This window comes from Rossellomorea oryzaecorticis, from assembly GCF_045897515.1.
Taxonomy (GTDB): Bacteria; Bacillota; Bacilli; order Bacillales; family Bacillaceae_B; genus Rossellomorea; species Rossellomorea enclensis.
Map to the genome: position 1 here is coordinate 57,672 of NZ_JBJOSA010000009.1, position 57,671 is coordinate 115,342.

Sequence of the window (57,671 nt, forward strand, 5' to 3'; positions counted from 1 at the left end):
ACCCCCATCTGGTCATCCGCGGGAATACGATTGACATTGAATACCACAGGTGTCCGCGAAAAGTGGTGCACGATGAACGTACAAGCTCGCAGAAGCTTATAAAGAGCCTCTATGTACCGAAAGATATCCTGCAAGCTTCATTCGCCACTCTTGATCTTGATTCGAAAAGCCGTTTGGAAGCGGTGCGACTCGCAAAGAATTTCGTTGAAACCTACTCAGCTGAAGAGCGGATGAAAGGATATTATTTCTACGGGAAGTTCGGTGTGGGGAAATCCTATATCCTTGGAGCGATTGCAAATGAACTCGCAGAGAATAAAGTTGCATCCATGATTGTCTACGTCCCTGAGTTCTTCCGGGAAATCAAGCAGTCCCTCGGTGATAATTCGCTCAATGAAAAGCTTGATGCGGTCAAATCGGCTCCAGTTTTGATGCTGGATGACATCGGGGCGGAAACGATGTCCAGCTGGGGAAGGGATGAAATCCTCGGGACGATCCTGCAGTACAGAATGCTTGAAAATCTCCCTACCTTCTTCACTTCTAATTTCAACTTTGAAGAGCTCACGCATCACCTGACCTACACCCAGCGAGGTGAGGAGGAAAAACTGAAAGCAGCAAGAATCATGGAAAGAATCAAATACCTAGCTAAACCCGTCCTTATCGACGGCAGGAATAGAAGAGAATAGAATAGGATCAAACAAAAAAGAAAAGGTGTAATTGCCTTTTCTTTTTTCGTTCTATTCTTGAATGGTACTTTATTTTCTGCGTTTAAAAACAGAGTGAATTGGAGCGGAAGGCATTTGACTCCGACGGGATTAAGAGGAAAGGTCGAGACCCCGCAGGAGCGAATGCGACGAGGAGGCTCGACTTCCTCCCCGCGGAAAGCAAATGCCTGCAGCGGAAAGAAACGGGCTAAGTTTTACTAGCAGAACACGTTTGAACTTTCGCAAAAGGAATATTTCGCAGGTTAAAAACAATTGCAAATAATTCACAATCAAACTTCTAATTCATACAAGCCCCCCATATATATAAAGCAGGGATTCCGGCTTTAAGGAGGGGAGCAAGTTTGATTGAATTCATTTTCAGACAGAAAAATGATGCACTGAAGCTTCAACAATACCTGACCAAGTTTGATTTGCAATCTTGGTTTCACGAAACACTCTTTCAACATAAAACCCATTATAATCTTACTATAGATGTTTCATCTTCCCATAACGGTGAAGAAAGGCTGCTAAAAGGGACTACGGAGTACATTCTTTTTGATAAATGCATCGACTGGGCGGAGGACATTCTAAGGACCCAATTTTATTACGAAGATGCCCACGAAATCGAGCAGATACTTGAAATCGTTTCAGACATGAGAATGGGAGAACGGCCAGAGCTTGACCAGCTTATAGAAAAATGGGATGAGCATTCCTTTATCAGGAAAAGCCTTGATTTGCTGCTCGACGGCAACACCCCTGTCTCATTCGATTCCTTCAGTACATTCCGGCTGAAAAAGCTGCAGCTGCGGATGACTGAAATGGTGGAACTTGCAATTGATGAATACAAGATGGAGCAGGAATATCAAATGTTCATTCATATGCTGAGGGAGTATTTGGCTTCCATGGAGAAAAAGCTCGATACAATCCATCTTTACTCCACCGGCTTTGGTTTTCGATTTTTCGATGAAAATATGAAGGAAGTATCAAGAGAAGAGCTCACTGCTTTCATAGACAAGCGGCTTTTGACCAATCATCCCCTTTATGTCGATTCGTATACGATTGCACCTCTGCTATCGATTGCTCCCGACAAGATATACGTATACGGGAATGGGGAGCATAATCTGGTGAGGACCCTTCAGAATATTTTTGAAGAGAGGATCGAGCTGCTTCCACATCATTATTTTCCTGAAACGCTCCTTTATCGTTCAATTGATATCGCAAATGAATAGGTAGCCTATTTTTCCCTTTTGCCCTTGCTTTTGACTGCATAACCGATTATAATACCTACATAATAAGTCTATAAGGTAAAGGTTATGAAGAGGACAACAATATTCCTATTCGATTCACAGAGAGGGAAGTCAAGGCTGCAAGCTTCCTAATTCGACAGTAATATTTACCGCCTCGGAACTTCAATCCAGAAAAGGCCGCCGGCCCCGTTAAGGATTGACGGCTAAATGTCGTTATTCGTTTTCAATGAAGTCATTCTCATGCGTTTTATGCAGAGGGTGAGAAGTTGGGTGGAACCACGAGTTTATCTATAAACCTCGTCCCTTCAGTTATGAAGGGGCGGGGTTTTTTGTTTTGGCTCTAAATACGTTGTTGACTGGAGTCAACTTAAATCCAACACAACTAGGTTTAATTGAATCCTGAATAACCCACACCCTTACAAAAACACATTAGAAAATTTAAAGGAGTGAACACACATGTCTGAACAGATTAAAATTACGTTCCCGGACGGAAATGTGAAGGAGTTTCCAAAAGGAACAAGCACTGAGGACATTGCTGCATCTATCAGTCCGGGGCTGAAGAAAAAAGCGATTGCAGGTAAGATAAATGATCAATTGATTGACCTGCGCACTGGAATCATGGAAGATGGAAAAATTGAAATCATCATGCCGGACAGCCAAGAAGCGCTGGAAATCCTTCGCCACAGTACGGCTCACTTGATGGCACAGGCAATTAAACGCCTTTATCCGCAAACAAAGCTAGGAATCGGTCCGGTAATCGAGGGCGGTTTCTATTATGACATTGATTCCGAACATACTTTCACTCCTGAAGATCTTCCTCTTATTGAAAAAGAAATGAAGAAGCTCACAGGTGAAAATCTTGAAGTCATTAGAAAAGAAGTAAGCCGGGACGACGCGAAGAAGATTTATGAAGAAGTCGGCGATGAATACAAGCTTGAACTTCTAGAAGCGATTCCTGAAGGCGAGCAGGTTTCGATTTATGAGCAGGGTGAATTCTTTGACCTTTGCCGCGGGGTCCATATCCCATCCACAAACAAAATCAAAGAATTCAAGCTGTTGAGCATTGCTGGTGCATACTGGCGCGGAAACAGCGACAATAAAATGCTGCAGCGTATTTACGGAACTGCCTTTTTCAAGAAAGCGGATCTGGACGAACATCTTCGACTCCTGGAAGAAGCGAAGGAACGTGATCACCGCAAGATCGGTAAAGAACTGAACCTCTTCATGAATTCCCAAAAGGTAGGTCAGGGACTTCCAATGTGGCTGCCGAAAGGAGCGACTATCCGCCGCATCATCGAACGCTATATCGTCGATAAAGAAGAGCGCCTCGGCTATGATCACGTTTATACTCCTGTCATGGGAAGCGTTGACCTTTATAAAACAAGCGGTCACTGGGATCACTACCAGGAAAACATGTTCCCGGTAATGGAAATGGACAACGAGGACCTTGTTCTCCGTCCGATGAACTGTCCTCATCATATGATGATTTACAAAAATGATATCCACAGCTACCGTGAACTTCCGATCCGGATTGCTGAGCTCGGTTTGATGCACCGCTATGAAATGTCAGGTGCACTTTCAGGATTGCAGCGTGTGCGCGGGATGACACTGAACGATGCTCACATCTTCGTCCGTCCTGATCAGATCAAAGAAGAATTCAAACGCGTTGTCCGTCTGGTACAGGAAGTATACAAAGACTTTGATCTCAATGATTATTCATTCCGTTTATCTTATCGTGATCCCGAAGATACTGAGAAATACTTCGATGATGATGAAATGTGGAACCGTGCACAGGGCATGATCAAAGAAGCGATGGATGAGCTTGACCTTGATTATTTCGAAGCTGAAGGAGAGGCTGCATTCTACGGACCTAAGCTTGATGTCCAGGTGAAGACTGCCCTTGGTAAAGAAGAGACACTATCCACTGTCCAGCTTGACTTCCTCCTTCCTGAACGTTTTGACTTATCTTATGTCGGGGAAGACGGTAAACAGCATCGTCCGGTCGTTATCCACCGCGGTGTCGTGTCGACAATGGAACGTTTCGTTGCCTTCCTGATCGAAGAATACAAAGGGGCATTCCCGACATGGCTTGCTCCGGTTCAGGTGCAGCTGATCCCGGTGTCGCCTGATGTCCACTTCGATTACGCAAAAGAAGTAAAAGAGAAGCTGCAGGCAGAAGGCCTTCGCGTTGAAATCGACGACCGCAATGAAAAAATGGGCTATAAAATCCGTGAAGCTCAAATGAGCAAAGTGCCATACATGCTTGTCCTCGGTGATAACGAAATTGCAGATCGTGCTGTAAACGTACGTAAATACGGCGAACAGAAATCAGAGACGCTCTCACTGGATCAATTCATAGCAAACATTGTGAAAGAAGCAAAGCGATAATAAATAGTTGAAGGACGGACCTGGTTTCGGGTCCGTCTTTTTGCATTACATGATATATATGTGTGTAATATAAAAATTTATTTTATGCTGGATACAGCTGTTGATTGGAGTGCAAGACGAGGGGGCTCACGGGTCACCCGCGGAAAACGAAGTCTTGCACGGAAATCAACAGCGTTGTTGTAAGTGTCAAAATAAAAAAACTATTGCACTCCACAAAGATGTCTGCTATTATAAGAAACGTTGTGACATCAGAACGATAGTTTGACATCACTTATGTCATGTGATATATTATCTAAGGTGAATTGAATACAGTTTGGTACAAGAAGAAGCTACCCGCTTCTCACCTGAATGACGCCGTTCGGCAGTTGCCAGGTATGATAATGACTATTAAAGCTTTTTATAGATGCTTAATAATCAGATGCGGGTGTTTCGACACCCGCATCTTTTTTTGTGCAGACAAAAACGTGCGGGTGCCTGAGACCAAAGCCGTTGTATTCTTTTAATAAACCTTGGAGGTGCTACTTATTAGCAAAGACATGATCTTAAACGAAACCATTCGTGCCCGTGAAGTACGTCTTATCGATCAAAATGGCGAGCAGCTTGGAATCAAATCCAAGAATGAAGCCCTTGAAATCGCTGAACGTGTAAATCTTGATCTTGTTCTTGTTGCTCCAAATGCAAAACCACCCGTTGCCCGTATCATGGACTACGGAAAGTTTAAATTTGAACAGCAGAAGAAAGAAAAAGAAGCGCGTAAAAATCAAAAGATCATCAACCTTAAAGAAGTGCGCTTAAGCCCTTCGATTGATGAGCATGATTTCAATACTAAGCTTCGCAACGCACGCAAGTTCCTTGAAAAAGGAGACAAAGTAAAAGCGTCAATCCGATTTAAAGGCCGTGCGATTACGCACAAAGAAATTGGTCAACGTGTACTGGATCGTTTCTCTGAAGAGTGTAAAGATCTAGCAACTGTTGAATCAAAGCCGAAAATGGATGGTCGCAGCATGTTCTTGGTGCTAGCACCAGTTAACGAAAAATAAAGGACCCGAGGAGGAAAAGCACATGCCAAAAATGAAAACTCACCGCGGCTCAGCTAAGCGTTTCAAGAAAACAGGTTCTGGTAAACTTAAACGTTCTCACGCTTACACAAGCCACTTATTCGCAAACAAATCTACTAAAGCGAAGCGTAAACTTCGTAAAGCAGCTGTTGTCTCTAAAGGAGATTTCAAACGCATTCGTCATATGCTTGACAACCTTAAATAAAAAGCACGTAAGAAATAGGAGGGAATTATTATGCCACGCGTAAAAGGCGGAACAGTAACACGCAGACGTCGTAAAAAAGTTCTTAAGTTAGCAAAAGGTTATTTCGGTTCAAAACACACTTTATATAAAGTAGCAAACCAACAAGTCATGAAATCATACATGTATGCTTATCGTGACCGTCGCCAGAAGAAACGTGACTTCCGTAAATTATGGATCACACGTATCAATGCGGCTGCTCGTATGAACGGTCTTTCTTACAGCCGTTTAATGCACGGTTTGAAGCTTGCTGGTATCGAAGTTAACCGTAAGATGCTTGCTGAGCTTGCGATTGCTGACGAAAAAGCATTCAACCAATTAGCAGAAGCTGCTAAAGCTCAACTTAACAAATAATATCTGCTTGCCACGTGCAGCAGACAAAGGACTGGCCTCATGGGTCAGTCCTTTCTTTATAAAAGAAGCTGTAAATCTAAATTACAGTGTTAATTACCGCTAATGATTTCCGTGCAAGACTTCGCTTTCCGCGGGTAGCCCGTGAGCCTCCTCGTCGCTGCGCTCCTGCGGGGTCTCACATTGGCCACTTTTCCCGCAGGAGTCTTCGTCTTGCACTCCAATCAACCGCTGGTGTGATAGAAAAACGTAGAAAGAATTAAATCTAGAATCATTTTAGTTGTACTTTTCACCTTTGTATCAGCTCATATCATGTATCTTGTTTGGATTTTATTGAGAGATACTGAGTGTATTGGAGCGGAAAGGAACGGGAATTAGGGCAGTCCATTTTTGAAGAGAAATATTTAAAATCACAACTTGATTGAAAGAAGGTAACCATTATGGAATCTTTACTAAATCTCCTATACATATACATCCTCGTTATCAATATCATCGGATTCGTTCTGATGGGGAGGGATAAGAAGAAGGCGCAGCGGCATGAGTACAGGATCAGTGAGCGGACGTTATGGACCGTGGCAGTGATCGGGGGAAGTATCGGTTCGTATATCGGCATGAAGGTCTACAGGCATAAGACGAAGCACAGAATGTTTGCGATGGGGTTCCCTTTCCTGGTCATCGTCCACAGCATCCTCTTCATCTGGATCAATCAAGGGGTGTGATAGGCGGACAATCCCCGGTCTGCCCTTAAGTCTTCTCCTCTTGTCATATAGTGTAGACAGAATGTATAAACTGTAGAGAGTAGAGGCAGCAGAAGGAGGTCATTAGCTATGGACGACCGACTAGTAGCAGCATTCGCCATCATGGAAGCTAGTGGATACATCGCTCCTGTTCTGTTTATATTGTTTCATGTCCTGAGGCAGTTTCTCTTTATCCCCGTGGCCCTGGTTTGTATGGCTGGAGGCATCCTCTTCGGGAGTATTCTCGGTACGATTTACTCGCTGATCGGATTGACGCTTTTATCCATTATCTTTTATTTTGCCATCAAAAGCTTTACGTCTTTTTATGAGCGTCTGTTGAGACTGAAGGAAAAGTGGTTCGGTAAAAGCGCAGATTTGACCACCGGACAGATCGCAGTATTGCGTCTTATCCCCTTCATCCATTACCAGCTGCTCAATCTTTGCCTAATGCAGAAAAATCCCCAGTTCAAGCCTTTCGTCCGTGCTACAATCATATCCAACATCCCACTCGCATTTTTCTACACCGTTTTCGGACAGTATATCAAGCAATTTTCACCGCCCATCATGGTCATGATCATCATGGCGCTGGCCGTTCTCTTCTATTTATTGAGGGAAAAAGTGAGGGTCATGAGCTGGAATGAATTTTTTCCTGAAAGAAACCGTATGTAATCAGTAAATTATATGCCTCATTAATTTCGCGGCATAAGAAAAGGGAACCTGACCGGGTTCCCTTTTCTTATGCTGTTTCAATTCAACCGGTCCAATAGATACCTGCCATATCCGATTGGGTTGAAGTGTTTTGCTTTCCATTCTTCATATCGCTTCCCTTTATAGCGGACATTTCCGTACCTTCCGCGGAAATTACTTTCGATGAAGAAAGGTTTCCCTTTTTTATCTAGGGCAATATCAAAAGCGATATCCGCAATATGGTCGGTGTATCTTTCCAGGTGCTTTGCCATTTTTAAAGTAAGGGATGAAATAGCTTCATATGTCTGTTTATAAGATAGGTAGGAATGGCCATTTACGACTTGATCGAAAGAGAGGGAGCTTCCTCCCTGACTGATGTTTGTCACGAATTGATCCTTTGAGGGTGAGACTTTACAGAGGATCCCGGCGACAACCCAATCCCCGGTATGATCACGCTGTACCACTACCCTAAGATCGAACGGGCGCTTTTTATATGTTGCAAGGTCAATGTTTTCCTGGATGATGTACAGCTTTTTTTTGAAGGCTTTCCTGATCACCTCAGGAATCTCTTCTTTAAACTGAACCTCTTCCCACTTTCTTCTTGCGAGGGGGTATTTCAAAAGGTACCCCCCTGAATCCTCCCTGGTTATTTTCATGATGCCGCCTCCAAGGCTTCCTTTGGCAGGTTTGAGGATGAGCTTGCGGTGCTTTTGCAGCATCATCTTAAGGTTTTCTTCTGTTCCTTTCACCGTTTCAGGAAGGGAGACAGCAATTTCGGAATCTTCACTCATGATTTCATGCATCCTGTATTTATCGTGGCCGATCCCTTTTTTGTTGTAGAATTGGACCTTCTTTTCATCCAAAAAGGTACTCTGCTTTTTTGAAAGGAAGCTGCGTGTGTAGATCACTTTAGGGAGATTGACAGTATCCAGTTCGTACCCCTTTCCTTTTTTTACGAATCCTTGTACTTTATCTTCTCCTGGTTTGAGACACTTAAGCTTCATGAAGACCGGTATAAGGCCGAAGTGGTCGGCTGCTTCCTGGTATGCACGTACATTGATCTGGCTTTTACCCGCGGACAGCCTGTCGAAGATACCATCCGGCAGGATCACACCTATATAGTTCTGCGTCATTCTTCTTTTCAACTCCTGCTTTTATTCAGTCTCTTCTATGTATATTTAAATGACGCGGAAATGGTTATTGGTAATTGGCACATTCTTGAAGATGCTCATAGTATAGTAAGGTGTAAATGCGACAACAGTAATCGGGGTGAAAGAATGAAATCATGGTTCAGGGTGAAAAAAGGGGAAGAAAAAGGGTACCGCATCATCATGCATCCGGATCTGATCAAGGACTGCGAACTGTCGGTGAATATGAAGGTAACAGTAAGATTCGGGCTTCAGACATGTGATGTGAAAATCATCCCCTCTAAAAAAATCAACATTGGGAAAATGATCATGACACGGGATATCATCGATGCACTGATGCTGCCCCTAATTCCGGCATACGAAATCGTTTATAAGGATGATGAAATCCAAATAGGGCCCATCATCGGGATTGTGGCAGCAAGAACAACCGGAAAACTGGACGAAAAGGTGCAAAAGCTTGGCAGGTATGTGAGAAAATATCATAAGGTGAACGGTGCAATCATTGCTTTTTCAAACGAAGGGATCGATTTTGATAAGAGGTTGATTTTTGGATATCTTTACGATCCCATTGAAAAAAAGTGGATCAAAGGGATCTATCCTTTTCCTACTGCCATTTTCAAAAGAGCTTCTTTGAAGAAAGAACTGCACCAACAGTTTGAGAGAATCATCGGTAATCGTATCTTCAATTCTTCCACATTCACTAAATGGGAAATGTATTCATGGTTTAAACAAGCATCTGGACTGAATGCTTATTTGCCGGTCACACGTATTTTCAAGCATGTGCATGATGTGGAAAATATGCTGGAACGGTTCGGAGGCGCGTATATCAAACCAATCAAGGGGATGCAGGGAAAAGGCGTGGCGAAGATTGAACAAAAAGAAGGTGGATTGCTCGTTCAGCACATCGCAGAGGATAGTAAGAACGACTATTTCTTTCAAGATTTGTATGAAGCAGAAGAATTTCTTAAAGATAATTTTGGGGAAGAAAAATTCATCCTTCAGCAGCCGCTTCAACTTCAGTTTCAAGAATCGATCATTGACTTCCGTGTAATCATGATCAAGGACAGAAATGGAGAGTGGAAAAACTTTGGAATTATGGGCAGGAACGGGGTGAAGGGACATATCGTGAGCAACCGCCATAGAGGCGGGAAGGTTGAACAGGCTGCGCGCACCCTGGAAAAAATGTTCCCCGATAAAAAGAAGGAGTATTTGAAGGAAATGGAGCAGCTCGCTAAAATGGCGGCTAAAACGATTGAGAACTGCGGGTTTCTATTTGGGAAGCTTGGGATTGATATCGGGATTGACAGTGAAGGACGCATGTGGCTGATTGAAATCAATCATCGCAATCCGAATGACTATGTGGCGACATTTGCCGGGGATAAATCACTTGTCAATAAGATCAGACATGAGAATATTTGTTATGCTAAGACCCTTGGAGGATTTTAAGCTGCTGGCGGCTCGTTACGTCATTGGAAAAGCCTCTGCTATTCACGATAAAGTGAGTAGCAGAGGCTTTTTATCATGCTTTTAACTTTTTGAGGAAACCGCGGAATGATTCTCTCATCGATGTTTTTACAAGGATGATGGTTTCAGGCCCCGCAAGCTTTTGAATGAGAGAAAAGGCATCTTCGGGCTTTTCGCACATGTGGATGTTTTCTGCATCCATCCCGAGCCTGATGGCCTCTTTCCCTATTGTGAAGGCGGTTTTGCCGATTGTGATAAGGGTGGAAGGCTGGTTCTCTATGACCATCCGGGCTATTTTTTGGTGTTCGGCTTTTTCTTCAGACCCAAGTTCGCTGATTTTTCCAAGTACGGCAATCGAGTGTCTATCGTTTGAAACTTCCTTCAAGACAGAAAGTGCTGCATGAACGGAGCTGGAATTTGTATTCCACGTATCATCGATCAGAGTGGCCCCTTTTATTCCCTTCTTTACTTCCAGATGGCGCTTTAAAGGACGGAATGTCTTCAACCTTCTTATCGCCGACTGAAGCTCTATCCCATGAGAATGAGCAGCAGCCAGTGCGGCAAGGGTATTATATACAGTGTGCACGCCGAGCCCTGGGATAAGTACAGGGTAGCCTGTATCCTTAAATATTAATGTGAATTCCATTCCTTGAGCAGAAAAATGTATATCTTCCGCCCTGTAATCTGCATTGTTTCCAGTCCCGAACCATATAGGGGTTATATTCATTTTATGGACTGCCTCAACCGTATTCGGACAGTCCGCATTTAAAATGATTATCCCGTCTTCCCCGACTCCATTCAGGATCTTAAGTTTTTCATCCCTGTATTTTTCAGGCGAGCCGAATCTTTCAATATGGTCCGATCCTATCCCGGTGATAAGTGCAGAATATGGACCGAAATACTTGCTGCATTTGTCCAGGTTTCCTGTTTTGCCCACGCCGAACTCGAACACGCCGAAATCAGTCTTTTCTTCGAAGTTTGCCAGCACCGATGCATTCGAACGGAAAAGGTTGTAGTTTCCCAGAGTGGCTTTTACATTGTGCCTTTCAGAAAGGATGTGCTTGATCATTTCCTTTGTTGTCGTTTTTCCGGAAGTCCCTGTTATAGCAATGATCGGAACCTCGAACGATTTTCTATGAAATAAAAGGAAGCGGTGATAAGCGCCTTTGATATTATCCACCTTTACGATGGTGGCGTCTCCAGTAATATTCTTTAGTTTCTGAGGGCGGTCAGTTATGATGACACATGGGGGGAAAGGTTTTTGGATGTCCGTTTTTCCCAGGTTGCGATCCAGGCAAAAAAGCAGCGTCCCTTTTTGGAGCTTCTTTTTTTGGGTGATCACCTTTTTCAAGTTTACAGGTGGTCCTTCTTTTATGACTTCTCCCTTTATAGGAGACAGGATTTCATGTAATTGTAATATTTTCACTGTAATCTCCTTTTTCTTTTCTTTCTTTTGGATTCGGCGACATAACGTGCATACGGGATCAGGTTTTTTGCCACTGAAAACTCCCTGTTTTTACTGCCAGGACGCCAGTTTACCTCGTAAATCCAAAGGCGTTGGTTTTGATCGATGGCCACATCGATCCCTAATTCATCAAATGATCGGTTCTCATAGAGGCTTTCGAAATGGGTCGTAAAGGCAACAGCGAAATACTCCAATAATTGCTTGATGTTATAGTAATCATCTCCGAATTCTTCCATCAGAAAAGGAATCAGTTCACCTCGGTAGCCCCCGCTGCTGATGTTGCTGGTCAACCTTTCATTACCGCTAACCCTTGGATAAATTAAATTGACCGTCCATTTTCCAGACTCATTTTTTTGCACATGCAGGCGGAAATCGTAGTTCAATCCCGATTTCGTCTTACATTCGATAAATGGCTGCAACAAATACTTCTGCTCTGCCGTCAATTTCTGGATGAATGCCTTAAACTCTTCAATTGAAAATATGGTAACATCGAGTCCGGTCACACAGCGGATATTATCCTCTTCGATGAGAGTGATGAAATGGATGGAACGGCCTTTACTTCCTGAATGCGGCTTGATGACAAGCCGGGTGAATTTATTTAGGAAAGATAAGACTTCATCGAATGCAGTCACGTTGATAGTTGGGATAAGGAAATGAGAAAACAGATGTCCTTCTTCGATTTTTCGATATACGCTCATTTTGTTCCCGATTGAATGACTGATGAATGGGATATTACGCTTTAAGGCCTTGCGAATATTCGATTGATAATCTGTCTTTGGTGCACTGATATTGATGATGGAATCAGGGAAATCCACTGTCCTCTCCACCCATTTCCCCTCGTGAAAAACCCAGCCGTTTATTTTTTTTAGGGCAAAGTCCACTGCTCGATAGGAGAAATAAACAAATTCAACATCGTGCATCTTTGCGATGGAAGCACATGCGAAAGCTTTTTTTACTTGGTGCGGCTTTTTCCTGTAATGGAGCATGCCGATTAATGTCATGAACAATCACCTACAATGGCTCTATATAGAATTTAATTTCCCCTGCTGCTCTTTTGGCAATTTCCTTCGCTTTCAGGGGATCGGAGGAACTGGCAAGAACATAGGCATACCGGTCCCCCATTGATAAAGGAGGAGTCAGCACACTCCCTTTTCTTGGCTTGACGTAGACCATCTTGACGCCGTCTATTTTTTTTGCTTTATTCTTGCCAGTAACTTTTACAAGTCTTCCTTGGGTTTCAACCGTAATGAATTCTGCAGAAACATATTCTGCTTTTGAAGGAGTAAGGTCCGGCTTTTCACCAAGATGTAACTTTAATGTTTCTTTTACTAAGCTGATTCCGATTGATTCCAGTATCATCTGGTTGATTGCACTTCCTGAAATACGCGGGTTAATCTCAATCAGCTTCCATTCGCCTTCTGTCCATCTCATTTCAAGGTGGCAAGTGCCGTGGGACAAACCTATATCTTTCATGACTTGACCGATTGATTCATTCAGTGTTTCCCGGGCATGCTTCGATAACCGTGCCGGCATGTGATAGCCCGTAATGATAAAACGGTTCATACTGGATATTTCCTGCTCGATGATAGCAACGATCGTCGTATTGGAATTGTGGACGAGTACTTCTATTAAATACTGGGGACCGGGTATGAATTCTTCTATAAGAAGGGGGTCCTGGCCAAGCTGGTTTCTGAAATGTTGCACAGCCTCTGTGAATTCTTCTTTTGAATTGGCTTTGATGACGTCTTTTGAACCGTTTGATACCGGGGATTTCAGAATCACTGGAAGCTTCTTGACGTGCTCTTTAAACAACTCATTTTCATCTTTGTCTAAAAGACAGATGGAAAAGTGCGGAGTAACGGGATTATTTTGTAATTCATCCCGGAATCTTGTTTTATCCTCCATCTTAAATAATGCTGCGACAGATACCTCTTGAAGCCCGAGTTCCTTGGAAATCTCAGCAGCCAAACTGACAAATGGATCGATAAAGCTTACAAAAGCTTTTATCTGCTTTCCCTGGTTATTGATTTTTGAAAGCTGTCTGAAAATCTTCTCCTTATCCAACAATCGGTCCATCAACACCATTTGATGAACATCCGGAAACTCTTCCCTTTGTTTGATCCATTTCCGTCTATCTGTCAATAGTACTGTGAAATAGCCCATATCTGATGCAGCCCTTATGGCGTCCCTTGAAGAGCCCGATTTATTACTCCCGAGAAAAATAATCGTCTGCATGGTAAAAAGTTCATCTCCTACGAACAAAAAGGTTCAACCCTTTGCTGCTTTTATCTATTGAGAGCGGGGCAAAAGGTCTTCATACGCATGACTATATTATTCATAACGAGAAAAAAAGTGATGGCTATAGCGGAGATTATGTACATTGGAAATAACAGGAACATATATAAGTGATTGTAGACATCTTTTCTACAAAGAAATTAAATTCAAAAGGCAGTTCAGATGATGAAAAAAAGATAGAAGGTGTGTAAGTGTTTATTAAGAAAAGAAACATATTAAGTGGAACCATCATCATGCACCCCTCTTCAGCAAAGAAGCTGAACATAAAAGAGGGATCAGTGATTCTGCATATCGGACGATGGAAAAAAGATATGACAGTCACTATCGATCAAGAGGCTGAGCAAGATTCGATATGCGTACCAAAAGATTTATTCGATTTCACCATTCCCGAGGATATTGAATTTGAATGGAGAACAGAAGGAAGTCATTTGTATGCGGGACCCGTCCTTGGTATTGTGAGGGGTGCCGGGATGAAGAATATCAACAAAAAAAGCCTGAGGATATTGAAACGCTGGGTCAAATCATATAAGAGGATCAAAGGATTGGTGATCATCTTTCCTCTATCGGAAGTGGAGGAGGGGGCTGTGTCGGTAAAAGGCTTCTGTTATGACCCTGCACAAAAAGAAGGTCGATGGAAGGAAGGGACTTTTCCATTTCCTGATGCGGTCTTTAACAGGCCGGTCGCAGGAACGGGCAACAAATATCATCTTCTGGACAACATCACCGGGGGACGTTTCTTCAATAGCCGCGGTACCGGTAAGTGGGAATTTTATCAGGCACTTTTTAAGAATCCCGCTGCAAGGGAACTGGTCCCCTATACGGAAAAATTTAAAGACTTTGACCGGCTTTTTTCCATGCTTGAAGAATATCACGTCCTATATTTAAAGAAAAGATTTGGGGCAAGAGGGTACGGCATCATCCAGGTCAAAAAGGAAGGAAAGCAGATCAGGGTCACCCGAGTGGTCAAAGGAAAACAAGTGAAGGAAAGATTTGAAACAAAAGAGGATTGCATCTTCCGCCTGCAAAACATCGTCAGGAAGAATCGATATATCGTGCAGCAGGGAGTGCCGTATGAAAAAAATCGGAAGCAGGTTGATTTCAGGGGATATATCCAAAAAGACAGCAGCATGGAATGGAAAATGAGAGGGTTTATAGGCAGGCTTGCGAAGCCCGAAAGCGTCATCACGAATCTTCGATATACAGAGAAGATTCTTCCCGGGGAAGCTGCCTTAAAAGAGTACTACGGATTTGATGATTTAAAAGCGGCTGAAGCAGCCGCACGTATAAAAGAAGCCTGTATAAAAGCGGGGGAGAGCCTTGATTTGAATATAGGTCATTTTGGGGACGTAGCACTTGATTTCATACTACTGGAGACAGGTGATATCTATTTTCTTGAAGCAAACTCCAACTACGGGCATGAAAGCTTCACAAAAATAAAGGATTTGGAACTTAGAGACCGTGTGTTTCGCTCACCCCTGGAATACGCGAAGGCGCTGGCGGGTTTTGGGAAAAAGGTGGACCGTTGATACAGATTGGAAACGGACAGTCAATGCGGCCTTAGGTGTAAGATTAGCAGATTTAAGAATCCCGCTACCTCTTCGAACCGTTCAACAAACATGTAGAGTCCGGTGCCTGAGTAATTTTATAAGGATTGAAGGCCCGTCCCTCGATGCTGACGCATTGGGGGGCGGGCCTTGTCTTTATCCTCTTCTGTATTTCAGGATCCTTTTATACACTTCTTCATTTTTCAGCGCTTTGAATATAGAAACACTCGGTGCCAGGTTGGCTTCGATGATCCAGATATTCGCTTGATCATCAAGCCCGATATCGAGCCCGAATGTGCGGGTATTGGTGTAATAATCGGATAAGTATTCAGCGGTGAGGACGCTGATGCGGTCGATTTCTTCTTGAAGGTGGCTTCTTGGAGCTTTAAAAGAAGAATGTTTAATGGCCTCCTCAGCTGTGATGAGATATTTAGGATAATTAGTAAGGACGAATCCTTTGGCAGCCACCTTGGCCAGTTTCCCGGTGACCGTCCAATCATACTGATTTTTCCTGCGCTGCACCATCACTCGGAGGTCGTAGGGGGCACCTTTTACAGTCACCAGTGGGATTTTCTGCTGAACGATATAGTGTTTCTTCAAAAAATAATCCTTCATTAGGTGTTCGAATGTTTTCTCTCTTCCTTCAACGACATAGCTCTTTTCCAGTACGTGGAATTCGTATTGCTCTTTCCCTTTTGATGCTACCTGCACGATTCCTTTTCCCATATATCCTTTAGTAGGCTTGATCATGACAGCGCCGTATTTTCCAATCAAATGCCAAAACGTATTTTCATTGAGTAAATAGGTCTCGGGTAAGTACTGGGACAGTTTTTCATTCTTCATCATCAATTGGTATTTTTTCCACTTCCCCGTTGATATTCCCATCGTCTCTTCACTTCTTTCATATAGATTATGTTTTTAAAACTGTAAGCGGCCCGGGTGTGATGCGGATTTTGGACAGAAGTGGAGCATAACAGTGTTATTTGTATCTTATGATTGAAGTGGAAGGAAAGTTAATCATCATGACCAACTGAAAAATGCCCAAAGTGTATATCCACACCTTAAGCATTACTGTCTTCAAATATCCGATTTCCTCATAAGCTCATGGATTGGACTCTTCCAATCAATTTTCGCCTTCGGGTAACGCTCTTTGATTTCATTCTGGACATAATGAAAATCCTCATAGCCCAGCCCCTTCAGTGAAGAGACATTATTGACCCAAACGAAGATTGATACCACTTCAAAGGAATCTTCAGTTGTGCCGAGATATTTTTCGCCTTCAAACAAGACCCCTTTATACGTGACGTAAAAGTTTTTCCGGACGTTTTCCTGGTCATCAAGAAAATAAAATCGTTTCTGTTCCTGGGCAAGCTCAAGCTTCCGCTTCGGATCGATGATGTACTTGAAACTGCGGTAAAAAAGGTAAATGATGAGGGCAAGAATGAGTAAACGAATGAGCCATAGCATGTAATTACCTCCATAGGCATAGATCTTCTCCTATTATTTACGGCATAAATCCAAAAAGGTTTCGTTTTTATTTAAAAAATACGAAAAAGTTTGTCATACTAAATGGGAAAGCAGAATTCGAAAGGAGAGGAAATCGTCAATGAACATTGAAAAACTGCTGCATATGCAGCTGAAACTTGATCAGCATATAGAAAGCGAACACGGGCTCGGAGAAGAGGATTTAGTTGACAGAAAGATTCTGGCTCTGCTTGTTGAAATAGGAGAACTTGCAAATGAGACAAGAAGCTTCAAGTTTTGGAGTAAAAAAGGAGCCTCCGCCAAAGAAGTCATCTTGGAGGAATATGTGGACGGTATCCACTTCATCCTGTCCCTCGGCCTCGAAATAGGGCTGCAGGAAATTGAACTGGATGAAAAACATGCGGATGCAAAGGAGCTCAATGAACAATTTCTTCTTGTTTATAAAGCGGTCACCGATTTCAGGGAAGAACGTTCCGTAACGCATTATTTCTCCCTGTTCAATCACTATCTGACACTGGGCGAAGTCCTCGGCTTTTCAAGCATGGAGGTATTTGACGCCTATGTAGAAAAAAACAAGGTGAATTATGAACGCCAGGAAGAAGGATATTAACAAAAATCTGAAAGCATCTTTTGATGTCCTGCAAAGATTTTAGTATAATGAGAATAGTTTAAACATTTAGGGGGTCGAAAGAATGACAAAATTAGACGAAACATTAACCATGCTTAAAGATCTGACAGATGCAAAAGGGGTCCCGGGCAATGAAAAAGAAGCAAGGGACGTAATGAAACGATACATAGAGCCATTTGCAGATGAAATCACAACCGATAACCTGGGAAGTCTTATCGCGAAAAAAGTCGGGGATGAAAACGGTCCCAAGATCATGGTGGCGGGCCATCTTGACGAAGTCGGCTTCATGATCACACAAATCGATAATAAAGGATTCCTCCGCTTCCAGACAGTCGGCGGCTGGTGGTCCCAGGTCATGCTGGCACAGCGTGTGACCATCGTGACAAGCAAAGGCGAAGTAACCGGAATCATCGGCTCCAAGCCCCCTCACATCCTGCCTGCGGAAGCACGAAAGAAGCCTGTTGATATTAAAGATATGTTCATCGATATCGGGGCATCAAGCAAAGAAGAAGCACAGGAATGGGGCGTAAAACCTGGGGACATGGTCGTTCCATACTTCGAATTCACCGTGATGAACAACGAAAAGATGCTTCTTGCCAAGGCGTGGGACAACCGCATCGGATGTGCGATCGCAATCGACGTCCTTAAGAACCTTAAAAATGAACAGCATCCAAACGTCGTTTATGGCGTGGGTACCGTTCAGGAAGAGGTAGGCCTGCGCGGAGCGAGAACTTCCGCTGCGAAGATCCAGCCTGACATCGCATTCGGTGTCGATGTGGGAATCGCCGGTGACACACCTGGCATCTCGGAAAAAGAAGCGCAAAGCAAAATGGGTGAAGGTCCTCAGATCATCCTTTATGATGCCAGCATGGTTTCTCATAAAGGGCTACGTGATTTTGTGACCGATACAGCGGATGAACATAATATCCCTTATCAGTTCGATGCGATTGCAGGCGGTGGAACGGACTCAGGTGCGATTCACTTGACGGCAAACGGTGTACCTGCCCTTTCCATCACGATTGCGACACGCTACATCCATTCACATGCTGCCATGCTTCACCGTGATGATTATGAAAATGCAGTGAAGCTGATTACAGAAGTCATTAAAAAGTTAGACAAAGATACAGTAGCAAAGATTACGTTTGATTAATCAATTGAAAGACCCTGCCTTTTTCGGGCAGGGTCTTTTTTAAAATTCCATTTCACTGGAACGGGTCAGGTCGGCGTCGATTGTTTTTTCAATGATATGGACGGCACTGTCGTTGTCTTCTTTGGTCTCCGAGGCCATGCAGTCCAGCGGGATGCTCAATCCGTACTCTCTCATATAGGCGTCGTTCGCTGTGAACAGGACACAGATATCACCCGCAATCCCGGTCAGGATCAGGTGATCGACATCGAGCTGGTGCAGGAGTATTTCAAGCTGTGTACCGAAAAAACAGGAATGCTTCGGTTTCACGATGAAGTAATCATCCTCATCCGGGTGAATTTTTTCGATGATCGACCTGCCTTTCCCTTTTTTGCAGACTTCGATGATATCGTTCATATTATCCTGCCATAAACCGTAATTGTCATTGACATAAATAACGGGGATATCTGCTTTTTTTGCCTTGTTCTTCAACTTCCTGATGGGATCGACGATACTTTTTGTATTTGACAATAATTCCTCCCCGCCGTCGAAATCGAATGTATTGATCATGTCTATGATTAATAAGGCTTTTTTGCTGCTCATTGGTAATTCTCCTTTCGGTAACAAGCGGATATGCTTCTTATACCACTAAAGGGAAGGGGATAAAACCGTGTATGAAAAAACGGGCCGCCTCCGAGAGGCAGCCCGTTTCCTTATTGCTGTGGCTGCTGCTGTAATGATTCTTCGAGTGTTTCAAGAAGCATCTGTTGTTCCTGAGAGTCGGCATTTTGCCAGAATACCTCAAGCAGGACACCTAAACCTGGAAGTGTCTTTTCTTCTCCGCCTTGAATGGCATCGACGATTGTATCCTTCAATTCTTCCTGGCTGTTTCCTGAAACGTTGTGTATGATCGCTTTTCTCAAGTTAAGATTCATCAAGCATTACTCCTTTTGTTTAGGATGAGGAATTCATTGTTATCTTGTCACAAATCAGATTTATTATGTATTTGAATTAGGGTATAATGAAATCTTGAAATGTAAAATGAAGGAGCGGGTACGATTGAAGGTTATTCAATCCTCTAAGAATCCTGTCGTGAAACAGTGGAAAAAATTATTGACCAAAAAGGGAAGAGATCAATCCTTAACCTATATAGTCGAAGGCTTCCATCTTGTCGAAGAAGCTTTAAAGCAGCACGATACTGTACTTGAGCTGATTGTTATCGAGGGCGTCGAGCTCCCGAATAAATGGAATCTCGATGGAGTCGAACTGATACAGGTATCTGAAGAAGCAGGAAAAGTTCTTGCCGACACGGAAACCACTCAGGGTGTGTTTGCTGTTTGCAGGCAAAAAGAAACGACATTGATTGATGAGAGCAAGACATTCCTCCTCTTGGACGGACTTCAGGATCCGGGGAATATCGGAACGATCATCCGGACGGCAGAAGCGGCCGGCATCGATGCGGTCATCCTTGGAAAAGGGACGGTTGACCTTTATAATCCAAAAGTGCTCAGGTCTGCACAGGGAAGCCATTTTCACCTGCCGATCATTAAGGGCGACCTGTCTGACATCATCCGTGACCTGAAAGAAAAAGGAGTACCTGTTTACGGAACTGCCCTTGAGAATGGGGAAGAGTACACATCCGTCACACCAGAGGAATCCTACGCGCTGATCGTCGGGAATGAAGGAAACGGCATGAGCCAAGAGATCCTGATGCAAACCGATCAAAACCTGTACATACCCATCTACGGGAATAGCGAGTCACTGAATGTCGCGATTGCTGCAGGCATCTTGTTATATTATTTTAAAAATGGGCAATAATTTTTCTTAAATGGTTTGAATTATCGGGAATAATTCACTATAATTATGCACATATACTTTATAAAAACGAAGACAGAGGCAAGTAGCGCATGAGATTCTTCAAGGAAGAGAATGCCGTCAGACTGAAAGCATTCTTAAGAAAAACATGGCGTGAACATTTCACCTCTCGAGTTGGCATCGGGACCATTCCAATAAGGAATGTAAAGATGCACCGGCAAAGCCGTTATCCGAATCAAGTGAGTGTATCTCTTTAGATACGCTTATAAGGGTGGTACCGCGATCACAACCTCGTCCCTTTCCAGGGATGGGGTTTTTTTGTTTTTTAGAAGGATCTGTTATTTCCGTTTGGCTTGGGGGCAATTTGCTCGTTGCATTAGCTGAGAATAGCTGGGCTCTAAGTTCCTCCCCGGGGAATCTTGTGCCTGCAGCGGAAAGGTACGGTCCTTGTATTGACACTTTACTACCGACCATAAAGGAGGAAGAAACATGGAGGATAAATTACGATCCCTTCAAACCGAAGCAGTTGAAAAAATTAACGAAGCACAAGACCTGAAAGAACTGAACAACATCCGGGTTGCCTACTTAGGAAAAAAAGGCCCTGTAACCGAAGTACTGAAAGGCATGGGCAAACTCTCTGCTGAAGAACGCCCTAAGATGGGTGCCCTTGCAAATGAAGTGCGCGGGGCCATCACCGAGAAAATCGAAGCAAAGCAGGAAAAGCTTGAAAAAGAAGCGGTGGAAAAGAAGCTTCAATCAGAAACGATCGATGTGACACTGCCGGGCAGACCTGTCAGGAAAGGGAACCACCATCCGCTTATAATGATCATCGAAGAAATCGAAGACCTATTCATCGGGATGGGCTATACGGTCGCAGAAGGCCCTGAAGTTGAAAAGGATTATTACAACTTCGAAGCGCTGAATCTTCCGAAGGGACACCCTGCCCGCGATATGCAGGATTCCTTCTATATCACAGAAGAAACATTGCTCAGGACTCACACGTCTCCTGTGCAGGCAAGAACGATGGAGCTTGCGAAAGGAAAAGGCCCGATTAAAATCATTTGTCCCGGTAAAGTATACCGCCGTGATACGGATGACGCGACACATTCACATCAGTTCATGCAGATCGAAGGGCTTGTGGTGGATAAAGACATCCGCATGAGTGACCTTAAAGGAACACTGAATGTGTTTGCCAAGAAAATGTTCGGCGAAGACCGTGAAATCCGTCTGCGCCCAAGCTTCTTCCCGTTCACTGAGCCTTCCGTCGAAATGGATATTTCCTGTAAGATCTGCGGGGGAGAGGGCTGCCGCGTATGTAAAGGAACCGGCTGGATTGAAATTCTTGGAGCGGGGATGGTTCACCCGAACGTTCTTGAAATGGCAGGATTTGATCCGAAAGTGTACACAGGTTTTGCATTCGGAATGGGGCCAGAACGTATCGCGATGCTGAAATACGGAATCGATGACATCCGTCATTTCTATACGAACGATACCCGATTTGTAACACAATTCAACGTGACCGAGTAATGCAAAACTATTATCGAGCGGAGGTAAAAACATGTTTGTTTCATATAAATGGCTGGAAAATTATGTAGACTTATCAGGTGTGACTCCTGAAGATCTTGCGGAAAAAATTACAAGAAGCGGGATCGAGGTTGAAGGCGTCGAGAGAACCGGTGCAGAAATAAAGAATGTTGTGGTCGGGCAAGTTTTAGAGTGCGAACAGCATCCGGATGCGGATAAATTGAATATCTGCCAGGTTGACGTTGGCGAAGAAGAGCCAGTTCAAATCATCTGCGGTGCCCCGAATGTAGGTAAAGGTCAAAAAGTGGCTGTCGCTAAAGTGGGCGCGGTGCTTCCGGGTAATTTTAAAATCAAAAAAGCGAAACTTCGCGGTGAAGCATCCCACGGTATGATCTGCTCACTGCAGGAATTAGGCGTAGAAGGAAAGCTTGTACCAAAAGAGCATGCAGATGGGATCTATGTCTTCCCTGAAGATGCAGAAGTCGGCAGCAATGCTGTTGAACTGCTGAACCTGGATGATGCGATTCTTGAACTGGGTCTGACACCCAATCGTTCTGATTGCTTGAGCATGCTCGGAGTCGCTTATGAAGTGGCTGCAATCCTGGACCGCGGAGTGAAGCTTCCGGAAGCGGGTCAGTCATCAGGTGAAGAAAAGGCATCCGATTACGTAACGGTAAATGTAGAGGCGAAGGAAGATAATCCGCTTTACGGTGCCAAGATTATCAAAAATGTAAAAGTAGGTCCTTCACCGATGTGGATGCAGAACGCCCTGATCGCCGCAGGAATCCGTCCTCACAATAACGTTGTCGATATCACGAACTATATTCTATTGGAGTACGGCCAGCCGCTTCATGCGTTCGATTACGACCGCCTCGGTTCGAAGGAAATCCTTGTACGCCGGGCAAAGGACGGTGAAAAATTCGTCACGCTTGATGATACGGAGAGAACCTTATCCTCAAGTCAGCTGGTGATCACGAACGGAGAAGAGCCGGTTGCCCTTGCAGGGGTAATGGGCGGAGCCAATTCCGAAGTCCAAAATGATACAACAACTGTGCTCCTGGAAGCTGCATACTTCACAGGTGCCATTGTGAGGGGTGCGTCAAAAGATCACGGCCTGAGAAGCGAAGCGAGTACCCGTTATGAAAAAGGTGTAGACCCGGACCGTGTGCTGAAAGCAGGCGAGCGTGCAGCTGCACTGATGGCAGAATACGCAGGCGGGGAAGTCCTTGAAGGAACGGTTCTATTCGATGAAATGAACGTCGAGCCGGCTGTCGTGGAAATCACTCTTGAGAAGATCAATGCTTCATTGGGCACTGCGATTTCGGTTGAAGAAGTAAAAGATATCTTCCGCCGCCTTCAATTCGACGTGAGTGTCGATGGAACGTCTTTCACGGTCACGGCCCCGACAAGAAGGGGAGACATCACCATTCCGGAAGATCTGCTTGAGGAAGTAGCCCGCCTATACGGCTATGACAATCTTCCGCTTACACTTCCGAAAGGGGAAAGCACACCGGGCGGATTGAATAATCATCAATTGAAGCGTCGTACCGTCCGCCGTTACCTTGAAGGTGCAGGCCTTTTGCAGGCAATCACCTATTCATTGACGAATGATGATAAAGCTGCCAAATATGCCCTGGATGTGAAAGAGCCGGTCCGTCTCTTGATGCCGATGAGTGAAGAGCGCAGCAATCTGCGTTTAAGCATCATCCCTCAGCTTCTAGAAGTGGTCTCTTATAATAAGGCACGCCAAAATGATTCTCTTGCTTTCTATGAAGTGGGATCTGTATTCTTACAGGAATCCGGAGAAGAACTTCCAATGGAAGAAGAGCATATCGCAGGTGCGCTGACAGGATTATGGCACAGCCATCCATGGCAGGGGGAAAAGAAAGCCGTTGACTTCTATGTGGCGAAAGGAATACTTGAAGGTTTATTCCAAGAGCTGGGAGTATATGAGGCTGTTTCTTTCCGCCAGGCATCGATGGACGGCCTTCACCCTGGAAGAACCGCTGAAATCCTGCTGGACGGTGAAGTGATCGGAATCATCGGCGCAATCCATCCAGAGGTGGAAAAAGAGCTTGATTTGAATGAAACGTATGTATTCGAAGTGAAAGCGAGTCCGGTCTTCCGCTATGAAAAACCGGCATTGAGCTACTCGCCGATCCCGCGTCACCCGTCCATCACAAGGGATATCGCCCTTGTCGTTGATACGGATGTGAAGGCTGGAGATCTAAAATCAGTCATCCAAGAAGCTGGAGGCAAACTTCTTAAGGAGGTTTCCGTATTCGACCTTTATGAAGGCGAGCATATGGAACCTGGCAAAAAATCACTTGCCTTCTCACTTAAGTATTTCGATCCAGCAAAAACGCTGACGGATGAAGAAGTAGTGAAGGTGCATGACGGCGTCCTTGCTGCTGTTAAGGAAAAAGCAGGAGCGGAATTGCGCGGATAATGTTATATGGGTGTCAGACCTGGGATATGGTCTGGCATCTTTTTTTGTTGTTTTTTTGAAAAAACTCGCTGTTTTTGGACGGTTTTGTCTGAAGGGACAGGGGAAGAGGTGAATTATAAGGTAATTCCGGTGTGGTAAGGGGGCTGGAAGTGGCAAATTTTGATGAGGTTAACGGTTTATGATCCTAATTCTAAAAATACGATCCTAATCCGGGATTTACGATCCTGATTCCAAAAATACGATCCTAATCCATGATTTACGATCCTAATTTCAAAAATACGATCCTAATCCGAAATTTATGATCCTATTGTCGAAAAATCTATAAAATCGGCTAGCACACTTAATACCTGCCCAGCAAATCTTCACCAATATTCAAACGGATACAATCGCAAACAAAAACCCCCGCCGTGATTTAAAAGGCGGGGGTTCTTTCCTATTTTCCGGCAATACGAATGGCCTTCTCACTGTTTGCAAAATGCCACTTCGTCATCGTCTTCAACTCTTCAATCCCTTTTCTCTTGATGATCTTGGCAGCGGCAACGTCCACCTGCTTGCCTGCCCCTTTGGGAATCTCTACGCCTGCCCTCGAACTTAATTTATCCATTTCTTTTAAGAAGGCGTACCTTGCTATGATCGACGCGGCAGCGACCGCAATATGGATACTTTCCCCTTTTGTACTGAAGTAGACTCGGTCACGCTGTATTTTCTTTTGGGCGCTGATATGCTTAAAGTACGTGTTTTTTTCAACAAATTGGTCAATCAGAATGCCTTCTGGTTCTTCGGGTGCCATTTTATCCAATAAATGAAGGATGGCCTGATTGTGGAGGATCGCTTTCATCTTCCCCTGCGTCATCCCGCTGCTTTGAAGCTGGTTATACTTGTCGTTATGAAGCACAAGTAGACTGTATGGAATGGTCTTGATCAGGTCTTTAGCAATGGAGATGATCTGGGAATCGTTCAGATTTTTGGAATCCTTTACGCCAAGCTCTTTCATAAGAGGGATCTGCTCTTTTTTTACGTAGGCACTGACGACTGTAATGGGGCCGAAAAAATCTCCCGTCCCTACTTCATCCGAGCCGATGATCGACCACTTTGCAAAATTTTCAGGCAGCAGGGCCGCTCCCTTGGAAGGTGTCTTCACCTTAGGGGTTTCGGCAGTGCCCCATTTTTTTGCTTCCGTCTCCCCATTAGCACCCTGGAACAGCACCTTGCCGGATTTATATGCTGTCACTGTGCAGCCTGCAGGTTTCGCTGAAAATACCGCGCCCGGCGGCAGCTTGCCGACAAGTGTATCCTTATAGTAATCTTTCATTTTCGACGTCAATGCACTGTTTGCCTGTATGACTGTATTTCCCAAAATAACCTCTCCTTATGACAAAATTCTATGTAATAACCAAAAACGTGACGATAATAGACAATTTCTTTTCAAAATAAAAAGATTTCATGGTATGATAGTGTTTAGGATTCTTATGAACAGGGGGTACTCGGATTGTCTGATGAACAAAAAAATCGCACCAATGTAGACATATATGGTCAACAATATACTATTGTCGGTACTGAGTCGACAAGTCAAATTCGATTTGTTTGTTCGAAAGTGGATGACAAAATGAGAGAAATAAAATCTATGAATCCATCTCTTGATACTGGCAAGCTCGCAGTGTTGACAGCCGTCAATGCTGTCAATGATTATGTCAAACTGAAAGAACAGTTTGAAGAGCTGGAAAGAGAAATTAAACGCTTAAAGGGTTGAAAACGTCATGCTTGATTTAGTTTTATTCATTATCCTGTTAGTGGGATTTTTGACCGGTCTTAGACGCGGCTTCATCCTGCAGGCTGTCCATATGACAGGTTTTATCATTGCTTTTATTGTAGCATACATATATTATGATCAGCTTGCACCAAAACTTACACTTTGGATCCCGTATCCGAGTCTTGATGAACAATCAAAGCTGCAGATGCTTTTTGAAATGACCAACATGGATCAGGCATATTACCGTGTCATTGCGTTCGCTCTGATTTTCTTTGCGGTCAAGATCATCGTTCATATCTTCGGTTCCATGCTCGATTTCGTAGCACATCTTCCAATCCTTAAACAATTGAATGTATTAGGAGGAGGACTGCTGGGACTGATTGAAACGTATCTGATCATCTTTATACTATTATTCATTGCCGTACTGTTGCCGATCGATACCGTACAGTCTTTCATTAATGATTCATTCATTGCACAGGCGATGGTCAAACATACCCCTGTATTCTCGGACATGGTAAAAGACTGGTGGCTCCAGAACGGAGCGTAATTTAAGAAGCTGACTTGAAAAGGATAATATGATAGCAGTTAAGGATATCCCTTAACCTATCAGCTTCCTTAAAGAGTCAGCTTTTTTCACTGTTTGAGTCCTGATTTTCGGCTTATTCCGCCAGTATGGAAATGCCCTGAGGCACAAATGCATTTGTGCCTCAGGGCATTTCCATACTGGCGACTTTTCAGCAAAGTTGAAAAGCGAGCGAAACGAACGTTTCACTCTATAAGCCAAAAATCAACAGGATTCCAGTTGCATCGCTTTCTTTTTTCGTTTATTTTGCTACTATATAATAAGAGAAGTCTAACGGTTGAGTTTATTTTTATAGAGAAATGCAGGTGGATGGGATGAATAAGAAGGATATTATTAAATTATTGGAAACGATTGCGATTTATATGGAACTCAAGGGTGAGAACTCTTTTAAAATATCGGCATACAGGAAAGCGGCGCTTGCGCTTGAAAATGATGACCGCAGTCTGAGTGATATCAGTGACTTCACCAAATTGAGCGGAATCGGCAAGGGAACGGCGGGTGTAATCGAAGAATATATCAAGGAAGGGTCATCCTCGGTACTCGAAGAACTGAAGGCGGAAGTGCCGGAGGGATTGATCCCGCTTCTTCAGCTCCCGGGACTCGGAGGCAAGAAAATTGCGAAGCTGTACAGCGAGCTGGGCGTCGAAGGCATCGAAGATCTTGAGGAAGCCTGCCGTTCGGAGAAAGTACAGGGGCTGCCGGGGTTCGGCAAAAAGACTGAAGAAAAGATCCTGGCAGCGATCGCCCAGGCAGGTAAACGACCGGAGCGGCTGCCTATTGCGTTCATGACAGGAATAGCGGAAGAAATCGAAGCTTACTTGACAAACATCAAGGAAATCAATACCTTCTCAAGAGCGGGAAGCTTAAGGAGAATGCGGGAAACGATCAAAGACCTCGATTTCATCATTTCAACGGATAAGCCGAAAAAGGTGAAGGAAGAGCTGTTGAAACTTCCTGCCATCACTGAAATCATTGCTGCCGGAGAGACAAAGGTATCCCTCACCCTGCAATATAGATGGGATGTCAGCATTGATTTCCGGATCGTCAAACCGGAAGAATTCGCTACAACACTTCATCATTTTACCGGATCTAAAGATCATAATGTCAGGATGAGGCAGCTTGCAAAAGAACGCGGTGAGAAAATCAGTGAATACGGCGTTGAAAACAGTGAAACAGGAGAAATCAAAACATTCGAAACCGAAGAAAAATTCTATGCTCATTTCAATCTGCCGTTCATTCCCCCTGAATTAAGGGAGGACGGCAAAGAAGTGGACGAGTATAAAGAGGGCTATGATTTGATTGATTCCTCTCATATCAAAGGTGATCTGCATATGCATACGACCTGGTCGGACGGAGCCTACTCCATCGAGGAAATGGTTCAGGCCTGCATAGACAAAGGCTACCAGTACATGGCCATCACCGATCACTCAAAGTATTTGCGTGTGGCGAACGGTCTCACCGATGAACGTCTGCTGAAGCAAATTGAAGAAATCAAGGAAATCAATAAAAAATATGATGAGATCGAAGTCCTGTCAGGGATTGAAATGGATATCCTTCCTGACGGATCGCTTGATTACAGTGATGATATCCTTGAAAAAGTGGACCTCGTCATCGCATCCATTCATTCAAGTTTTTCGCAGCCGCAGGATAAGATCATGGAACGCCTGAAAACGGCACTCGACAGTGTGCATGTCGATATCATCGCCCATCCGACAGGCAGAATCATCGGACGGAGAGAAGGGTATGATGTGGACATGGACCTGCTTATAAAGCTCGCCAAAGAGACGGATACGGCCCTCGAGCTTAATGCTAATCCCAACAGGCTGGATCTATCAGCGGAAAATATCCGGAAAGCCCAGGAATCCGGGGTTAAGCTTTTCATCAATACCGATGCACACAGCCATGAACATCTTGAATTCATGAATATCGGTGTGGCAGCAGCGAAAAAAGGCTGGATCAAGAAAGACACCGTCATTAATACATGGGACAAAGAAGACCTATTGGACTTTTTAAATCGAAATGATTGATTTAATTATAAAAAATAATACTTAAAATTGAGAAATGGCCAGCTCCAGCGCCCGGCCCACACGAGACGTTCATGTCCGCACACTGAAGTCTAAGAACGACTCACCTGTCGAACCTGAAGCGTTTCCAGGGGCTGAAAACGGCGCTTGCGCTTTTCTTATAAAAGGTGGAAGAAGCTTGTGAATTCTAAAGTACTAAGAACACTGGAATTTGATAAAATAAAGGAATTGTTGAAAGAGTTTGCCGCTTCGGCACTCGGGCATGCAAGGGTCACAACCCTGGCTCCTTCGACCGACTTCGAAGAGATTACCGCCATGCATGAGGAAACGGATGAAGCGATGAAGATCCTTCGTTTGAAAGGGCATGCACCGTTAGGCGGTATCTTTGATATCCGTCCCCATGTGAAACGGGCAGGCATCGGAGGCATGCTGTCCCCAGGGGAACTTGTACAGGTCGGGAGTACCATCCGTGCAAGCAGGAAGCTTAAGACATTTGTTGAAGATTTGGTCGATGATGAAGTATCCATCCCGCTCCTGCAGACGAAACTGGATTCAGTCATACCGCTCCCGCATCTGGAGCAGGAAATCAGGAATGTAGTGGATGATAACGGGGAGATTCTGGATTCCGCGAGTGAAACACTGCGATCCATCCGTGCACAGCTCCGTGCGAACGAAGGGCGGATAAGGGAGAAGCTCGAGCGCATGATCCGGTCGTCAAATGCATCAAAGATGCTGTCCGATGCGATCATCACCATCCGTAATGACCGCTATGTCATCCCTGTTAAGCAGGAGTATAGAGGACATTACGGAGGGATCATCCACGATCAATCTTCTTCCGGACAGACCCTGTTCATTGAACCGGAAGCAATCGTACAATTAAATAATCAACTTCGCGAACTGCGGCTGAAAGAACAGAACGAAATTGAAAAGATCCTTCTTGCCCTTTCTGTAAAAGTACAGGAATCCGAAGAAGAACTGCTCATCATCGTTCATGTTTTATCAGACATCGATTTCATGTTCACAAAAGCAAAATTCGGGCAATCCATCAAAGGATCCAAACCGATCATCAACGATGAACGGCGAATCAAACTGAATAAAGCACGTCACCCGCTGCTGCCGATGGAAGAAGCAGTGGCGAATGATATTGAGTTGGGCACTGATTTCTCATCAATTGTCATCACCGGTCCGAATACGGGAGGGAAGACCGTCACGCTTAAAACGCTCGGCCTAACAAACATCATGGCCCAGGCAGGACTGCCGATCCCCGCTCTCGATGGCTCGGAAGTAGGGATCTTCCATTCGATTTATGCCGATATCGGGGACGAGCAGTCGATCGAACAAAGTTTGAGTACGTTCTCTTCCCACATGGTCAACATCGTGGATATCTTAAATAAAGTGGATCACGAAAGCCTTGTTTTGTTTGATGAACTAGGTGCAGGTACCGACCCTCAGGAAGGTGCTGCACTCGCCATCTCCATCCTTGATGAAGTACACGGCAAGGGCGCAAGGGTGGTGGCGACAACGCACTACCCTGAATTAAAGGCGTACGGCTATAACCGAGAAGGCGTTGTCAATGCAAGTGTTGAATTTGACGTTGAAACACTAAGCCCGACCTATAAGCTGCTCCTGGGTGTACCGGGAAGAAGTAACGCATTCGAAATCTCAAAGCGCCTCGGCCTCTCTGAAACTGTCATCCAGCGTGCTAAGTCACATATTGGCACTGACAGTAAAGAAGTCGAAAACATGATTGCATCATTGGAAGAAAGCAGACGCCAAGGTGAAAAAGAGCTGGAAGAAGCACATGAGTTTTTAAAGCAAGCAGAGAAAATGCATAAAGACATGCAAAAGCAAATGATGGAGTATTACGAGAAGAAAGACCAAATGTTTGAAAAAGCACAGCAAAAAGCCGAGACTGTGGTGGAAAAAGCCAAAGAGGAAGCAGAACGCGTCATTAAGGATCTGCGGAAGATGCAGCAGGAAAAATCGGCACAAATCAAGGAACATGAGCTGATCGAAGCAAGGAAGCAGCTTGAAGGAGCAGCACCTCAGCTTCCTAAGTCTTCGCTGCAAAAGAAGAAGACCCAAAGTACCAAACGTGAATTCCAGCCCGGGGATGAAGTCAAAGTGATAAGCTTCGACCAGAAAGGACACCTGGTAGAAAGAGTGTCCGCCAAGGAATGGCAGGTACAGATGGGCATCATGAAGATGAAGGTGAAGGAATCGGACCTCGAATTCATCCAGACACAGCAGAAGGTTGAAACGAAACCTCTTGCCGTGGTGAAAGGTAAAGATTTTCATGTCAGTGTAGAGCTGGATCTCAGGGGAGAGCGGTTCGATAACGCCCTCTCGAGGGTGGAGAAATATATTGATGACGCCCTTCTTGCGGGATATCCTCAAGTGTCCATCATTCATGGGAAAGGCACCGGGGCTTTGAGACAGGGTGTGCAGGAATATCTGAAGAATCACCGTTCAGTAAAAAGTATTCGCTTCGGTGATGCCGGTGAAGGCGGAACGGGTGTCACGGTCGTGAAGTTTAAATAAGCATAGGGAGCGGAGCAATGGAGAATTTTTGGGAGAATGAATATATTCAAACGGCAGGGAACTACAGTGTCGTCATACTATGCCTCATCCTTTTCCTGACTATATTTGAACTGGTCACCAAGTATAAAAATTGGGAAGAAATTAAAAAAGGCAACTTGGCCGTTGCCATGGCAACCGGCGGAAAGATATTGGGGATAGCGAATATTTTCCGGTATTCCATTCAGCAGAACGATTCGGTCCTCACGACGATCGGATGGGGATTCTTCGGTTTTTTCCTTCTGCTGATCGGATATTTCATTTATGAATTTTTAACGCCGAAGTTCAAAATTGATGAAGAGATACAAAAGGATAATCGTGCGGTCGGCTTCATTTCACTTGTCATATCGGTCGGATTGTCTTATGTCATAGGGGCAGGGATTTCGTAAGGAGAGGAACTATGGAAACATTAGCGAAAGTTTTACTCGTTTTATGTGCAGGATTTATTCTGGTCGGAATTATTTATATGGTGTTTTTCACTTAAGCTAAAGGCTGTCTCGATCAAAGAGGCAGCTTTTTTATAAAAACTTAAAGTTTAACCTCAATCTCCGCTAATGATTCCGTGCAAAACTCCGCTTTCCGCGGGCGGTTGGTGAGCCTCCTCCTATTAACGGATAGAGGAACTGTCCAGTTCCAGGGCTTAGAGGCAAATGTCATAAGCCAAACCGACCAAGAAGGCAAAGAGCGCCTTCCAGGCCGATTCGTCTTATGCCACACGCCTCTGAGCAAAGCCCTTTCACTTTTCTGATAGGAGTCTGCGTTTTGCACTCCAATCAACCGCTGGAAAGGTCTGATATCTAGCTGTATGATCAAACAAAAAACCCGAACTGATTTGCCCGGTAGACAAATCAGTTCGGGTTTAACTTAAACTCAAGTACTTTTGTTCCAGCCTTTAAAAGAACTATTGAATCGAGAATACTTCCTTCTCAAGCAGTTCCTCAGGCTTTTTCCCGATTGGGTCCTGGTGGAAATAATCACGGATCACTCCGTCTTTCAGGTAATTTGCGATCGAAACCATGATCATCCCCTGATCAAGGGCAAGGTACGCTTTTGCAATTTCACCAGTTTCCACATTGACTGAATCATAGAATCCGTACTTTCCGTACGTGTCCATTCCTTTTAGCACTTTGAGGTTTTTGCGCACTTCTTCAGGTGCGTAATCAAGGGCAAGGAAGGATGCGTGAGGGGTTACGGTCGATTTGTCTGCGTAGCCCGATGTCCCGAGCGGTGTAGCGGCAAATTCACTGTAGCCGTCAGGGGTTGCTGCCGGCGAAAAGCCCCATGCTTTATATCCTTTATCCTTGGCATATTGGATTTGCAGTTCGACATGACGCTGGTTATTCAGTCCAAGTGCCTGTTTGCCAAGCTCTTTTTCCTTCAAAACGATTCCCGGCATCAGGCCTTCGAACATACTTCCTCCCCAGCTTGGGACGAATTTCACGCCATTGTATTCATAGTGGCCTTCATAGACGGATACACCGTCATATTCAGCATATTCCCCCTCCGGAATTTGAGACTGCCAGTCCCATTCGGCCGGGATAGTACGCTCCATTTTCCACCAGTGCTCTTTCGGAACATCTCCTTTTCCGATTGAAATATAACTCGCTACCCGCGGTTCTGTATAGAGCAGACCGTAGTGATGGTCGGTCAATTTCCCCTGTGCCACATCGTATCCTCCGCGGAATTGTCCGACTTCAGGGTCATAAAGGGTGGAATAGTCCATGTTCTCCACCAGTTCGCTTGTCTGGCCGTTCAGCTCTTCATAGGCTTGTCCGGCGACGATCAATCCTGCAGAAAGCCAGCCATTATCCACCTGGGAGATGAATTGGCCCCAGTCTTTTTTCAGGGAACCGTCCTTGGTGTAGTACCAGTTATAAAACAGACCGTTCCATTTTTTCATCGATTCCAGCGTATTCAAGGTACCTTGTATACGGTCGACTGCTTCTTCTTTTGAAATGAAACCCATCTCCTGCGCAGAAACAGTGCTCATCATATACATCCCGATATTGGTAGGGGAAGTATGCTCCGCATTTTTCTTCCCTTCTTCGGTGTAACGCGTTTCATCAAATGTAAGGCCGGTAGCCGGATCGGTATGATCCTCATAATACTTATACGTCTTTTTTGCAATCGCTTTCAATTCTGCGCGGAAAGCGATGTCCCTGCCGTCTTTTCCTTGCGCCGAAGCAGCAGGGATGTACAGGAGACTGATGATCAGACTAAAAATCGTGAACAGACTGATATTCTTTTTCATATGCAATACCCCTTCCAATCATGTTATCGAAACGTTTCACCAAAAGTGTAACATGATTTTCAGATAAAGAAAGCTAATTTCTTAATATTCGGTCATTTGATACAGGGATGCTTCACGTTATGGGTAATACGTCAGGGGAAGCAGAAAGGAGAACGAACCTGTCCGGCATGTGGGAAAAGCATGACATCATATCCTTTAATAAAAGAGACAATTAATGAAACCGATCCACAGATTTCTGAAATAAGCGTGGGAATTAAGTCACGGCTGAATGGTAATTCAAATTGTAAGTGGTGTCCCATTATATTATAATAGTGAAAAGAACTAAATTTTCTAAATATTATGAAGGAGGGATTACAATGACGAAACCCTGGCTTGCAGAGTATCCGGATGAGATTCCCGGTAAGTTGACGCTGCCTGAGAAACCTTTGCACTCTTTTTTAACCGAGGCGGCTGAAATGTATGGAAGCAAGTCTGCCATCCATTTTATGGGGAAAGAATTGACGTATCATGAAGTGTATGAATCCGCATTGAAGTTTGCCCATTACTTGAGGGGGCTCGGGATTGAAAGAGGGGACCGTGTCGCCATCATGCTTCCAAATACACCGCAGTCTGTCATTGCTTATTACGGTGTCCTGTATGCAGGCGGGGTGGTGGTGCAAACCAATCCGCTTTATACAGAAAGGGAAATTGAATATCAGATGAAAGACTCGGGGGCAAAAGTCATCCTCACGCTGGACATTCTTTACCCGAGGGTGTCAAAAGTCATGGGGGCAACAGATCTGCAGCACATCATTGTAACCGCTATCAAAGAATACCTCCCATTTCCAAAGAATATGATTTATCCTTTCATCCAAAAGAAGCAGTACGGTATCGTCGTCAAGGTGGAACCTTCCGAGCAGAATCATTTGTTTAAAGAGATCATGGCTTCACCGGCAGCCGAACCGATACCGGGCGAATTTGATTTTGAGAATGACATAGCCCTTCTCCAATATACAGGGGGGACTACGGGATTTCCGAAAGGAGTCATGCTGACGCATAAAAATCTGGTGGCGAATGCCTCGATGTGTGATGCGTGGCTGTATAAATGTAAAAAAGGTGAAGAGAAAATCCTGGGCATCCTCCCATTCTTCCACGTGTACGGGATGACGGCAGTGATGATCCTATCCATCATGCAGGGGTATAAAATGATCCTGCTTCCGAAATTTGATGTCGAAACCACATTGAAAACGATACAGAAACAGAAGCCTACATTGTTCCCGGGCGCTCCTACCATCTATATCGGCATTTTGAATCACCCCGACTTGAAGAAATATGACCTTTCTTCCATCGATTCATGTCTCAGCGGAAGCGCGCCGCTACCTGTGGAGGTCCAGCAGGAATTCGAGGAAGTCACCGGAGGAAAACTGGTGGAGGGTTATGGCCTTACGGAATCTTCGCCGGTCACCCATGCTAACTTCCTTTGGGACAAAGAAAGAATTAAAGGGAGCATCGGATTGCCATGGCCGAGTACAGACAGTGCCGTCCTTTCACTTGAGACAGGCGAACCCCTGCCCGTGAAGGAAATAGGTGAGATCGCCGTCAAGGGGCCTCAAGTGATGAAAGGATATTGGAACAGACCTGAAGAAACGGAACAGACATTGAAAGATGGATGGCTCTTGACCGGGGATTTGGGATATATGGACGAAAGAGGATACTTCTATGTGGTCGACAGGAAAAAAGATATGATCATAGCAGGCGGATTTAACATCTATCCAAGGGAAATAGAAGAAGTCCTTTACGAACACCCGTCGATACAGGAAGTGGTCGCAGCAGGGGTACCGGATCCATACCGCGGCGAGACGGTCAAAGCATATGTCGTACTGAAGGAAGGGAAATCCCTTACAGAGAAAGAACTGGACGAATTTGCCCGCAAATATCTTGCTGCCTATAAAGTGCCGAAGATTTATGAATTCAGGAAAGAGCTGCCTAAAACCGCAGTAGGAAAGATCTTAAGAAGAGCCCTTGTGGATGAAGAACGTAAAAAGGTAGAAGAAGAGCAGAAATTAAGCTAAAATCAAACTGTGAATCTTTCATGGGATTCGCTCTCTTTTTTTAGCAGAATGGGACAAGGATCTTCCTTGACATTCAGACACGTACATTTTATTATTAAAATATGAATGACCATTCATTCATATTTCGATAAGGCAGGTCTACTAAATATGAAGCGAAATAAACCTAAATATAAGCAAATCATTGATGCGGCAGTCGTTGTGATAGCTGAAAACGGCTATCACCAGGCACAGGTGTCAAAGATCGCCAAACAGGCAGGCGTCGCAGACGGCACCATCTATCTTTATTTTAAAAACAAGGAAGACATCCTGATTTCACTATTCAGGGAGAAAATGTCCATCTTTATTGAAAAAACAGAAGAAGTGATAGCAGGAAAACAGACGGTTTCAGAGAAATTATATGTCATGGTGGAAAATCACTGCAAGCTTCTATCAGAAGATCATCATTTAGCCATTGTCACACAGCTCGAGCTCCGTCAGTCCAATAAAGATATCCGTTTCAAGATCAACGATGTGTTAAAAGGATATCTTCAATTGGTGGATAAAATCCTGATAAGCGGGATCGAGGCAGGTGAACTCCCTGATGATCTCGAAGTGCGGCTGGCCCGTCAGATGATCTTCGGGACATTGGATGAAGTGGTCACAACCTGGGTAATGAATGATCAAAAATATGATATAGTGGCTCAAGTCCCTGCTATACACAAACTATTACTTCATGGATGTGGCGGCAGGAACTGAATACGTATAGGAGGATGACACATGGAAAATTTATCTTGGACATTAGAAGGAAAGGTAGCGCATGTTACCATACAGCGGCCGCCTGCAAATGCACTTGCGAGCGGTCTCATCAGGGAGATCGATGCCGTTCTTGATGAACTTGAAGGAAATCCGGAAGTCCGGGTCATCCTTATCAAAGGAGAAGGCCGATTCTTCTCTGCTGGAGCAGATATAAAAGAATTCACAACGATTGAAACAGGAGAGGAATTTTCTCAACTTGCAAAAAAAGGACAGGATGTTTTCGAGCGGATGGAAAACTTCTCGAAGCCTATCATCGCGGCCATTCACGGAGCTGCTTTGGGAGGCGGACTGGAACTCGCGATGGGCTGTCATATCCGCCTTGTCACTGAGAATGCAAAGCTTGGCCTTCCAGAACTTCAATTGGGGCTTGTCCCTGGGTTTGCGGGATCACAGCGCCTTCCGAAGCTTGTCGGCAGGGCAAAGGCAGCAGAAATGCTTTTGACCAGCGAACCGATCAGCGGTACGGAAGCAGTCCAATGGGGACTTGCCAATAAAGCATACAAGGAAGAAGAGTTATTCGCCAAAGCGGAAGAAATGGCGAATACAATCGCCAAGAAGAGCCCTGGCGCCATGAAAGCTGCAATCGAGCTTCTGAGCTATACAAAGGATGACAGATTCTATGAAGGGGTCATGAGGGAATCGGATCTTTTCGGAGATGTCTTTGTGTCCGATGATGCGAAAGAAGGCATTTCGGCATTCATAGAAAAGAGAGAACCTGATTTTAAAGGCTAGTAAACATTCTATTAATATAGTAAAATCATGATAAGGGCAGTGTGAAAACGTTATCATTTTACGCACTGCCCATTCAAAGGGGTTAAATTTTCAAAATCTTTTTAAGGGAAAGAATGTTTTCAATTATTAGGAGGGACTTAGGAATGAACATCTATGTACTTTTGAAAAGAACGTTTGATACTGAGGAGAAAATTTCGATCCAAAACGGTCAAATCGCAGAAGATGGGGCTGAATTCATTATAAATCCATACGATGAGTATGCAGTGGAAGAAGCGATTCAAGTCCGCGATGCCCACGGCGGTGAAGTGACAGTCGTGACTGTCGGTGGAGAAGAAAGTGAAAAACAATTAAGAACAGCTTTGGCAATGGGAGCAGATAAAGCTGTATTGATAAATACTGAAGATGATCTTGACTATGGAGATCAGTTTACAACTGCATCCGTTCTGTCTCAATACTTAAAGGACCAGGATGTTGACCTTATCCTTGCAGGTAATGTAGCAATCGACGGCGGTTCAGGCCAGGTAGGCCCGCGCGTAGCGGAGCAATTGGATATACCATACGTTACAACGATCACAAAACTTGAGATCGATGGTGAAACAGTGACGGTCACACGCGATGTTGAAGGTGACTCTGAAGTGATCGAAACTTCACTGCCTTTATTAGTAACTGCGCAGCAGGGATTGAATGAGCCGCGTTATCCATCCCTCCCTGGTATCATGAAGGCGAAGAAAAAGCCTCTTGAAGAATTGGAACTGGATGATTTAGATCTGGATGAAGATGATGTGGAAGCGAAGACAAAGACTATCGAAATCTACCTTCCGCCTAAGAAGGAAGCAGGTAAAGTATTGGAAGGCGAGCTTGATGCTCAGGTTTCAGAACTGGTTCAGCTTCTTCGCAATGAAGCGAAAGTAGTCTGATTTCGGAAGAGATCTCGTTTATAACATATCTATTCACACTCAACTAACACTCAGGGGGTATTTAACATGGCAAGAAAAGTATTGGTACTAGGAGAAGTCAGGGACGGATCATTGCGTAACGTGTCATTCGAAGCGATTGCTGCAGGTAAAACTGTTGCAGAAGGCGGCGAAGTTATCGGTGTTTTAGCCGGCAAAGAAGTAAGCGCTTTAGGCCAGGAAATGATCCAGTATGGTGCAGATAAAGTGATTGTTGTTGAACATGATAAGCTTGATCAATATACATCTGACGGTTATTCACAGGCATTGATGGCTGTAATCGACCAGGAGAAGCCTGAAGGAATCATCTTCGGCCACACTGCATTAGGAAAAGACCTGTCTCCAAAACTTGCGAGCAAGCTCAGCACAGGACTGATTTCCGATGCAACGGACCTTGAAGAAGCGGGCGGAAACCTTGTGTTCACACGTCCGATTTACTCAGGGAAAGCGTTCGAAAAGAAAATCGTCACTGACGGGTTGATTTTTGCCACTATCCGTCCTAACAATATCGAACCATTGGCGAAGGACGAATCTCGTTCCGGAGATGTATCTTCACTATCCGTCGATATTACGGACTTACGCACCATCATCAAGGATGTTGTCCGTAAGGCAAGCGAAGGCGTCGATCTGTCTGAAGCAAAAGTCATCATTGCAGGCGGACGCGGAGTGAAGAGTGAAGACGGATTCGAACCTTTGAAAGAACTGGCTGACGTACTCGGTGGAGCAGTCGGAGCATCACGTGGAGCATGCGATGCCGACTACTGTGATTATTCACTGCAAATCGGTCAGACTGGTAAGGTTGTAACGCCGGACCTTTATATTGCATGTGGAATCTCTGGGGCCATCCAGCACTTGGCGGGTATGTCGAACTCCAAAGTGATCGTGGCAATCAACAAAGATCCTGAAGCGAACATCTTCAACGTGGCAGACTACGGAATCGTGGGCGACCTTTTTGAAGTCGTGCCGATGCTCACGGAAGAGTTCAAGAAACTTAAAGTTTCATCTTCATAAACCGGACGTTTTAAAAACACATCCACGGGTAAATGAATAGTATAAGAAAATAAGGCAGTAGCCAGACGGCTACTCCTTATTTTTTCGCCCTGTATTCCGACAGAGGTTTTAAAAGTGTATTTTCTGAAGCATTGCATAGAACGTTTTCGGAAGGGTATATTACCAACGAGCAGATTTATAGCACAGCCCTTTTATCGGTGATATACTTACGTTAGATTTCATGAAATTAGGAGGCATATACTTATGGCAATTACAAATGCTACTGACCAAAACTTTGTAAATGAAACAAACTCTGGACTTGTACTGGCTGACTTCTGGGCACCTTGGTGCGGACCTTGTAAAATGATCGCTCCTGTATTGGAAGAGCTTGACAGCGAAATGGGAGACAAAGTGAAAATCGTCAAAGTGGACGTTGATGAAAACCAGGAAACAGCTGGCAAGTACGGCGTAATGAGCATCCCTACACTTGTTGTTCTTAAAGACGGCGAAGTAGTGGATAAAGTAATCGGTTTCCAACCAAAAGAAGCTCTTGCTGAATTATTGAATAAACATGCTTAATGAGAAGTGATTGATTGAAAAGCCGGGGCATGGTGCCTCGGCTTTTCTTATTCCTTCGGTTATGATAGAAGAAGGGAGGGGAACTACGTGAATTCTGTCATTACCAATAAACTTGCCCTGCTGCCGGATCAGCCCGGCTGCTATCTGATGAAAGACAGGCAGGGCACGATTATTTATGTCGGGAAGGCAAAAGTACTGAAGAACAGGGTCCGGTCATACTTTACGGGCTCCCATGATGCGAAGACACAAAGGCTAGTCGGGGAAATAGAAGACTTTGAATATATCATGACATCTTCAGATCTTGAAGCCCTTGTGCTCGAAATGAATCTGATTAAAAAGTATGACCCGAAATACAACGTCATGTTAAAGGATGACAAAAGTTACCCTTTCATCAAATTGACCAATGAGCGTCATCCGCGGTTGATTACGACCCGCAAGGTACAGAGGGGAAAAGGAAAGTATTTCGGCCCCTACCCGAATGTGGGTGCGGCGAATGAAACGAAAAAGCTGCTTGACCGACTTTACCCGCTGCGTAAATGTACCACACTTCCTGACCGCGTCTGCCTCTATTACCATATGGGACAGTGCCTCGCCCCTTGTGTAAAAGAAGTGAGCAAAGAAACGTACAGGGAAATGACGGATGAAATTGCGAGATTCCTCAACGGAGGATACAAAGAAATCAAGAAAGAGCTTTCGGAAAAAATGAAGGAAGCTTCTGAAAATCTTGAGTTTGAACGGGCAAAGGAATTCCGGGATCAAATCCTTCATATAGAAGCAACGATGGAAAAGCAGAAGATGACGATGACCGACTTTACAGACCGGGATGTGTTTGGTTTCGCCGTCGATAAAGGCTGGATGTGTGTGCAGGTCTTCTTTGTGAGGCAGGGTAAATTGATTGAACGCGATGTTTCATTATTCCCTCTTTACAACGAACCTGAAGATGAATTCCTGACATTCCTTGGCCAGTTTTATTCAAAAGCAAACCATTTCAAGCCGAGAGAAATTTTTCTGCCGGAGGATATTGACGAAGAACTCGCCATGAAACTCCTTGAAGTGAAGATCACACAGCCGAAAAGGGGCAAGAAAAAAGAGCTGGTGAAATTGGCGGAGAAAAATGCCAAGCAGGCGCTTGATGAGAAGTTTGCCCTGATCGAGCGAGATGAGGAGAGGACGATCAAAGCGATTGAAAGTCTCGGCGAACAGATGGGGATCTATACCCCGTTCCGGATCGAAGCATTCGATAACTCGAATATACAAGGCTCCGCTCCGGTATCAGCGATGATCGTCTTCGTGGATGGAAAGCCTGCTAAAAAAGAATACCGGAAATACAAGATAAAGACCGTCAAAGGCCCGGATGATTATGACTCGATGCGGGAAGTGGTAAGAAGACGGTACTCGAGGGTATTGAAGGATGGTCTTCCGCTTCCGGACCTCATCATCATCGACGGAGGAAAAGGCCAGATCGAAGCGGCCCGTGAAGTGCTTGAAAATGAGCTGGGACTTGATATACCTTTAGGCGGCCTTGCCAAGGACGATAAACACCAGACATCCGAGCTCCTATACGGAAATCCCTTGCAGATCGTACCCCTGGAAAAACGCAGTCAGGAATTTTACCTGCTCCAGCGAATCCAGGACGAAGTCCACCGTTTCGCTATCACATTCCACCGCCAGCTGCGCGGAAAAAGCGCCTTCCAATCCATCCTCGACGACATCGACGGAATCGGACCAAAGCGCAAAAAACAGCTTCTCAAACACTTCGGCTCCATGAAAAAAATGAAAGAAGCAACGGCAGAGGAACTTCAGGACATCGGAATCCCTGAATCAGTGGCGAAAGTTTTGCATGAGAAACTAAACGAATAGGGTATATGGATAACGTTTAATTTGTTGGTTCATTTCCCATATCAAATAAGAAAGCCTGGACCAAGCGAGCTTGGTCCAGGCTTTCTTATTTGATATGGGACTTTTCAGCTCCGCTGAAAAGCGGGTGAAACGTTCGTTTCACCCGAATGACCCAAAAAATTTATCGCAATTTTATAAAAACCTCATTGCTTCCAATTTTTTCGTGTGCTATAATTATCGATAATTTAAAACATTATCACTTTCAAAAGTGGTGATAGAGGTGCGAACTTCAAGAGTACAGGCAAAGAGGAGTATGGGCTCCGATGAGATGTCTGGGAAGGGGAGATTCGCCGAAGTGGTATTGGACTCATACTAATCCCGCTGGTCCTGCGTTTAAGAAATGCAGGATTGTCAAGATGAATCAATCTTGGAGAGCTATCTCACAATGCCGATGAACGGATCAGTATTTTTTACTTTAAGTTCATAAGCAATGAGACCTCCATCTCATTGCTTTTTTTATTATCAGGCATGGGACTGCAGAAGGATGAAACAATATCCTCGCTGCAGCGGGATCTCAACAGTAGTCAGATGATTCTCTTCAAAAAATAAGATTCTATTTCTACACTCAAAGAGAAAGAAGGAGAAGCTGTGAGTATTATCGTTCAAAAATTCGGCGGGACATCTGTAGGATCTGTCGAAAAAATTCAAAATGTTGCGTCAAGAATTTTAGAAGAGAAGAATCGGGGAAATGACGTGGTCGTGGTCGTATCCGCCATGGGGAAAACAACGGATGCGCTAGTAGGAATGGCAAGGGAAATCACTTCACGCCCAAGTAAAAGGGAAATGGATATGCTGTTGTCGACTGGGGAACAGGTAACCATATCACTATTGACAATGGCGCTGATTCAGGCCGGTCAGGAAGCCATTTCGTACACTGGATGGCAAGCGGGGATCGAGACGGAATCCGTCCACAGCAACGCACGCATCATCAATATTCATACAGAAAAGATGACAGCACAGCTGGAAAGCGGAAAAGTCGTGATCGTAGCAGGGTTTCAGGGTATGACGCCTTCAGGTGAAATCACTACGCTCGGCCGCGGGGGATCTGACACGACCGCAGTGGCAATCGCGGCTGCACTGAAAGCAGACCGGTGTGATATTTATACAGATGTGGACGGGGTCTATTCATCCGATCCCCGATATATAAAGGGTGCAAGGAAGCTGCCATCGATTTCGTATGACGAAATGCTCGAGCTTGCCAATCTGGGGGCAGGGGTCCTTCATCCAAGGGCTGTCGAGTTTGCGAAAAATTATCAAATCCCGCTGGAAGTGAGATCAAGCCTTGAAAAAGTCGAAGGTACGTACATTGAGGAGGAAGCAAGCATGGAACAGAATTTGGTGGTAAGAGGAGTCGCATTTGAAGATGAAATCGTAAGGGTGACAGTGTTCGGGCTCGGGAACGCATTGACAGGCCTATCGTCCGTATTCACAACCCTGGCCAGGAATCATCTGAACGTGGACATCATCATTCAGAGCCAGACAGACAAGGATACAACGAATCTATCTTTTTCAATCAAGGAACATGACCTTGAAGAAGCCCTGTCTGTATTGGAGAAGAATCAGGATGAGCTCGGCTTCACGCATATCGAGCATGAACGAGATCTTGCCAAGGTATCAATCGTCGGTTCCGGAATGATCTCGAACCCGGGAGTGGCGGCAGAAATGTTCGAGGTCCTTGCTCAAAATGACATCATCGTCAAAATGGTCAGCACATCTGAAATCAAGGTGTCGGCCGTGGTGGATCAGGTGAATATGCAAAAAGCAGCAGGAGTGTTACATACGGCGTTCAAACTGGATGCTGTCAAAGTAGAAGAAGTGACACTGTAAAAAGAGCGGAAGCGTCTTGTCTTAGCCCGGTAAACGCTTCCTGTCCGACCAGAGAAGTCTTCTGTTTTCTTCACATGCCGGACCGAAACGTCTAAAGGGACTGGGTCCGGCCAGTTTTAAATAAAAAGGGTTGACTCCTGAAGAGTCAACCCTTTCCCATTCATCTATTAACGGAGGCCGGCTGTTTATTCGACTTTATCTTTTTCATCCCAGCGGGCGATGATTTTTACGGACCGATTTCGTTTATGTATTTCGTCAGCTGCTTCAGTCGTGCATTTTTTTTGGAGCTGGATTTGTTCTGCAAGAAAGCCGGCTTCCAATTTAAATGAAACGTCTGAATTTAGAGACAGGCGTCTTTCGACAAATGCACCGCGGAGTTCAAAGGTCATTTCATTTTTCTTTTGTTCCACAACCGTCAATGTCCCCCAGCCTGCTTCTTCAAAAAAAGATGAATATTCATCAATTGATTGAAGGGGGAATTTTCTGGAGAGCTGCTTGCCGCCCCAATATAAGATTTCCGGGGTGTGCTTACCCAAGATGTCGGGGAGCAGGATATCCCTTATCATTTCATAGCCGAAAACCGGGACGGTTGGTTCATAAAGTTCTTCTTTTTTCTGTTCCAAATATATCCCCTCTTTCTATAAAACTATTATATACATGAAAAGTCGATTTATCATCCCAAACCTGAAAAATGAAAGTTGGGATATTTTGGCGGTATAATATTATTGGTTAATAATTAGAAAATTCTAATTATTGGAGGCGGGTTTAATCGTGTTTAGTCGTTATCTCTAAATTAAAAATATTTTAGCGATATTGTCGAATTTATGTATACGTTTTCTTGACGCTCACACTCTATGGGAGTAAAATGAAACTTGTCACATAATTGTTACAACATAAAATATGTATCGTTGTCTAATGATGATGTTGATTAGAAAACGGCCTCATATTTTATGATTAAGGGGGGTAAATCATGGCTGGAAATCGAGAATTTAATTATCGCAGGCTTCATTCATTACTAGGTGTTATTCCAGTTGGATTATTTTTAACTCAACATTTAGTCGTGAACCATTTTGCAACTGGCGGGGAAGAATCATTCAATCAAGCGGCACATTTTATGGAAAGTCTGCCGTTCCGTTATTTCCTTGAGATCTTTATCATCTTCCTACCATTGTACTTCCATGCTATCTATGGAATCTACATTGCGTTCACATCCAAGAATAACGCCACCAAATTCGGTTATTTCCGCAACTGGATGTTCCTTCTGCAGCGCGTGTCAGGGGTAATCACGTTTATCTTTGTAACATGGCATGTATGGGAAACCAGAGTAGCTGCAGCGTTTGGAGCTGAAGTCAACTTCCAGATGATGGAGAATATTTTATCGAATCCATTAATGCTTGGTTTTTATGTAATCGGTGTATTATCCACGATCTTCCACTTTGCTAATGGCTTATGGTCATTCTGTGTAAGCTGGGGTATCACGGTTACACCGCGTTCTCAGTTAATTGCTACATATGTAACGATCGGAATTTTTGTAGCGTTATCAGTAGTTGGTATGCGCGCAATCTTCGCGTTTGTATAAGAGAAACAATTATAGAAGTCTGATAGATATCAGCAGGCAACTTCCGCAGGAAAAGGAGTGAGTCACGATGAGTAAAGGCAAAATTATTGTAGTCGGCGGCGGTTTAGCCGGCTTAATGGCCACAATCAAAGCAGCAGAAGTAGGAACGGAAGTGGATTTATTCTCACTTGTACCCGTTAAACGTTCTCACTCTGTTTGTGCTCAAGGTGGAATTAATGGAGCCGTAAACACAAAAGGGGAAGGCGATTCTCCTTGGGAACACTTTGACGATACAGTATATGGAGGGGATTTCCTTGCGAATCAGCCTCCTGTAAAAGCAATGACAGAAGCAGCACCGGGCATCATCCACTTGCTTGACCGCATGGGTGTCATGTTCAACCGTACGCCGGAAGGACTTCTTGATTTCCGACGCTTTGGCGGAACGCAGCATCACCGTACCGCATTTGCAGGTGCGACCACTGGACAGCAGCTTCTGTATGCATTGGACGAGCAGGTCCGCCGCCATGAAGTGGCAGGTCTTGTAAATAAATTCGAAGGCTGGGAATTCCTCGGAGTGGTCGTGGACGACGATGGCGCTGCCCGCGGGATCGTTGCACAGAACCTTCAAACGATGGAAATCAAATCATTTGCGGCAGATGCTGTCATCATGGCGACAGGAGGACCCGGCATCATCTTCGGTAAGTCCACGAACTCTGTCATCAATACAGGGTCTGCAGCTTCAATCGTGTACCAGCAGGGTGCATATTATGCGAACGGTGAATTCATCCAGATTCACCCGACAGCCATCCCTGGTGATGATAAGCTTCGCCTCATGAGTGAATCTGCACGCGGTGAAGGCGGACGTGTATGGACGTATAAAGACGGTAAGCCTTGGTATTTCCTTGAAGAGAAGTATCCTGCTTACGGAAACCTGGTACCTCGTGATATCGCGACACGTGAAATCTTCGATGTGTGCGTGAATCAGAAGCTCGGTATTAATGGAGAAAACATGGTTTACCTTGATCTTTCCCATAAAGATTCCAAGGAACTTGATATCAAACTTGGCGGGATCATCGAAATCTATGAGAAATTCATGGGAGACGATCCGCGTAAAGTCCCAATGAAGATCTTCCCTGCCGTTCACTATTCAATGGGCGGACTTTGGGTTGATTATGATCAAATGACAAATATCCCAGGTCTTTTCGCTGCAGGGGAATGTGATTATTCCCAGCACGGTGCGAACCGTCTTGGAGCCAACTCACTGCTTTCAGCAATCTACGGCGGTATGGTAGCCGGACCGAATGCAGTCAAGTACATCCAAGGTCTTGAAAAGTCCGTAGAAAGTGTTCCTTCTTCCGTATTCGAACGCCACGTGCAGCAGGAAGAGGAAAAGTGGAACACGATCATGTCCATGAATGGAACCGAAAACGCGTATGTCATCCATAAAGAACTGGGTGAATGGATGACCGATAACGTAACGGTGGTCCGTCATAATGATAAACTGAAAGAAACAGACAATAAGATTCTTGAGCTTATGGAGCGATACAAGAATATCAACATCAACGATACGGCCAAATGGAGCAACCAAGGTGCCACGTTTACACGTCAACTGTGGAATATGCTTCAGCTTGCGCGTGTCATCACGATCGGTGCACTTAACCGAAACGAAAGCCGCGGAGCGCACTATAAGCCTGAATTCCCTGAGCGTAATGATGAGGAATTCCTCAAAACGACAATGGCAAAATATAATGCAGCAACGAATTCACCTGAGTTCCATTATGAAGAAGTCGACACAGGCATGATTGCACCGCGTAAGCGCGACTATTCTAAGAGTAAAGGGGGAAGTAAGTGATGAGTGAAAACAAGACTGTCCGTTTTATCATTACTCGTCAAGACGGCCCTGAATCCGCTCCTTACCAGGAAGAATTTGAACTGGCTTACCGCCCGAATATGAACGTCATTTCCGCCCTTATGGAAATCCGCCGTAACCCGGTCAATGCCAAGGGTGAAAAAACAACCCCGATCAACTGGGATATGAACTGTCTTGAGGAAGTCTGCGGAGCCTGTTCAATGGTGATCAACGGAAAGCCTAGACAATCTTGTACTGCGCTTGTCGATCAGCTCGAACAGCCGATCCAATTGGCTCCGATGAAAACATTCCCGGTCGTGCGTGACCTGCAGGTCGACCGCAGCCGGATGTTCGACAGCCTGAAAAAAGTAAAGGCATGGATCCCGATCGACGGGACTTACGATCTTGGACCTGGTCCCCGCATGCCGGAGAAAAAACGTCAATGGGCTTATGAATTATCCAAATGCATGACATGCGGAGTATGCTTGGAAGCCTGCCCTAACGTAAACAGCAAGTCCAATTTCATCGGTCCTGCACCGCTTTCACAGGTTCGCCTTTTCAATGCGCATCCAACAGGTGCCATGAACAAGGATGAACGTCTGGAATCCATCATGGGAGATGGAGGCCTTGCCAACTGCGGTAACTCCCAGAACTGCGTGCAATCTTGTCCGAAGGGAATCCCTTTGACAACTTCAATCGCAGCACTGAACCGCGAAACATCCTTCCAAATGTTCAAGAACTTCTTCGGAAGCGACCATATGGTAGATTAATACCAAAAAGCACTTTCCTTCGGGGAAGTGCTTTTTTATTATGGTGCGGGAAGTTAGGAAGTTCTTTGATTTGTATGCATTTTTTCGGAAAAATCGTTGGTGGACATCAAGTAGTGGGGTAATTGAGACTTTTTAGTGACCATTTTGTTGATTATGAACCACAAGCAGCTTAATTTATGTTGATTTAGCTGTTTGAATCGATGAATTTTAGGGCCGTTTACTATGGAGTTAAAGGAATCTTTCGAAATTGGTCAGTAATCTTCGAATTCAGGAGAATAATCTTTCGTTTTTAATCATTAATCTTTGAATTTTCCGCTTTATTCTTTCGATTTTGAGAATAATTCCGTCATTTGGGAAAATAAGGAATTAATGTACTGGCGCACACGTTTTGATTTAGCCTGCAAGTTTGTTGGAAGGTATTTAAAACTGGTTTAAAATGTACGTCAGTTATCAGGGAGTTCCAGCGTTTGATTGTAGTGCAAGGCGAAGACTCCTGCGGGAAGAGCAGCTGGACAGAATCTGCCGCGAGACTGCGAGGAGGCTCACGGGCTACCAGCGGAAAGCGAAGTCTTGCACGGAAATCAATAAGCGGTATAACTTGGGACATCTCTCTATAGAAGTTTTTAATACTTAACGGTTCCTAAATGAAGTAAAAAAGATTATAATAAACAAAAAAGAATGAATATTCATTCATTTTATTATCTACCTAAAAGGAGGAGCCATTTTGAAACACATTACATACATTAAAGACATAGACACATGGCAAGAAGAATTTCATTTCTCCATAGAAATCAAGGTTCGTTTTTCCGAGACGGATATGTTTGGACATCTGAACAATACTGTTCCATTTACATACTTCGAGGAAGCAAGAACCGACTTCTTTAAATATCAGGGATTCATGCAGGACTGGGTGAAGCCCGATCATGAAACGATCCCAGTCGTAGCAGACCTGCAGTGCGACTTCCTGAAGCAGGTCTACTTTGGCGAACGCTTGAATGTTTATGTGAAAGCGGCCACAGTAGGGAAATCTTCAGTCGACCTGCATTATATGGGCGTAAATGAAAAGCAAGATGTCTGCTTCGTTGGCAGAGGAACGATGGTACAGATTTCACGTAAGACGGGAAAAGGTGTCCCTTGGACGGAAGAGATGAGAAAGAAATTTGACTGTCCACCAGTCATGTCCTCCTCATCCTGAATACTGTGTGAATGAATCACTGCCTAATTTTTGAAATTACTTCTTCTCTATGTCACTCTAAACCGCACCTTCACATATGATATTCTGACGACCGACAATACCCATCCCCGCGGTTTAAAGCTGGCGAAGGCAAGGAGGGTTACCATAATTGAAGGACAATGATTTTACACACAAACCGTTGCTCACAAAGAGAGAAAAAGAAGTATTCGAGCTGTTAGTCCAGGATAAAACAACGAAAGAGATTGCTAGTGATCTTTTCATCAGCGAAAAAACAGTTCGAAATCATATTTCCAACGCCATGCAAAAGCTTGGAGTGAAGGGGCGCTCACAGGCAGTTGTAGAGCTTCTTCGCATGGGGGAACTCAAGCTTTAAAGTAAGGGGCTGATTCTTATGAACAATAATCCGGGTTATTTCACCGTTATTGTCCAAGTAAGAGTCAGTCTCTTTTAGTTTAGTGGTATACTGAACCTGCATCCTTTCTTTTCTTGAAATTTCCCCGGGAAAAAGAGAAAATGCTAGTAAGACTTATCCGGAATTGGCTATCGATCGGCGATGGTGAATCCTTAGAAGTATACGAGAACATGTTAGATTAGTACTAGTCAGTCAAAGGAGAATTCGTTCATGAATAAAGAAGAAATCAAGTTGAAAGCAGATGTACAGGTGGTAGCAGATATAGAAAAAGACCTGCGTTACATATCTTCCATCATTAAACAAAAGGGGCGTGAAATTTTAAGCCAGTACACGCTTACGCCGCCTCAATTCATAGCGCTTCAATGGTTGTTTGAATACGGTGACATGACGATCGGCGACCTTTCCAATAAGATGTATCTTGCCTGCAGTACAACGACGGACCTGGTCGACCGCATGGAAAAGAATGAATTGGTCGAAAGAGTCAAGGATGAGAATGACCGACGGGTCGTCCGCATTCATATGTTAAAAGAGGGCGAAAGAATTATTGAGGAAGTCATTGAAAAAAGGCAGAATTATTTACAAAGTGTCCTTGAAGATTTTTCACAGGAAGAAGTAGAAGGTTTGAAAAGGAACTTGGCAAAACTGCACCAAGAAATGAAACCAGAGTGAGGGAATAAAGTGATTCAACCGATAGGCATCATAGATTCGGGTGTTGGCGGACTGACTGTCGCAAAAGAGGTCATGCGTCAACTGCCTAAGGAAACCATCTATTATCTGGGTGATACAGCAAGATGTCCATACGGACCCCGGTCGGCAGAAGAAGTGAAGGAATTCACCTGGCAGATGACGGAGTATCTGCTGCAGTACGATATGAAGATGCTCATCATTGCCTGCAATACTGCGACTGCAGTCGTATTGGATGAAATCCAGACTCAATTGGATATCCCGGTCATTGGAGTCATCCATCCGGGTGCGAGAGCTGCAATCAAGCACACGTACAACAGAAAAATCGGGGTGCTCGGAACCATCGGGACCATAAACAGCGGGGCGTACGAAGAAGCACTGCACTCGCTGCACGGAAGCCTTGAGGTAAGCCCTCTTGCCTGTCCGAAATTTGTCCCTCTAGTGGAAAGCGGCGAGTATAACAGCCCCACTGCCGATCGCATCGTGGAGGAGACACTCTCTACCATGAAGGATTCGGATATTGACACCTTGATCCTGGGCTGCACGCACTACCCGCTCCTGCAGTCGAAAATTCAGGAGTATATGGGGAATGCGGTCAGTGTCATAAGTTCAGGTGACGAGACGGCCAGGGAAATCAGCACGATCCTGGACTACTACAACCTATTATACAGAGGGATCAAAGTGCCCGAGCACCGATTCTTCACGACGGGTTCATCTTTTCTTTTTTCACAAATTGCCTCTGATTGGCTGAATATAGGTGAAATCCGCGCTGAAACCATCCGGCTTCAAGACTGAGTGTCTTGGCTGGATGGTTTTATTTTTTCCTTGGTCGCGGATGTCTCTCGTCATTTTGATAATAAACATTGCTGTTTGAAATGAAATTAACCCTTTTGGTATTAACAGACCATTTTCAATAATAACGAGGCTTATAAGAAAATTCTCGATAATAAAAAGTCGATAATCGATAATAAACTTTAAATTTACGATCTAATTAATTCTTCATTTTCGATAATACTCCTTGTTTCCTTAACGGATTTTCAAAGTATTTCAGATGAAATACACAGCAATAAGAAATTCGGTGTCCAAAGGGATTGTATTTGTCCGCTTATAAGGATAAACAGTTGTGAATATGCTGTTTTTCTTCAATACTCGTTCCGGATTATTCAGCGCTTTCATCATTGTCATTTCCATTTCTGTAATCTCCTGAAAAAGTTTGTCTTCATTTCTAAAAAGTTTCGGTCTATTTCTGGACAGGGGCTCGTATATATGTAGTACAAACTGTCTTTTAGGAGGTTTCACGATGTCAAAAAAAGCGAAAGTTTCAATTGCTGTAACGGTGTTAGCATCTTCTGTGTATCTTTCAGGGTGCGGGCTGTTAAGTTTCGGGGATAAAGAAAAGATCGATCCGCCGCAGGATGTTTCTTACTTAAAAGAAGGTGAAAAGGTAGATACCGCTAAGAAAGAAGGGGAAGGGAAAGAAACGGCAGGCAAAGAGGAAGCTGCCGAGGAAACAGTCATGACAGAACTGTATCTCATCGATAAAAACGGGTATGTGGTCTCGCAGTCACTGCCGCTTCCCAACAATGAGAGTGTTGCCAAGCAGGCACTTGAATATCTGGTGAAAAACGGTCCTGTAGAGAATGTCCTTCCAAATGGTTTCCGGGCTGTACTGCCTGCGGATACCCAGGTGACGGTCGACATCAAGGACGGCAAAGCGATAGCGGATTTCTCTCCTGAGTTCAATAACTACCAGCCTGAAGATGAGCAGAAGATCCTGCAATCCGTCACATGGACCCTGACTCAATTCGACTCGGTAGAAAAAGTCGAGCTTCGTGTGAACGGGTATCCATTAACGGAAATGCCTGTTAACGGCACGCCGATCGATGAATCCGGATTATCGAGGAAAATGGGGATCAATGTGGATACGAGCGGAGTCGCGGATCCTACGAGTACAAAGCCGGTAACCGTTTATTATGTGTCGCAGACTGATTCCGGGACGTACTATGTTCCTGTGACCAAGCGTGTAAGCTCGAATGAATCGGATGAAGTGAAAGCCGTGGTACAGGAACTGATCGAAGGCCCTGGATACGGTTCATCTCTAGCCAGTGATTTCACTGGTGCAGAACTTCTGGATGATCCGTCCTTGAAAGATGGGACAGTGACGCTGAATTTCAATGAAGCGGTTTACGGAAGCCTCGAAGAAAAGGTTGTCTCCGAACATATGCTGAATTCACTGGTCCTTTCATTGACAGAACAAAAAGGAATCAAAGGGGTATCGGTGCTGGTGGAAGGTGAAGCGACAACCGTGAGCAAAGACGGTGAACCTGTCACAGAGCCGGTCACCCGCCCTGAAAATGTTAATGCAATTAGTTTTTAAATGATCATTTTTTGATATACTATTATAGAATCATGAAAAAAGAGGTTGGCTGATGCCGCCTCTTCTTCTTTTGAGAAGGAATATATACATATGAATGAAAACGATCTATACAGGAGGATAAATATGAGAGCAGATGGAAGAGAAAAGAATCAATTGCGTGAAGTGAAAATCGAAACAGGATATGTGATGCATCCAGAAGGATCTGTGCTAATCACGGTGGGGAATACAAAGGTGATCTGTAACGCAAGCATCGAAGACAGGGTGCCTCCTTTTTTGAGAAACAGCGGCAAAGGCTGGATTACAGCAGAGTATTCCATGCTGCCGAGGGCGACGGAATCGAGAAATATCCGTGAATCTTCGAAAGGCAAGATTTCAGGACGGACGATGGAAATTCAACGCTTGATCGGACGCGCCTTGAGGGCGGTCGTGGATCTGGATGCGATTGGAGAAAGGACGATCTGGATTGATTGTGATGTCATTCAGGCGGACGGAGGAACAAGAACCGCTTCCATTACAGGGGCATTCGTCGCAATGGCGATAGCACTTGGGAAATTACAGGACAGCAAAAAAATCGCCCGTTTCCCGCTGAAAAGCTATTTGGCAGCGACAAGTGTAGGAATCATAGAAGAACATGGTTCTGTACTCGACCTAAATTATATTGAAGACAGCAAAGCACTTGTGGACATGAATATCATCATGACCGGCGAAGGGGAATTCGTTGAGCTGCAGGGTACAGGTGAAGAAGCTACGTTCACAATGAATCAGCTCCATGAAATGCTGGAGCTTGGACAGGAAGGAATTCAGGAATTGTTCGAGATGCAAAAAAATGCACTTGGGGAAATCGCCCAAAGAATCCAATAAAGGCGGGTGCAGTTATGACAAAGAAGGTAATAATCGCGACCAGGAATCAAGGAAAAGCAAAGGAATTTCAGAATATGTTTGCTCCCCACGGTTATGAGGTACAAACACTACTAGACATGCCTCATATCGAGGATGTCGAAGAAACAGGAACGACTTTTGAAGAGAACGCGATTTTGAAAGCAGAAACAGTAGCGAAAGAGCTCGGTGTACTGGTGATTGCTGATGATTCCGGTTTGGCGATCGATGCATTGGAAGGAAGACCGGGGGTTTACTCGGCAAGATATGCCGGTGAAGAAAAAAATGATGAGGCCAATATGGACAAGGTCCTGGCGGAATTAAAAGATGTCCCCGGCGGTGAAAGAAATGCAAGATTCCATTGTGTGCTGGCGATTGCGGGACCCCATATGGAGACGCGCACGGTAAACGGCACATGCGAAGGGCAGATTCTCCAGGAACGACGGGGAAGCAACGGGTTCGGCTATGATCCGATCTTTTTCGTCCCTTCGCTCGGCAGGTCGATGGCTGAACTCACACAGGAAGAGAAAAGCAGAATCAGTCACCGGGGCAATGCTCTTGAAAAATTGAGGCCAATGATCAAGGACTTTGTTTAAAAGGGTGATAAGAAGATGAAGCTTTTAGTTGTCAGCGACAGCCATGGTTCGAAAAGTGAGATTAAAGAGCTGGCTGAGAAATATGACGGTGAAGTAAACGCAATGATTCACTGCGGTGATTCGGAACTCAGTGCCGATGATGCCGCTCTTACACCTTACCTGGCTGTTCGCGGAAATTGTGACATGGATGCCCGTCTGCCCGAAGATCTGATCGAAGAAGTCGACGGAGAGACGATCCTCGTTACTCACGGACATTTATATGGAATCAAGATGTCCTTGATGAAGCTGCGGTATAAAGCAGAGGAGTCGGGTGCCAAATTCGTCTTTTTCGGGCATTCCCATACGCTCGGAGCCGAGATCGCGGGCGGCACTCTTTTCCTGAATCCGGGAAGTATCCTTCTGCCGCGCGGGAGACAGGAGCGGACGTACGCTTTGGTCGATGCTTCTGATCATTCGATTAAGGTGCAATTCTTGACCCATGAACATGAACTGGTTGAGGAACAGGAGTTCAGAATATAGTGTTCTGATTTGAAAAGGGAGCCTTCTTTCATTAGGAGGTTCTTTTTTTCTTTTCTTAGAGGAAAGAAAAGGATATAATGAAATGGTGAAGTGGATGGAAGATGATAAAAACAGTTAATAAACTTTTTTTGAAAATGTATTGACTTCTATATGCTATGTGAATATAATAAATATTGTCCTTAAAAAACACGTCCCAGTAGCTCAGCAGGATAGAGCAACGGCCTTCAAGAATAGGAGCCTCTATTAGGGAAACAGAAACCTATAGAGTGGACGACACTATATCGGTGAAGCCTTAACAGATAATGCTGATGGTAATACCGAGGAAACTTACGACCAATTTGGTGAAAGAATCTCGAATGGTTTAACGGTAGAGATTCTGTATTATGCTTATAGCATCGTGAGGTTCCGTAGAGACTACACGTGTCGCACCTGAAATGGTGAAGATATAGTCCAGACCACAAACAGCGACTCCATGCTGGTGCCGAAAGTCATAGTGGTAAGCTAAGCCGTCGGTCGGGAGTTCGAATCTCTCCTGGGACGCCACTATCATTACATACATACCTTGACATCACAGGGTTTGACAAATAAGGGATACTGACACAGCCTGGTTGTGGGGTATCTTTTTTTTATCCGAATATATCGCTTGATAACTGATCTTCTCTGAGTTATCCTGTTATATAGATCATGTCCCAGTAGCTCAGCAGGATAGAGCAACAGTTTCCTAAACTGTAGGTCGGGAGTTCGAATCTCTTCTGGGACGCCACTAATCTTACATACACTAAGTCTGCCGATCCGGCAGGCTTTTTTTCTATTTGGGCTTATCTTTGTTTTCTCCAATCTCTCATGCTACACTATTACCATCTTTATTACGTATAGGGGTACTAACTATGACAAATAAAAACAATGAGGAAAAAGGGAAGGTCCTGCAATTTCCAGGATTGAAGGAGAGGCTTCTTGAAAAGGGCGTACAAGCCCTCGAAAATGGTGAAATACAGGAATCAGCCGACCTTTTGACCCAGGCGTATGAAATGGATCCAGAAAATCCCGATATCAATACGGCGCTGGTATTGGCTCTTTATGAAAACAAACAATATGACGAAGCGAAAGTGATCTGCAAAGAAATGCTCCTAGAAGGGATCGGGGAATACTTCGAGGTGGTCGATATGTACTTGATGATCCTTATTCAGCTGCATCAGCATCAAGATGTCGTCGATACGATCCACGCTCTCTTCGATGAAAAAGAAGTGCCATTCGAGAAAGAAGAGCATTTCAAGAAGCTTTTGCACTTCAGCGAGAAAGTCCTTGATGGAAAAGAACCCGTCTCCCGGATGGATGAAGAATCCGAGGTTCCAGAGACCTCGATTTTAAAAGATAAAAGCCTTGAGGAACAGACGCTGATAGCCGCACAGCTCGTACATCAAAATATCCGTCCCTACCTGCAGGAACTGTTGTCCTGCTTAAGGGAAGGGAACACTCATCCTTTTTTACAATCGATGATCCTGAATGTACTGCGGGAACACGGATATGATAAGGAAATTTCAATAATTAAACTGAACACGGAAGTGAAGGTGACACCTTCGGAACTTCAGGATGTTTTTGAGACAGAAACGTTTAAGAACTTGGCTGAAGAATTGGAAGAGCTGCTTTCGCAGCGCAATCCAACTTTATATCAACATGCGCTGGAACTGGTAAAGAGGCATTGTTTTCTGCTGTATCCATTAGAGATGCAAGAGGAGCCAGGGAATATCGCCATGGTTTATGCAAGTGCTGCAGCGAAAATGTTCGCGGATTCGATTCTGCTTGAAGAATTGAACGTTGAAATGGAACACTGCGGTGAATGCGAGAACCTTATGGAACAACTGAATGCCCTAGAGGAAATTTCTTCACCCACAATTTAAATGCTCTCTGTTGAAAGAATGAGGCTGTATGTTATAATATAATGGTTGCAATAGAATAGATTTTTATATATTTACGATGATAGTGCTAGATTTATACAAAGGACTATCTACTACTATGCGTAAAAAATTTGAATCAAATATAGATTGTTGGAGGGAACAGTATGTCTGCAAAATGGGAAAAGCAAGAAGGTAACCAAGGAGTACTTACAATCGAAGTAGATGCTGCGAAAGTGAACGAAGGTTTGGACGCTGCATTCAAAAAAGTTGTAAAACAAGTAAATGTACCAGGATTCCGTAAAGGTAAAATGCCTCGCGGTATGTTCGAAAAACGCTTCGGCGTAGAAGCACTATACCAGGATGCACTTGACTTCATCTTACCTGATGCATATGCTCAAGCAATCGAAGAAACAGGTATCGAGCCAATCGACCGCCCTGAAATCGATGTTGAGCAAATGGAAAAAGGCAAAGACTTGATCTTCACTGCGAAGGTTCAGGTAAAGCCTGAAGTGAAACTTGGAGACTACAAAGGTCTTGAAGTAGAAAAAATGGATGCTGAAGTAAAAGCTGAAGACGTTGAAGCTGAACTTACTTCTCTTCAAGAAAAACAAGCCGAGCTTGTTGTGAAAGAAGAAGGAAAAGCTGAAGAAGGCGACACAGTGACAATGGATTTCGAAGGATTCGTTGACGGTGAAGCGTTCGAAGGCGGACAAGCTGAAAACTACTCTCTAGAACTCGGTTCTGGACAATTCATTCCAGGTTTCGAAGAGCAACTAGTTGGAGCGGCTGCTGGTGAAGAGAAGGAAGTAGAAGTTACATTCCCTGAAGAATACCATGCTGCTGAGCTTGCAGGAAAAGCTGCAACGTTCAAAGTGAAACTTCACGAAATCAAAACAAAAGAACTTCCTGCTTTAGACGATGAATTCGCTAAAGATGCTGACGAAGAAGTTGAAACATTGGCTGAACTAAAAGAAAAAATCGAAAAGCGCCTTCAAGAATCCAAGAAGAACGAAGCTGAAACAGCAGTTCGCGAAGCGCTTGTAGAAAAAGCTTCAGAAAATGCAGAAGTTGAAATCCCAGAAGTAATGGTTAACAGTGAAGTGGACCGCATGATGCAAGAGTTCGGTCAACGCCTTCAAATGCAAGGTATGAACCTTGATCTTTACTTCCAATTCTCTGGTCAGACAGAAGAAGATCTTCGCGCACAAATGACTGAAGATGCCGGCAAGCGTGTACGCACGAACTTGACTCTTGAAGCAATTGCTGCAGCTGAAAATCTTGAAGTTTCTGATGAAGAAGCTGAAGAAGAAGTGAATAAAATGGCTGAGCAGTACAACATGTCAGCTGACAACATCAAGCAGGCCCTAGGCGGACTTGATACACTTAAAGCGGACCTTAAAGTACGCAAAGCACTCGAATTCCTTGTTGATAACAGCAAAGAAGCATAATAATAAATACAAAACAAGGCGCGATTCGCGCCTTGTTTTGTACAATTAAAAGAAGTCATCTTAGATAGTATGGTTCATACATAACATATTTTGAAGCATGTAATTGTTATTAGGCTTTTCCAGTTTTT

Annotated in this window: 53 protein-coding genes, 1 tRNA gene, 1 riboswitch and 1 other annotated feature (1 of these 56 only partly in view); of the genes, 42 read left to right on the plus strand and 12 right to left on the minus strand. The window is 44.4% G+C overall.

What is annotated here, in order from left to right; genetic code table 11:
• From dnaI to ACKA06_RS12285, 8 genes are all read left to right on the plus strand, one after another.
• Positions 1-683: the 3' portion of a primosomal protein DnaI gene (dnaI, locus tag ACKA06_RS12250; protein WP_032087384.1), read on the plus strand. It extends 250 nt beyond the left edge of the window; 683 of the gene's 933 nt are visible here — the last part of the coding sequence; the start codon falls outside the window, past its left edge; it ends in the stop codon at positions 681-683.
• A 380-nt stretch (positions 684-1,063) separates the two neighbouring features.
• On the plus strand, positions 1,064-1,930 hold the full coding sequence (locus tag ACKA06_RS12255; RefSeq protein WP_411159771.1) for a putative sporulation protein YtxC: 867 nt from the start codon (positions 1,064-1,066) through the stop codon (positions 1,928-1,930).
• 474 nt (positions 1,931-2,404) lie between these two features.
• Positions 2,405-4,336: a threonine--tRNA ligase gene (gene thrS / locus ACKA06_RS12260; RefSeq protein ID WP_411159772.1), complete on the plus strand. Its 1,932-nt coding sequence runs from the start codon at positions 2,405-2,407 to the stop codon at positions 4,334-4,336.
• A 314-nt stretch (positions 4,337-4,650) separates the two neighbouring features.
• Positions 4,651-4,790, plus strand: a sequence feature (ribosomal protein L20 leader region).
• A gap of 82 nt (positions 4,791-4,872) precedes the next feature.
• The gene (gene infC, locus ACKA06_RS12265; RefSeq protein ID WP_032087386.1) at positions 4,873-5,376 is read left to right on the plus strand and encodes a translation initiation factor IF-3; all 504 of its coding nucleotides are present in this window, start codon (positions 4,873-4,875) and stop codon (positions 5,374-5,376) included.
• Positions 5,377-5,398: 22 nt separating this feature from the next.
• On the plus strand, positions 5,399-5,599 hold the full coding sequence (gene rpmI / locus ACKA06_RS12270) for a 50S ribosomal protein L35 (RefSeq protein WP_032087387.1): 201 nt from the start codon (positions 5,399-5,401) through the stop codon (positions 5,597-5,599).
• 30 nt (positions 5,600-5,629) lie between these two features.
• Positions 5,630-5,989 carry a 50S ribosomal protein L20 gene (gene rplT / locus ACKA06_RS12275; RefSeq protein WP_032087388.1) on the plus strand — a complete coding sequence of 120 codons (360 nt, stop codon included), beginning with the start codon at positions 5,630-5,632 and terminating at the stop codon, positions 5,987-5,989.
• Between the two features lie 437 nt (positions 5,990-6,426).
• Complete coding sequence (locus ACKA06_RS12280) at positions 6,427-6,705, plus strand: DUF1294 domain-containing protein (protein ID WP_411159773.1); 279 nt, start codon at positions 6,427-6,429, stop codon at positions 6,703-6,705.
• Positions 6,706-6,813: 108 nt separating this feature from the next.
• On the plus strand, positions 6,814-7,392 hold the full coding sequence (locus tag ACKA06_RS12285) for a TVP38/TMEM64 family protein (protein WP_064564472.1): 579 nt from the start codon (positions 6,814-6,816) through the stop codon (positions 7,390-7,392).
• A 77-nt stretch (positions 7,393-7,469) separates the two neighbouring features.
• On the opposite strand, the gene ACKA06_RS12290 is transcribed toward ACKA06_RS12285, so the two are convergent.
• Positions 7,470-8,543, minus strand: coding sequence for a YheC/YheD family protein (locus ACKA06_RS12290; protein WP_411159774.1), 1,074 nt, complete (start codon positions 8,541-8,543; stop codon positions 7,470-7,472).
• Between the two features lie 144 nt (positions 8,544-8,687).
• On the opposite strand from ACKA06_RS12290, the gene ACKA06_RS12295 reads away from it, so the two are divergent.
• A complete protein-coding gene (locus tag ACKA06_RS12295) occupies positions 8,688-10,004 on the plus strand; it encodes a YheC/YheD family endospore coat-associated protein (RefSeq protein WP_411159775.1) in 1,317 nt (438 codons plus the stop codon).
• 73 nt (positions 10,005-10,077) lie between these two features.
• On the opposite strand, the gene ACKA06_RS12300 is transcribed toward ACKA06_RS12295, so the two are convergent.
• From ACKA06_RS12300 to ACKA06_RS12310, 3 genes are read right to left on the minus strand one after another with little or no spacing between them, the layout of a single operon-like run.
• Positions 10,078-11,448, minus strand: coding sequence for a Mur ligase family protein (locus tag ACKA06_RS12300; protein ID WP_411159776.1), 1,371 nt, complete (start codon positions 11,446-11,448; stop codon positions 10,078-10,080).
• The gene (locus tag ACKA06_RS12305; protein WP_411159777.1) at positions 11,445-12,488 is read right to left on the minus strand and encodes a YheC/YheD family protein; all 1,044 of its coding nucleotides are present in this window, start codon (positions 12,486-12,488) and stop codon (positions 11,445-11,447) included. The genes ACKA06_RS12300 and ACKA06_RS12305 overlap by 4 nt, the downstream gene beginning before the upstream one ends.
• A gap of 10 nt (positions 12,489-12,498) precedes the next feature.
• Positions 12,499-13,722 carry an ATP-grasp domain-containing protein gene (locus ACKA06_RS12310; RefSeq protein WP_214871926.1) on the minus strand — a complete coding sequence of 408 codons (1,224 nt, stop codon included), beginning with the start codon at positions 13,720-13,722 and terminating at the stop codon, positions 12,499-12,501.
• Between the two features lie 251 nt (positions 13,723-13,973).
• On the opposite strand from ACKA06_RS12310, the gene ACKA06_RS12315 reads away from it, so the two are divergent.
• Entirely contained in the window at positions 13,974-15,308 is a 1,335-nt protein-coding gene (locus ACKA06_RS12315) for a YheC/YheD family endospore coat-associated protein (RefSeq protein WP_411159778.1), read from the plus strand.
• Between the two features lie 174 nt (positions 15,309-15,482).
• Here the strand turns inward: ACKA06_RS12315 and ACKA06_RS12320 are convergent, their stop codons facing one another.
• Both ACKA06_RS12320 and ACKA06_RS12325 read right to left on the minus strand, forming a co-directional pair.
• Positions 15,483-16,211 (minus strand): YheC/YheD family protein, encoded by a 729-nt coding sequence (locus ACKA06_RS12320; RefSeq protein ID WP_411159779.1) that lies wholly within the window; start codon positions 16,209-16,211, stop codon positions 15,483-15,485.
• Between the two features lie 192 nt (positions 16,212-16,403).
• A complete protein-coding gene (locus tag ACKA06_RS12325; protein ID WP_058298101.1) occupies positions 16,404-16,793 on the minus strand; it encodes a hypothetical protein in 390 nt (129 codons plus the stop codon).
• A 139-nt stretch (positions 16,794-16,932) separates the two neighbouring features.
• On the opposite strand from ACKA06_RS12325, the gene ACKA06_RS12330 reads away from it, so the two are divergent.
• Together ACKA06_RS12330 and ACKA06_RS12335 are read left to right on the plus strand one after the other, a co-directional pair.
• A complete protein-coding gene (locus ACKA06_RS12330; RefSeq protein ID WP_032087397.1) occupies positions 16,933-17,421 on the plus strand; it encodes a dUTP diphosphatase in 489 nt (162 codons plus the stop codon).
• 82 nt (positions 17,422-17,503) lie between these two features.
• Entirely contained in the window at positions 17,504-18,589 is a 1,086-nt protein-coding gene (locus ACKA06_RS12335; protein ID WP_032087398.1) for a M42 family metallopeptidase, read from the plus strand.
• A 39-nt stretch (positions 18,590-18,628) separates the two neighbouring features.
• On the opposite strand, the gene ACKA06_RS12340 is transcribed toward ACKA06_RS12335, so the two are convergent.
• Together ACKA06_RS12340 and sspI are read right to left on the minus strand one after the other, a co-directional pair.
• Entirely contained in the window at positions 18,629-19,168 is a 540-nt protein-coding gene (locus ACKA06_RS12340; RefSeq protein ID WP_032087399.1) for an isochorismatase family cysteine hydrolase, read from the minus strand.
• A 110-nt stretch (positions 19,169-19,278) separates the two neighbouring features.
• The gene (sspI, locus tag ACKA06_RS12345) at positions 19,279-19,500 is read right to left on the minus strand and encodes a small acid-soluble spore protein SspI (protein WP_032087400.1); all 222 of its coding nucleotides are present in this window, start codon (positions 19,498-19,500) and stop codon (positions 19,279-19,281) included.
• 124 nt (positions 19,501-19,624) lie between these two features.
• Here sspI and ACKA06_RS12350 point away from each other — a divergent pair, with 124 nt between their 5' ends.
• From ACKA06_RS12350 to pheT, 3 genes are all read left to right on the plus strand, one after another.
• Complete coding sequence (locus ACKA06_RS12350; protein ID WP_411159780.1) at positions 19,625-20,383, plus strand: TrmH family RNA methyltransferase; 759 nt, start codon at positions 19,625-19,627, stop codon at positions 20,381-20,383.
• 486 nt (positions 20,384-20,869) lie between these two features.
• Entirely contained in the window at positions 20,870-21,907 is a 1,038-nt protein-coding gene (gene pheS, locus ACKA06_RS12355) for a phenylalanine--tRNA ligase subunit alpha (protein WP_411159781.1), read from the plus strand.
• A gap of 31 nt (positions 21,908-21,938) precedes the next feature.
• Positions 21,939-24,353, plus strand: a complete 2,415-nt coding sequence (gene pheT, locus ACKA06_RS12360; RefSeq protein ID WP_411159782.1) for a phenylalanine--tRNA ligase subunit beta — start codon at positions 21,939-21,941, stop codon at positions 24,351-24,353.
• A 433-nt stretch (positions 24,354-24,786) separates the two neighbouring features.
• Here pheT and rnhC read toward each other — a convergent pair whose 3' ends face one another.
• Positions 24,787-25,710, minus strand: a complete 924-nt coding sequence (rnhC, locus tag ACKA06_RS12365) for a ribonuclease HIII (protein ID WP_411159783.1) — start codon at positions 25,708-25,710, stop codon at positions 24,787-24,789.
• Between the two features lie 132 nt (positions 25,711-25,842).
• Here rnhC and zapA point away from each other — a divergent pair, with 132 nt between their 5' ends.
• The 5 genes from zapA to ACKA06_RS12390 all read left to right on the plus strand — a co-directional run bounded on the left by zapA (position 25,843) and on the right by ACKA06_RS12390 (position 31,676).
• A complete protein-coding gene (gene zapA / locus ACKA06_RS12370) occupies positions 25,843-26,103 on the plus strand; it encodes a cell division protein ZapA (RefSeq protein WP_032087405.1) in 261 nt (86 codons plus the stop codon).
• Positions 26,104-26,110: 7 nt separating this feature from the next.
• Positions 26,111-26,650, plus strand: coding sequence for a CvpA family protein (locus ACKA06_RS12375; RefSeq protein ID WP_032087406.1), 540 nt, complete (start codon positions 26,111-26,113; stop codon positions 26,648-26,650).
• 350 nt (positions 26,651-27,000) lie between these two features.
• Positions 27,001-28,713, plus strand: coding sequence for a DNA polymerase/3'-5' exonuclease PolX (polX, locus tag ACKA06_RS12380; RefSeq protein WP_411159784.1), 1,713 nt, complete (start codon positions 27,001-27,003; stop codon positions 28,711-28,713).
• A 177-nt stretch (positions 28,714-28,890) separates the two neighbouring features.
• Positions 28,891-31,251 (plus strand): endonuclease MutS2, encoded by a 2,361-nt coding sequence (locus tag ACKA06_RS12385; protein ID WP_411159785.1) that lies wholly within the window; start codon positions 28,891-28,893, stop codon positions 31,249-31,251.
• Between the two features lie 17 nt (positions 31,252-31,268).
• Entirely contained in the window at positions 31,269-31,676 is a 408-nt protein-coding gene (locus ACKA06_RS12390; protein ID WP_032087409.1) for a DUF350 domain-containing protein, read from the plus strand.
• A gap of 512 nt (positions 31,677-32,188) precedes the next feature.
• On the opposite strand, the gene ACKA06_RS12395 is transcribed toward ACKA06_RS12390, so the two are convergent.
• Positions 32,189-33,538: a glucoamylase family protein gene (locus ACKA06_RS12395; RefSeq protein WP_411159786.1), complete on the minus strand. Its 1,350-nt coding sequence runs from the start codon at positions 33,536-33,538 to the stop codon at positions 32,189-32,191.
• A 356-nt stretch (positions 33,539-33,894) separates the two neighbouring features.
• On the opposite strand from ACKA06_RS12395, the gene ACKA06_RS12400 reads away from it, so the two are divergent.
• The 8 genes from ACKA06_RS12400 to ACKA06_RS12435 all read left to right on the plus strand — a co-directional run bounded on the left by ACKA06_RS12400 (position 33,895) and on the right by ACKA06_RS12435 (position 43,364).
• Positions 33,895-35,589 (plus strand): long-chain-fatty-acid--CoA ligase, encoded by a 1,695-nt coding sequence (locus tag ACKA06_RS12400; RefSeq protein ID WP_411159787.1) that lies wholly within the window; start codon positions 33,895-33,897, stop codon positions 35,587-35,589.
• Positions 35,590-35,736: 147 nt separating this feature from the next.
• Positions 35,737-36,324, plus strand: coding sequence for a TetR/AcrR family transcriptional regulator (locus ACKA06_RS12405; protein WP_032087412.1), 588 nt, complete (start codon positions 35,737-35,739; stop codon positions 36,322-36,324).
• A gap of 21 nt (positions 36,325-36,345) precedes the next feature.
• Complete coding sequence (locus tag ACKA06_RS12410) at positions 36,346-37,116, plus strand: enoyl-CoA hydratase (RefSeq protein WP_411159788.1); 771 nt, start codon at positions 36,346-36,348, stop codon at positions 37,114-37,116.
• A 143-nt stretch (positions 37,117-37,259) separates the two neighbouring features.
• The gene (locus ACKA06_RS12415) at positions 37,260-38,033 is read left to right on the plus strand and encodes an electron transfer flavoprotein subunit beta/FixA family protein (protein WP_032087414.1); all 774 of its coding nucleotides are present in this window, start codon (positions 37,260-37,262) and stop codon (positions 38,031-38,033) included.
• A gap of 66 nt (positions 38,034-38,099) precedes the next feature.
• Positions 38,100-39,080: an electron transfer flavoprotein subunit alpha/FixB family protein gene (locus ACKA06_RS12420; RefSeq protein ID WP_032087415.1), complete on the plus strand. Its 981-nt coding sequence runs from the start codon at positions 38,100-38,102 to the stop codon at positions 39,078-39,080.
• A 237-nt stretch (positions 39,081-39,317) separates the two neighbouring features.
• On the plus strand, positions 39,318-39,638 hold the full coding sequence (trxA, locus tag ACKA06_RS12425) for a thioredoxin (protein WP_268876352.1): 321 nt from the start codon (positions 39,318-39,320) through the stop codon (positions 39,636-39,638).
• A gap of 87 nt (positions 39,639-39,725) precedes the next feature.
• Complete coding sequence (gene uvrC, locus ACKA06_RS12430; protein ID WP_064564447.1) at positions 39,726-41,498, plus strand: excinuclease ABC subunit UvrC; 1,773 nt, start codon at positions 39,726-39,728, stop codon at positions 41,496-41,498.
• Between the two features lie 246 nt (positions 41,499-41,744).
• Positions 41,745-41,923, plus strand: a riboswitch (Lysine riboswitch).
• 202 nt (positions 41,924-42,125) lie between these two features.
• The gene (locus ACKA06_RS12435; RefSeq protein ID WP_032087418.1) at positions 42,126-43,364 is read left to right on the plus strand and encodes an aspartate kinase; all 1,239 of its coding nucleotides are present in this window, start codon (positions 42,126-42,128) and stop codon (positions 43,362-43,364) included.
• Between the two features lie 185 nt (positions 43,365-43,549).
• Here the strand turns inward: ACKA06_RS12435 and ACKA06_RS12440 are convergent, their stop codons facing one another.
• Entirely contained in the window at positions 43,550-43,987 is a 438-nt protein-coding gene (locus ACKA06_RS12440; RefSeq protein ID WP_032087419.1) for a YslB family protein, read from the minus strand.
• Between the two features lie 347 nt (positions 43,988-44,334).
• Between ACKA06_RS12440 and ACKA06_RS12445 the strand changes: the two genes are divergently transcribed.
• The 7 genes from ACKA06_RS12445 (at position 44,335) to racE (ending at position 50,627) form a co-directional block, all read left to right on the plus strand.
• On the plus strand, positions 44,335-44,943 hold the full coding sequence (locus ACKA06_RS12445; protein ID WP_032087420.1) for a succinate dehydrogenase cytochrome b558 subunit: 609 nt from the start codon (positions 44,335-44,337) through the stop codon (positions 44,941-44,943).
• A 67-nt stretch (positions 44,944-45,010) separates the two neighbouring features.
• Positions 45,011-46,774 (plus strand): succinate dehydrogenase flavoprotein subunit, encoded by a 1,764-nt coding sequence (gene sdhA / locus ACKA06_RS12450; RefSeq protein ID WP_032087421.1) that lies wholly within the window; start codon positions 45,011-45,013, stop codon positions 46,772-46,774.
• Complete coding sequence (gene sdhB, locus ACKA06_RS12455; RefSeq protein ID WP_032087422.1) at positions 46,774-47,541, plus strand: succinate dehydrogenase iron-sulfur subunit; 768 nt, start codon at positions 46,774-46,776, stop codon at positions 47,539-47,541. The genes sdhA and sdhB overlap by 1 nt, the downstream gene beginning before the upstream one ends.
• Positions 47,542-48,265: 724 nt before the next feature.
• Positions 48,266-48,736, plus strand: coding sequence for an acyl-CoA thioesterase (locus ACKA06_RS12460; RefSeq protein ID WP_411159789.1), 471 nt, complete (start codon positions 48,266-48,268; stop codon positions 48,734-48,736).
• Positions 48,737-48,884: 148 nt separating this feature from the next.
• Positions 48,885-49,109, plus strand: coding sequence for a helix-turn-helix domain-containing protein (locus ACKA06_RS12465; RefSeq protein WP_032087424.1), 225 nt, complete (start codon positions 48,885-48,887; stop codon positions 49,107-49,109).
• A 249-nt stretch (positions 49,110-49,358) separates the two neighbouring features.
• The gene (locus ACKA06_RS12470) at positions 49,359-49,817 is read left to right on the plus strand and encodes a MarR family winged helix-turn-helix transcriptional regulator (RefSeq protein ID WP_032087425.1); all 459 of its coding nucleotides are present in this window, start codon (positions 49,359-49,361) and stop codon (positions 49,815-49,817) included.
• A 9-nt stretch (positions 49,818-49,826) separates the two neighbouring features.
• Complete coding sequence (gene racE / locus ACKA06_RS12475; RefSeq protein ID WP_032087426.1) at positions 49,827-50,627, plus strand: glutamate racemase; 801 nt, start codon at positions 49,827-49,829, stop codon at positions 50,625-50,627.
• Positions 50,628-50,879: 252 nt separating this feature from the next.
• On the opposite strand, the gene ACKA06_RS12480 is transcribed toward racE, so the two are convergent.
• Positions 50,880-51,023, minus strand: a complete 144-nt coding sequence (locus ACKA06_RS12480; protein WP_411159790.1) for a hypothetical protein — start codon at positions 51,021-51,023, stop codon at positions 50,880-50,882.
• Positions 51,024-51,132: 109 nt separating this feature from the next.
• On the opposite strand from ACKA06_RS12480, the gene ACKA06_RS12485 reads away from it, so the two are divergent.
• The 7 genes from ACKA06_RS12485 (at position 51,133) to tig (ending at position 57,543) form a co-directional block, all read left to right on the plus strand.
• The gene (locus ACKA06_RS12485; protein WP_058297917.1) at positions 51,133-52,209 is read left to right on the plus strand and encodes a GerMN domain-containing protein; all 1,077 of its coding nucleotides are present in this window, start codon (positions 51,133-51,135) and stop codon (positions 52,207-52,209) included.
• Positions 52,210-52,332: 123 nt separating this feature from the next.
• Complete coding sequence (gene rph, locus ACKA06_RS12490) at positions 52,333-53,070, plus strand: ribonuclease PH (RefSeq protein ID WP_197671390.1); 738 nt, start codon at positions 52,333-52,335, stop codon at positions 53,068-53,070.
• Positions 53,071-53,084: 14 nt separating this feature from the next.
• Positions 53,085-53,681 carry an XTP/dITP diphosphatase gene (locus tag ACKA06_RS12495; RefSeq protein ID WP_064564441.1) on the plus strand — a complete coding sequence of 199 codons (597 nt, stop codon included), beginning with the start codon at positions 53,085-53,087 and terminating at the stop codon, positions 53,679-53,681.
• Positions 53,682-53,696: 15 nt separating this feature from the next.
• Complete coding sequence (locus ACKA06_RS12500) at positions 53,697-54,200, plus strand: metallophosphoesterase family protein (protein ID WP_411159791.1); 504 nt, start codon at positions 53,697-53,699, stop codon at positions 54,198-54,200.
• A gap of 686 nt (positions 54,201-54,886) precedes the next feature.
• Positions 54,887-54,963 (plus strand) — tRNA-Arg (locus tag ACKA06_RS12505).
• Positions 54,964-55,087: 124 nt separating this feature from the next.
• Positions 55,088-56,098, plus strand: coding sequence for a tetratricopeptide repeat protein (locus ACKA06_RS12510; protein WP_411159792.1), 1,011 nt, complete (start codon positions 55,088-55,090; stop codon positions 56,096-56,098).
• 161 nt (positions 56,099-56,259) lie between these two features.
• Positions 56,260-57,543: a trigger factor gene (gene tig, locus ACKA06_RS12515; protein WP_058297914.1), complete on the plus strand. Its 1,284-nt coding sequence runs from the start codon at positions 56,260-56,262 to the stop codon at positions 57,541-57,543.
• Positions 57,544-57,671 lie beyond the last annotated feature (128 nt).

What these genes read in the sequence shown, in the direction of transcription:
- ACKA06_RS12415 (WP_032087414.1), top strand. Translation starts at nt 37,260, where the DNA reads ATGAACATCTATGTACTTTTGAAAAGAACGTTTGATACTGAGGAGAAA.
- ACKA06_RS12375 (WP_032087406.1), top strand. Translation starts at nt 26,111, where the DNA reads ATGCTTGATTTAGTTTTATTCATTATCCTGTTAGTGGGATTTTTGACC.
- ACKA06_RS12480 (WP_411159790.1), bottom strand. Translation starts at nt 51,023, where the DNA reads ATGGAAATGACAATGATGAAAGCGCTGAATAATCCGGAACGAGTATTG.
- tig (WP_058297914.1), top strand. Translation starts at nt 56,260, where the DNA reads ATGTCTGCAAAATGGGAAAAGCAAGAAGGTAACCAAGGAGTACTTACA.
- ACKA06_RS12410 (WP_411159788.1), top strand. Translation starts at nt 36,346, where the DNA reads ATGGAAAATTTATCTTGGACATTAGAAGGAAAGGTAGCGCATGTTACC.
- ACKA06_RS12485 (WP_058297917.1), top strand. Translation starts at nt 51,133, where the DNA reads ATGTCAAAAAAAGCGAAAGTTTCAATTGCTGTAACGGTGTTAGCATCT.
- sdhA (WP_032087421.1), top strand. Translation starts at nt 45,011, where the DNA reads ATGAGTAAAGGCAAAATTATTGTAGTCGGCGGCGGTTTAGCCGGCTTA.
- ACKA06_RS12420 (WP_032087415.1), top strand. Translation starts at nt 38,100, where the DNA reads ATGGCAAGAAAAGTATTGGTACTAGGAGAAGTCAGGGACGGATCATTG.
- polX (WP_411159784.1), top strand. Translation starts at nt 27,001, where the DNA reads ATGAATAAGAAGGATATTATTAAATTATTGGAAACGATTGCGATTTAT.
- ACKA06_RS12280 (WP_411159773.1), top strand. Translation starts at nt 6,427, where the DNA reads ATGGAATCTTTACTAAATCTCCTATACATATACATCCTCGTTATCAAT.
- rpmI (WP_032087387.1), top strand. Translation starts at nt 5,399, where the DNA reads ATGCCAAAAATGAAAACTCACCGCGGCTCAGCTAAGCGTTTCAAGAAA.
- ACKA06_RS12405 (WP_032087412.1), top strand. Translation starts at nt 35,737, where the DNA reads ATGAAGCGAAATAAACCTAAATATAAGCAAATCATTGATGCGGCAGTC.
- ACKA06_RS12305 (WP_411159777.1), bottom strand. Translation starts at nt 12,488, where the DNA reads ATGACATTAATCGGCATGCTCCATTACAGGAAAAAGCCGCACCAAGTA.
- ACKA06_RS12310 (WP_214871926.1), bottom strand. Translation starts at nt 13,722, where the DNA reads ATGCAGACGATTATTTTTCTCGGGAGTAATAAATCGGGCTCTTCAAGG.
- ACKA06_RS12320 (WP_411159779.1), bottom strand. Translation starts at nt 16,211, where the DNA reads ATGGGAATATCAACGGGGAAGTGGAAAAAATACCAATTGATGATGAAG.
- ACKA06_RS12395 (WP_411159786.1), bottom strand. Translation starts at nt 33,538, where the DNA reads ATGAAAAAGAATATCAGTCTGTTCACGATTTTTAGTCTGATCATCAGT.
- ACKA06_RS12390 (WP_032087409.1), top strand. Translation starts at nt 31,269, where the DNA reads ATGGAGAATTTTTGGGAGAATGAATATATTCAAACGGCAGGGAACTAC.
- thrS (WP_411159772.1), top strand. Translation starts at nt 2,405, where the DNA reads ATGTCTGAACAGATTAAAATTACGTTCCCGGACGGAAATGTGAAGGAG.
- ACKA06_RS12500 (WP_411159791.1), top strand. Translation starts at nt 53,697, where the DNA reads ATGAAGCTTTTAGTTGTCAGCGACAGCCATGGTTCGAAAAGTGAGATT.
- ACKA06_RS12295 (WP_411159775.1), top strand. Translation starts at nt 8,688, where the DNA reads ATGAAATCATGGTTCAGGGTGAAAAAAGGGGAAGAAAAAGGGTACCGC.
- ACKA06_RS12445 (WP_032087420.1), top strand. Translation starts at nt 44,335, where the DNA reads ATGGCTGGAAATCGAGAATTTAATTATCGCAGGCTTCATTCATTACTA.
- ACKA06_RS12325 (WP_058298101.1), bottom strand. Translation starts at nt 16,793, where the DNA reads ATGCTATGGCTCATTCGTTTACTCATTCTTGCCCTCATCATTTACCTT.
- ACKA06_RS12335 (WP_032087398.1), top strand. Translation starts at nt 17,504, where the DNA reads ATGACAAAATTAGACGAAACATTAACCATGCTTAAAGATCTGACAGAT.
- ACKA06_RS12510 (WP_411159792.1), top strand. Translation starts at nt 55,088, where the DNA reads ATGACAAATAAAAACAATGAGGAAAAAGGGAAGGTCCTGCAATTTCCA.
- ACKA06_RS12400 (WP_411159787.1), top strand. Translation starts at nt 33,895, where the DNA reads ATGACGAAACCCTGGCTTGCAGAGTATCCGGATGAGATTCCCGGTAAG.
- ACKA06_RS12285 (WP_064564472.1), top strand. Translation starts at nt 6,814, where the DNA reads ATGGACGACCGACTAGTAGCAGCATTCGCCATCATGGAAGCTAGTGGA.
- pheS (WP_411159781.1), top strand. Translation starts at nt 20,870, where the DNA reads ATGGAGGATAAATTACGATCCCTTCAAACCGAAGCAGTTGAAAAAATT.
- infC (WP_032087386.1), top strand. Translation starts at nt 4,873, where the DNA reads ATGATCTTAAACGAAACCATTCGTGCCCGTGAAGTACGTCTTATCGAT.
- ACKA06_RS12340 (WP_032087399.1), bottom strand. Translation starts at nt 19,168, where the DNA reads ATGAGCAGCAAAAAAGCCTTATTAATCATAGACATGATCAATACATTC.
- rplT (WP_032087388.1), top strand. Translation starts at nt 5,630, where the DNA reads ATGCCACGCGTAAAAGGCGGAACAGTAACACGCAGACGTCGTAAAAAA.
- sdhB (WP_032087422.1), top strand. Translation starts at nt 46,774, where the DNA reads ATGAGTGAAAACAAGACTGTCCGTTTTATCATTACTCGTCAAGACGGC.
- ACKA06_RS12495 (WP_064564441.1), top strand. Translation starts at nt 53,085, where the DNA reads ATGACAAAGAAGGTAATAATCGCGACCAGGAATCAAGGAAAAGCAAAG.
- pheT (WP_411159782.1), top strand. Translation starts at nt 21,939, where the DNA reads ATGTTTGTTTCATATAAATGGCTGGAAAATTATGTAGACTTATCAGGT.
- sspI (WP_032087400.1), bottom strand. Translation starts at nt 19,500, where the DNA reads ATGAATCTTAACTTGAGAAAAGCGATCATACACAACGTTTCAGGAAAC.
- rph (WP_197671390.1), top strand. Translation starts at nt 52,333, where the DNA reads ATGAGAGCAGATGGAAGAGAAAAGAATCAATTGCGTGAAGTGAAAATC.
- ACKA06_RS12470 (WP_032087425.1), top strand. Translation starts at nt 49,359, where the DNA reads ATGAATAAAGAAGAAATCAAGTTGAAAGCAGATGTACAGGTGGTAGCA.
- ACKA06_RS12290 (WP_411159774.1), bottom strand. Translation starts at nt 8,543, where the DNA reads ATGACGCAGAACTATATAGGTGTGATCCTGCCGGATGGTATCTTCGAC.
- ACKA06_RS12330 (WP_032087397.1), top strand. Translation starts at nt 16,933, where the DNA reads ATGAACATTGAAAAACTGCTGCATATGCAGCTGAAACTTGATCAGCAT.